Annotated in this window: 50 protein-coding genes, 3 tRNA genes and 2 riboswitches (2 of these 55 running past the window's edge); of the genes, 49 read left to right on the top strand and 4 right to left on the bottom strand. The window is 26.9% G+C overall.

What is annotated here, in order from left to right; translation table 11 throughout:
• From AC07E4_RS06695 to AC07E4_RS06830, 28 genes are all read left to right on the top strand, one after another.
• Window positions 1–233 carry the end of a Cof-type HAD-IIB family hydrolase gene (locus AC07E4_RS06695; protein WP_034439201.1) on the top strand. 589 nt of this gene lie to the left of the window's left edge, so the window shows 233 of its 822 coding nt (coding positions 590–822); its start codon lies off the left edge, out of view; it ends in the stop codon at window positions 231–233.
• 333 nt (window positions 234–566) lie between these two features.
• The gene (gene trmL, locus AC07E4_RS06700) at window positions 567–1,034 is read left to right on the top strand and encodes a tRNA (uridine(34)/cytosine(34)/5-carboxymethylaminomethyluridine(34)-2'-O)-methyltransferase TrmL (protein WP_430828862.1); all 468 of its coding nucleotides are present in this window, start codon (window positions 567–569) and stop codon (window positions 1,032–1,034) included.
• A gap of 19 nt (window positions 1,035–1,053) precedes the next feature.
• Entirely contained in the window at window positions 1,054–1,905 is an 852-nt protein-coding gene (locus AC07E4_RS06705; RefSeq protein ID WP_034439199.1) for a DegV family protein, read from the top strand.
• A gap of 671 nt (window positions 1,906–2,576) precedes the next feature.
• Window positions 2,577–2,706, top strand: a riboswitch (glycine riboswitch).
• A gap of 3 nt (window positions 2,707–2,709) precedes the next feature.
• Window positions 2,710–2,762: riboswitch (glycine riboswitch) on the top strand.
• A gap of 68 nt (window positions 2,763–2,830) precedes the next feature.
• Window positions 2,831–3,211, top strand: a complete 381-nt coding sequence (locus AC07E4_RS06710; protein ID WP_101541667.1) for a GrdX family protein — start codon at window positions 2,831–2,833, stop codon at window positions 3,209–3,211.
• Between the two features lie 13 nt (window positions 3,212–3,224).
• Complete coding sequence (gene trxB, locus AC07E4_RS06715) at window positions 3,225–4,151, top strand: thioredoxin-disulfide reductase (protein WP_478215996.1); 927 nt, start codon at window positions 3,225–3,227, stop codon at window positions 4,149–4,151.
• Between the two features lie 51 nt (window positions 4,152–4,202).
• Window positions 4,203–4,544, top strand: coding sequence for a thioredoxin family protein (locus AC07E4_RS06720; protein WP_478215997.1), 342 nt, complete (start codon window positions 4,203–4,205; stop codon window positions 4,542–4,544).
• A gap of 117 nt (window positions 4,545–4,661) precedes the next feature.
• Window positions 4,662–5,948: a glycine/sarcosine/betaine reductase component B subunit gene (locus tag AC07E4_RS06725; protein ID WP_034439194.1), complete on the top strand. Its 1,287-nt coding sequence runs from the start codon at window positions 4,662–4,664 to the stop codon at window positions 5,946–5,948.
• Between the two features lie 70 nt (window positions 5,949–6,018).
• Window positions 6,019–6,486: a glycine/sarcosine/betaine reductase complex selenoprotein A gene (gene grdA, locus AC07E4_RS06730; protein ID WP_081770900.1), complete on the top strand. Its 468-nt coding sequence runs from the start codon at window positions 6,019–6,021 to the stop codon at window positions 6,484–6,486.
• A gap of 111 nt (window positions 6,487–6,597) precedes the next feature.
• The gene (gene grdB, locus AC07E4_RS06735) at window positions 6,598–7,902 is read left to right on the top strand and encodes a glycine reductase complex selenoprotein B (RefSeq protein WP_081770899.1); all 1,305 of its coding nucleotides are present in this window, start codon (window positions 6,598–6,600) and stop codon (window positions 7,900–7,902) included.
• Window positions 7,903–8,127: 225 nt separating this feature from the next.
• Complete coding sequence (grdC, locus tag AC07E4_RS06740) at window positions 8,128–9,666, top strand: glycine/sarcosine/betaine reductase complex component C subunit beta (RefSeq protein ID WP_430828861.1); 1,539 nt, start codon at window positions 8,128–8,130, stop codon at window positions 9,664–9,666.
• 64 nt (window positions 9,667–9,730) lie between these two features.
• Window positions 9,731–10,894, top strand: a complete 1,164-nt coding sequence (gene grdD, locus AC07E4_RS06745; protein ID WP_430828860.1) for a glycine/sarcosine/betaine reductase complex component C subunit alpha — start codon at window positions 9,731–9,733, stop codon at window positions 10,892–10,894.
• Window positions 10,895–11,566: 672 nt separating this feature from the next.
• Window positions 11,567–12,694 (top strand): BMP family lipoprotein, encoded by a 1,128-nt coding sequence (locus AC07E4_RS06750; RefSeq protein ID WP_034439177.1) that lies wholly within the window; start codon window positions 11,567–11,569, stop codon window positions 12,692–12,694.
• Between the two features lie 254 nt (window positions 12,695–12,948).
• Window positions 12,949–14,484: an ABC transporter ATP-binding protein gene (locus AC07E4_RS06755; RefSeq protein ID WP_034439175.1), complete on the top strand. Its 1,536-nt coding sequence runs from the start codon at window positions 12,949–12,951 to the stop codon at window positions 14,482–14,484.
• The gene (locus AC07E4_RS06760) at window positions 14,484–15,569 is read left to right on the top strand and encodes an ABC transporter permease (protein ID WP_034439173.1); all 1,086 of its coding nucleotides are present in this window, start codon (window positions 14,484–14,486) and stop codon (window positions 15,567–15,569) included. The genes AC07E4_RS06755 and AC07E4_RS06760 overlap by 1 nt, the downstream gene beginning before the upstream one ends.
• The gene (locus tag AC07E4_RS06765) at window positions 15,562–16,491 is read left to right on the top strand and encodes an ABC transporter permease (protein WP_478215998.1); all 930 of its coding nucleotides are present in this window, start codon (window positions 15,562–15,564) and stop codon (window positions 16,489–16,491) included. Before AC07E4_RS06760 ends, AC07E4_RS06765 begins: the two co-directional genes overlap by 8 nt.
• 321 nt (window positions 16,492–16,812) lie before the next feature.
• Window positions 16,813–17,391 carry a hypothetical protein gene (locus tag AC07E4_RS06770; protein ID WP_034439127.1) on the top strand — a complete coding sequence of 193 codons (579 nt, stop codon included), beginning with the start codon at window positions 16,813–16,815 and terminating at the stop codon, window positions 17,389–17,391.
• Between the two features lie 133 nt (window positions 17,392–17,524).
• Complete coding sequence (gene rpoN, locus AC07E4_RS06775; RefSeq protein WP_478216033.1) at window positions 17,525–18,877, top strand: RNA polymerase factor sigma-54; 1,353 nt, start codon at window positions 17,525–17,527, stop codon at window positions 18,875–18,877.
• Between the two features lie 133 nt (window positions 18,878–19,010).
• Window positions 19,011–20,048: a sugar-binding transcriptional regulator gene (locus AC07E4_RS06780; protein WP_034439124.1), complete on the top strand. Its 1,038-nt coding sequence runs from the start codon at window positions 19,011–19,013 to the stop codon at window positions 20,046–20,048.
• 40 nt (window positions 20,049–20,088) lie between these two features.
• Window positions 20,089–21,096, top strand: a complete 1,008-nt coding sequence (gap, locus tag AC07E4_RS06785; RefSeq protein WP_478215999.1) for a type I glyceraldehyde-3-phosphate dehydrogenase — start codon at window positions 20,089–20,091, stop codon at window positions 21,094–21,096.
• Between the two features lie 306 nt (window positions 21,097–21,402).
• A complete protein-coding gene (locus AC07E4_RS06790) occupies window positions 21,403–22,602 on the top strand; it encodes a phosphoglycerate kinase (RefSeq protein ID WP_478216000.1) in 1,200 nt (399 codons plus the stop codon).
• A 41-nt stretch (window positions 22,603–22,643) separates the two neighbouring features.
• Window positions 22,644–23,390, top strand: a complete 747-nt coding sequence (tpiA, locus tag AC07E4_RS06795) for a triose-phosphate isomerase (RefSeq protein WP_430828855.1) — start codon at window positions 22,644–22,646, stop codon at window positions 23,388–23,390.
• A gap of 22 nt (window positions 23,391–23,412) precedes the next feature.
• Window positions 23,413–24,954 carry a 2,3-bisphosphoglycerate-independent phosphoglycerate mutase gene (gene gpmI, locus AC07E4_RS06800; protein ID WP_478216001.1) on the top strand — a complete coding sequence of 514 codons (1,542 nt, stop codon included), beginning with the start codon at window positions 23,413–23,415 and terminating at the stop codon, window positions 24,952–24,954.
• 142 nt (window positions 24,955–25,096) lie between these two features.
• Window positions 25,097–26,395, top strand: coding sequence for a phosphopyruvate hydratase (eno, locus tag AC07E4_RS06805; protein ID WP_478216002.1), 1,299 nt, complete (start codon window positions 25,097–25,099; stop codon window positions 26,393–26,395).
• A 154-nt stretch (window positions 26,396–26,549) separates the two neighbouring features.
• The gene (secG, locus tag AC07E4_RS06810; protein ID WP_430828853.1) at window positions 26,550–26,777 is read left to right on the top strand and encodes a preprotein translocase subunit SecG; all 228 of its coding nucleotides are present in this window, start codon (window positions 26,550–26,552) and stop codon (window positions 26,775–26,777) included.
• 295 nt (window positions 26,778–27,072) lie between these two features.
• Window positions 27,073–27,378, top strand: a complete 306-nt coding sequence (locus tag AC07E4_RS06815) for a YerC/YecD family TrpR-related protein (RefSeq protein WP_034439108.1) — start codon at window positions 27,073–27,075, stop codon at window positions 27,376–27,378.
• A gap of 213 nt (window positions 27,379–27,591) precedes the next feature.
• Window positions 27,592–29,832 carry a DNA helicase PcrA gene (pcrA, locus tag AC07E4_RS06820; RefSeq protein ID WP_430828852.1) on the top strand — a complete coding sequence of 747 codons (2,241 nt, stop codon included), beginning with the start codon at window positions 27,592–27,594 and terminating at the stop codon, window positions 29,830–29,832.
• A gap of 53 nt (window positions 29,833–29,885) precedes the next feature.
• Window positions 29,886–31,856 (top strand): NAD-dependent DNA ligase LigA, encoded by a 1,971-nt coding sequence (gene ligA, locus AC07E4_RS06825; protein WP_430829122.1) that lies wholly within the window; start codon window positions 29,886–29,888, stop codon window positions 31,854–31,856.
• Between the two features lie 139 nt (window positions 31,857–31,995).
• On the top strand, window positions 31,996–33,561 hold the full coding sequence (locus AC07E4_RS06830) for an ABC transporter substrate-binding protein (RefSeq protein ID WP_478216003.1): 1,566 nt from the start codon (window positions 31,996–31,998) through the stop codon (window positions 33,559–33,561).
• Window positions 33,562–33,563: 2 nt separating this feature from the next.
• On the opposite strand, the gene AC07E4_RS06835 is transcribed toward AC07E4_RS06830, so the two are convergent.
• Window positions 33,564–34,961, bottom strand: coding sequence for a hypothetical protein (locus AC07E4_RS06835; RefSeq protein ID WP_034437984.1), 1,398 nt, complete (start codon window positions 34,959–34,961; stop codon window positions 33,564–33,566).
• 273 nt (window positions 34,962–35,234) lie between these two features.
• Here AC07E4_RS06835 and AC07E4_RS06840 point away from each other — a divergent pair, with 273 nt between their 5' ends.
• The 7 genes from AC07E4_RS06840 (at window position 35,235) to AC07E4_RS06870 (ending at window position 38,612) form a co-directional block, all read left to right on the top strand.
• A complete protein-coding gene (locus tag AC07E4_RS06840; protein ID WP_034437986.1) occupies window positions 35,235–36,209 on the top strand; it encodes an AIR synthase family protein in 975 nt (324 codons plus the stop codon).
• Window positions 36,210–36,240: 31 nt separating this feature from the next.
• Complete coding sequence (rdgB, locus tag AC07E4_RS06845) at window positions 36,241–36,840, top strand: RdgB/HAM1 family non-canonical purine NTP pyrophosphatase (RefSeq protein ID WP_034437987.1); 600 nt, start codon at window positions 36,241–36,243, stop codon at window positions 36,838–36,840.
• Between the two features lie 55 nt (window positions 36,841–36,895).
• Window positions 36,896–37,369, top strand: coding sequence for a metallophosphoesterase (locus tag AC07E4_RS06850; protein WP_034437990.1), 474 nt, complete (start codon window positions 36,896–36,898; stop codon window positions 37,367–37,369).
• 251 nt (window positions 37,370–37,620) lie between these two features.
• Window positions 37,621–37,696: transfer RNA gene (locus AC07E4_RS06855), tRNA-Pro, on the top strand.
• A 16-nt stretch (window positions 37,697–37,712) separates the two neighbouring features.
• Window positions 37,713–37,786: transfer RNA gene (locus AC07E4_RS06860), tRNA-Gly, on the top strand.
• A 54-nt stretch (window positions 37,787–37,840) separates the two neighbouring features.
• Window positions 37,841–37,917 (top strand) — tRNA-Arg (locus AC07E4_RS06865).
• A 188-nt stretch (window positions 37,918–38,105) separates the two neighbouring features.
• A complete protein-coding gene (locus AC07E4_RS06870; protein ID WP_040330802.1) occupies window positions 38,106–38,612 on the top strand; it encodes a GNAT family N-acetyltransferase in 507 nt (168 codons plus the stop codon).
• Between the two features lie 519 nt (window positions 38,613–39,131).
• Here AC07E4_RS06870 and AC07E4_RS06875 read toward each other — a convergent pair.
• Window positions 39,132–39,560 (bottom strand): helix-turn-helix domain-containing protein, encoded by a 429-nt coding sequence (locus AC07E4_RS06875; protein WP_051540545.1) that lies wholly within the window; start codon window positions 39,558–39,560, stop codon window positions 39,132–39,134.
• Between the two features lie 633 nt (window positions 39,561–40,193).
• Between AC07E4_RS06875 and AC07E4_RS06880 the strand changes: the two genes are divergently transcribed.
• The 12 genes from AC07E4_RS06880 (at window position 40,194) to AC07E4_RS06935 (ending at window position 52,487) form a co-directional block, all read left to right on the top strand.
• Entirely contained in the window at window positions 40,194–40,394 is a 201-nt protein-coding gene (locus AC07E4_RS06880) for a hypothetical protein (RefSeq protein WP_040330803.1), read from the top strand.
• Between the two features lie 623 nt (window positions 40,395–41,017).
• Window positions 41,018–42,109, top strand: coding sequence for a ComEC/Rec2 family competence protein (locus AC07E4_RS06885; protein WP_478216004.1), 1,092 nt, complete (start codon window positions 41,018–41,020; stop codon window positions 42,107–42,109).
• A 490-nt stretch (window positions 42,110–42,599) separates the two neighbouring features.
• The gene (locus tag AC07E4_RS06890) at window positions 42,600–44,057 is read left to right on the top strand and encodes an aminoacyl-histidine dipeptidase (protein ID WP_478216034.1); all 1,458 of its coding nucleotides are present in this window, start codon (window positions 42,600–42,602) and stop codon (window positions 44,055–44,057) included.
• A gap of 422 nt (window positions 44,058–44,479) precedes the next feature.
• Window positions 44,480–44,881, top strand: coding sequence for a DUF6762 family protein (locus AC07E4_RS06895; RefSeq protein ID WP_040330807.1), 402 nt, complete (start codon window positions 44,480–44,482; stop codon window positions 44,879–44,881).
• 31 nt (window positions 44,882–44,912) lie between these two features.
• The gene (locus AC07E4_RS06900; RefSeq protein ID WP_040330808.1) at window positions 44,913–45,971 is read left to right on the top strand and encodes an HD-GYP domain-containing protein; all 1,059 of its coding nucleotides are present in this window, start codon (window positions 44,913–44,915) and stop codon (window positions 45,969–45,971) included.
• Window positions 45,972–45,993: 22 nt separating this feature from the next.
• Window positions 45,994–46,635 carry a rhomboid family intramembrane serine protease gene (locus AC07E4_RS06905; RefSeq protein WP_040330809.1) on the top strand — a complete coding sequence of 214 codons (642 nt, stop codon included), beginning with the start codon at window positions 45,994–45,996 and terminating at the stop codon, window positions 46,633–46,635.
• 103 nt (window positions 46,636–46,738) lie between these two features.
• Complete coding sequence (locus AC07E4_RS06910; RefSeq protein WP_040330810.1) at window positions 46,739–47,800, top strand: HD-GYP domain-containing protein; 1,062 nt, start codon at window positions 46,739–46,741, stop codon at window positions 47,798–47,800.
• A 33-nt stretch (window positions 47,801–47,833) separates the two neighbouring features.
• Window positions 47,834–48,775: a ribonuclease H1 domain-containing protein gene (locus tag AC07E4_RS06915; protein WP_478216005.1), complete on the top strand. Its 942-nt coding sequence runs from the start codon at window positions 47,834–47,836 to the stop codon at window positions 48,773–48,775.
• Window positions 48,776–48,871: 96 nt separating this feature from the next.
• Window positions 48,872–49,159, top strand: coding sequence for a rhodanese-like domain-containing protein (locus AC07E4_RS06920; RefSeq protein WP_051540546.1), 288 nt, complete (start codon window positions 48,872–48,874; stop codon window positions 49,157–49,159).
• 124 nt (window positions 49,160–49,283) lie between these two features.
• Entirely contained in the window at window positions 49,284–49,454 is a 171-nt protein-coding gene (locus AC07E4_RS06925; RefSeq protein ID WP_158644520.1) for a hypothetical protein, read from the top strand.
• A gap of 434 nt (window positions 49,455–49,888) precedes the next feature.
• Window positions 49,889–51,190 carry a helix-turn-helix domain-containing protein gene (locus AC07E4_RS06930; RefSeq protein ID WP_040330813.1) on the top strand — a complete coding sequence of 434 codons (1,302 nt, stop codon included), beginning with the start codon at window positions 49,889–49,891 and terminating at the stop codon, window positions 51,188–51,190.
• 16 nt (window positions 51,191–51,206) lie between these two features.
• Window positions 51,207–52,487 (top strand): transcriptional regulator, encoded by a 1,281-nt coding sequence (locus AC07E4_RS06935; protein ID WP_040330814.1) that lies wholly within the window; start codon window positions 51,207–51,209, stop codon window positions 52,485–52,487.
• Between the two features lie 71 nt (window positions 52,488–52,558).
• Here the strand turns inward: AC07E4_RS06935 and AC07E4_RS06940 are convergent, their stop codons facing one another.
• Both AC07E4_RS06940 and AC07E4_RS06945 read right to left on the bottom strand, forming a co-directional pair.
• Window positions 52,559–53,287, bottom strand: coding sequence for a type 1 glutamine amidotransferase (locus tag AC07E4_RS06940; RefSeq protein WP_040330816.1), 729 nt, complete (start codon window positions 53,285–53,287; stop codon window positions 52,559–52,561).
• Window positions 53,288–53,301: 14 nt separating this feature from the next.
• Entirely contained in the window at window positions 53,302–54,660 is a 1,359-nt protein-coding gene (locus tag AC07E4_RS06945) for a MurT ligase domain-containing protein (RefSeq protein ID WP_040330817.1), read from the bottom strand.
• A gap of 327 nt (window positions 54,661–54,987) precedes the next feature.
• On the opposite strand from AC07E4_RS06945, the gene AC07E4_RS06950 reads away from it, so the two are divergent.
• Window positions 54,988–56,664 (top strand): tetratricopeptide repeat protein, encoded by a 1,677-nt coding sequence (locus AC07E4_RS06950; protein WP_478216006.1) that lies wholly within the window; start codon window positions 54,988–54,990, stop codon window positions 56,662–56,664.
• Between the two features lie 212 nt (window positions 56,665–56,876).
• On the top strand, window positions 56,877–57,671 hold the 5' portion of the coding sequence (locus AC07E4_RS06955) for an aminopeptidase P family protein (protein WP_040330819.1). It continues 459 nt past the right edge of the window; only the first 795 of its 1,254 coding nucleotides appear in the window; its start codon is at window positions 56,877–56,879; its stop codon lies off the right edge, out of view.

The following is a 57,671-nucleotide window of genomic DNA, read 5'->3' on the forward strand; positions in this document are numbered from 1 at the left end:
TTTCAAAAGGAAGAGCAGCAAAAAGACTTACAGAGTATTACAACTTAAATAAATCAGAGGTCATTGCAATTGGTGATAATGAAAATGATATTTCAATGATAGAGTATGCTGGATTAGGTGTAGCTATGGAAAATGCTACTGATGAAACAAAAAAAATTGCGAATTACATAACAGATAGTAATGATAATGATGGAGTAAAAAAAATTATAGATAAATTTATATTAGAATATTAAATTAAGAAAGCAAAAAATAACAATAAATAATAAGATATATTTAACTTATTATTTATTATTTCAAGTATATAAAAATGATAATATAATTTAAAAAAATATATAAAATGACATAATGTGATTATATTGTAGTAGTGTTTATTACTAAAGTCATAATATACACTATAAAAAAATAATAAAATAACGTATAATATAAGTATTATAATTTAAAATTTATGTGAATTATAATTTTCAAGTTATTTTTATAAACAACTGTATGATATAATTAAATTTTGTTAAGTAGAAAATAAGTATTAAGTAAAATATAAAGTATGTATGAACTAGGGAGGAAAATATATGAATTTGAATATAGTACTATTTCAACCAGAAATTCCTCAAAACACAGGAAATATAGGTAGAACTTGTGTACTTACAAATTGTAAGCTACATCTTATAAAACCATTAGGATTTAGTTTGGATGAAAAAAGCTTAAAAAGAGCAGGATTAGATTATTGGCCACTATTAGATATAGAAATACATGAATCATATGAAGATTTAAGAGATAAGTATAAAGATGGTACATTTTATTTTTGCACAACTAAAGCAGTGAAAAATCATACTGAACCTCAATTTAAAGAGGGAGATTTCTTGGTGTTTGGAAGAGAATCTAGTGGATTGCCTAATTATATAAGAGAAGAAAATAAGGAAAATTTAATAAGAGTTCCAATGGTTGAAACTACAACTAGGTCTTTAAATTTATCTAATACAGTAGCAATTATAGCGTACGAAGCATTAAGGCAAATAAATTTTAAAGGGATGAAATAGACAGGAGGGTTTATTCTTAATGAAGGAAAAAGTGAAAATTATAACTGATAGTACTTGTGATATACCTGACCATATAATAAAAAAGTATGATATAGAAGTAATGCCTCAAATAATTAATATAGATGAACAGTGCTACTTAGATGGAGTTGAAATAAACTTTTCAAGTCTAATGGAAAAAATGGAGAATTGTAGTGAATTTCCTAAGACAGGACAAATAACGCCTCACAGATTTACTGAAATGTTTGATAAATATTTAAAAGAAGGATATAAAATAGTAGCTATACATATGTCTTCAAAAATGAGTGGAACATATCAATCGGCATTAATTGCAAAAGATTTAATTGAAACGAATGATGTGTATGTTATAGATTCAGAAGCTGTTTGCGGAGCTTTAGGTGTTTTAGTTTTAAAAGCTGCAATACTTAAAGAAAATGGTTGTCCTGCAGAAGAAATATATAATGAAGTATTAAAGGCAAAAAGTAAAGTGAGAAGCATGACTTGCTTTCAATCCTTAACAAATCTTGTGAAGGGTGGACGTCTTTCAAAAGCAGCAGGAGCTATAGGAAATTTATTAGGAATAAAATTAATTCTTACTATCAGAGACGGAGAAATGGTGGTAGAAGAAAAAATAAGAGGAAATAAAAAAGTGCAAAGATCTATAATGGAGTATTTGGAAAAGTATGAAATAGATAGTAGCACACCTGTTATAGTTATAGAATCAGGATTTAAAGAAGAAAATAAAAGCATATATGATAATGCTGAGGAATTATTAATTAATAACAATGCTGAAATTTTAGAAAGAACTCCTGGATGTGCAGTAGGTGTTCATTCTGGAGATAATGTATTTGCAATATTTTTTATAGAAAAATAGTAATATATAATAAAAAGGTAATGAAGAAAGTTAACTTTCTTTATTATCTTTTTTTCTTATACAAAATACATGTTAAGAAAGCAGTAAATACTAAAAACTAATATAAAACTTTAAAAATAATTTAACTTTATATAGGAAAGAGAAAATAAAAAAAATTAGCATACAATAATATATATAAAGAAATTTAAAGTTTGATTTTTTAGATTAAAAACAAATTTATATATAACCTATTAACAAAAAATGATTGGAACTTAAAGTATATTATATATAGAAGCATATAATATATTTAAAAAAAACAGTATTTAAGCAATTTATATCATAAATTTAAATTTTAAATAGTATATAATAATGAATATTTTAATTATTTAAAATTCTTAGCACGACATAAATAAGAAAAAAATGTATAAAAATAAATATAATTGAATATAGAAATAAGAAATGTTCAAAAAAATAGAGTATAATTTAAAGAATATTATAAATTTACTAAAAAATAAACAAAAATCGACAGGAAAATTCAAAAAATATTAATTATTTGAAATATTAAAATTGAGTATAGATATTTCAAATACAAAAAATTCGAAAAACTATAGAAATTTAAAAAACAATAATATATACTTAACTTGTAATTGAAATTTCCAATAGATTTAGAAAATTTAATAAAAATAGTATGGATGAAATATTCGAGAGATGATTCTACATAAGAACAATGTAAAGCTTTTTATAGTAGAATAGCCGAAGAAGCAAAAACATGTCTTGCCAGGTATGTTTGAAACTCTCAGGCAAAAGGATCGAAGATGGACATAACTCTGGAAAGCGCAAGCACCGAAGGAGTAAAACTCTCAGGTAAAAGGACAGGGCATAGGCAAAATTGTTTTATTAATAGTTTTGTGTATGCTTTTTTTATGCTTAGTTAGGAGGTAATTAGGTGATTGAACCATTATATATAATAACTAATAATCCATTGTCAGATGAACATTTTAAAAATAACTTTGAAGTTATATATTTAGAAAACGGAAATGCTATGGATGTATTAAGAAAAGTGAGAGATGAAATACATATAGGACATAAACTTTTAACTCATCCATTAATGAGTAGTGTAAAGCCTAATGAGACTCCATATAGAACAATATGTGTTTCAATAGAAAAAAATAAATCTATAGATTTACAGTCTTTAGATATAATAGAAAATTCTATACATACTACAGAAAAATTTTTAAAAGATTTCAATACTCCAAAATGGAGTGATAAAATATTAAAAGATTTTCAATTAATAGATTGTGATTTAATACATCATGCAATTGAATAGGGAGGGGAAAATCATGGAAAATAAAATTTATGATACCATTATTATAGGTGGAGGCCCAGCAGGATTAGGTGCAGCATTATATGCAGGAAGAGCTAAAATGAGTGCATTACTATTAGAAAGAGCTAAATTTGGAGGCCAAGCTGCTACAACTTCAGAAATTGAAAATTATCCAGGATCAATACAAGACGAAACAGCTCCACAAATAGCAAGAATGAAACAACAAGCTGAAAACTTTGGAACTGAAATAGTTAAAGATGAAATAGTTAAAGTTGAATTAGAAGGTGAAGTTAAAACTTTAACTGGAAAAAATGGTGAGTATAAAGCAAAAACAATTATAATAGCTACAGGTGCTAACCCAAGACTTGCAGGATTTAAAAACGAAGTAGAATTAAGAGGAAAAGGAGTATCTTACTGTGCTACATGTGACGCTGATTTCTTTGAAGAATTAGATGTTGCTGTTGTAGGTGGTGGAGACTCAGCACTAGATGAAGCAATATATTTAACTAAATTTGCTGAAAAAGTTACTGTAATTCATAGAAGAGATGAATTTAGAGGAAATAAATCAGTACAAGAAAGAGTATTTGCAAATGATAAAATTGATATACTTTGGGATTCAGTAGTTGAGGAAGCAATAGACAACGATGGAATACTAGGTGGATTGAAAATTAAGAATGTTAAAACTAATGAGATATCAGATTTAGCAGTAGATGGATGCTTTGTATTTGTTGGATACAACCCAACTACAAAAGTATTTGAAGGAACTAGCTTAAAATTAAGTGATAGAGGCGAAATCATAACTGATGAAGATATGAGAACTAATGTAGAAGGTGTTTTTGCGGCTGGAGATGTTAGAAAAAAATCTTTAAGACAAGTTATAACTGCAACTTCAGATGGTGCTATAGCAGCAACTCAAGCTGAACACTATATTGCTAATAAGTAAAATTAAAATTAATTTTAAATATATGAAGAAACATTTTGGGAGGGTATTAAAATGTTAGAAATAGGAAAAGACAACAAGGAAGTATTTGAAAGTGATGTTTTAGGTGAAACTGAAAAACCTGTATTTGTTGATTTTTGGGGAGACAAATGTGAAATATGTAAACAATTAATGCCATCAGTACACGAATTAGAAGCTAAATATGGCGATAAAATAAAATTCGTTAGCTTAAATATAAGTGGAGCAAGAAGACTTGCAATAGCACAAAAAGTTTTAGGTCTTCCAACAATGAAATTATACAAAGCTGGAGAATGTGTAGATACTTTAACTCCAGATAAAATATCTAATATTGCAGATGTAGAAAGCTTCATAAAAGTTTGCTATGAAACACTATAATTAATAAATAAAAAAATTTAAATGTGTTGCTTATAATATAGGCAGCTCAAGCTGCCTATATTAATAATAATAAACTATAAGTTAATAAACTTTATATATTTTTAGGAGGTGAATGTTTTGCGTCTAGAGATTGGAAAAATAATGATAAAAGATCTTCAATTCGGACCAGAAACAAAAGTTGAAAATGGAACTCTTTATGTTAATAAAGAAGAGCTTCTAAAAGAAATCGGTGGGGATGAAAAAATAGCAAGCATCGATTTTGATATTGCAAGACCAGGTGAAAGTGTAAGAATAATACCTGTTAAAGACGTAATTGAGCCAAGAGTTAAAGTTGAGGGCAATGGTGGTATATTCCCAGGTTTCGTAAACAAAGTTGATACAGTAGGATCAGGCAGAACACATGTATTAAAAGGAGCTGCAGTTGTTACAACTGGTAAAATTGTAGGATTCCAAGAAGGTATAGTAGATATGTGTGGAGAGGGAGCTAAATTTACTCCATTCTCAAAAACTAATAACTTAGTTATTATATGTGAACCAAAAGAGGGAGTAAAACAACACGAACATGAGGAAGCTGTTAGAACTATAGGATTTAAAGCAGCTACATACCTTGGAAAAGCTGGAATGAATGTTGAACCAGATGAAGTTAAAACATTCGAAACATTACCATTATTAGAACAAGTTAAACAATATCCAGAATTACCAAAGGTAATATATGTTTATATGTTACAAACTCAAGGACTATTACATGACACTTATGTTTATGGAGTAGATGCTAAGAAAATAATACCAACATTTATTTATCCAACAGAAGTATTTGATGGAGCAGTAGTAAGTGGTAACTGTGTATCAGCTTGTGATAAAAATCCAAGTTATGTTCACATGAATCATCCAATAATAGAAGACTTATATGAAAGACATGGAAAAGATATAAACTTCCTTGGTTGTGTAATAACTAATGAAAACGTATATCTTGCAGACAAAGAAAGATCTTCTAACATGACTGCTAAATTAGTAGAATTCTTAGGAGCTGAGGCAGTAATAATTTCAGAAGAAGGATTTGGTAATCCAGATGCTGACTTAGTTATGAACTGTAATAAAATATCTGCAAAAGGAATAAAAACTGTACTTGTAACTGATGAATATGCAGGACAAGATGGATGTTCTCAATCATTAGCAGACTCAACTCCAAAAGGAGATGCAGTTGTAACAGGCGGAAATGCTAATGAAGTTATAGTACTTCCTAAAATGGATAGAGTAATTGGACATGTTGATGCAGCAAATATAATTGCTGGAGGACACATGGGAAGTTTAAGAGAAGATGGAAGTATAGAAGCTGAAATCCAAGTTATAACAGGAGCTACAAGCGAAGTTGGATTTAACACTTTAACAGCTAAAGGTTTTTAAGTAAAAGAAATAAATTAGGTTTATAAATAAAACTATAACCAAAATACTATAAGCGAAAGGAAGATTAATTATGTTACAAGGAAAAAAAGTTGTTTGTATCGGTGATAGAGACGGAATACCAGGACCAGCTTTAGAAGCTTGCGTTAAATCAGCAGGAGGAGAAGTAGTATTTGCATCTACAGAGTGCTTTGTTTGAACAGCTGCAGGTGCAATGGATCTGGAGATCCAACAAAGAGTTAAAGATTTAGCAGAAAAATTCGGACCAGAAAATATGGTAGTAGTAATAGGTGGAGCAGAGGCTGAAGCATCAGGATTATCAGCAGAAACTGTTTCAGCTGGAGACCCTACTTTTGCAGGTCCTTTAGCAGGAGTTGAATTAGGATTATCAGTTTTCCACGTTGTTGAAGAAGAAATGAAAGCTGAATTTGATGATGCTGTTTATGATGAACAATGCGGAATGATGGAAATGGTTTTAGATGTTGATGAAATAGTAAGTGAAGTTAAATCAGTAAGAGACCAATTCTGTAAATACCTTTAATTTAAAATATATAAAGTAAAAATATAAAATACGGAAGAAATAGAAATTGTTTTTTGACCCTGAAAACATTTTAGATTTCACGGGTCAATGCCCAATGAAAGGGGGAAAACCATGATAAAAGTAGTTCATTATATAAATCAGTTTTACGCTGGAATAGGTGGAGAAGAAAAAGCTGATTATAAACCAGAAGTTCGTGAAGGATTTGTTGGACCAGGAATGGGTCTTAACGGATTATTAAAAAAAGAAGGAGCAGAAATAGTTGCAACTGTAATATGTGGTGACTCATATTTTGCTGAAAATACAGAAGAAGCTAAAAAAGAAATATTAGAAATGGTTAAAAAATACGAGCCAGATATGTTTATAGCTGGTCCAGCATTTAATGCAGGTAGATATGGAGTTGCTTGTGGTGACGTATCTACAGCAGTTAAAGAAAGTTTAAATATACCAGTTTTAACAGCGATGTATATAGAAAACCCAGGTGCTGATATGTACAAAAAATATGTTCATATAGTATCTACTAGAAATAGTGCTGTTGGTATGAGAGCTGCCCTTCCATCAATGGCTAAATTAGCTATAAAATTAGCTAAAGGTGAAGAGATTGGATCACCAGCTGAAGAAGGATATATTGAAAGAGGCGTAAGAAAAAATTTCTTCGCAACTGAAAGAGGTTCTAAGAGAGCAGTAGATATGCTTGTTAAAAAATTAAAAGGTGAAGAATTTGTAACAGAATTTAAAATGCCTAACTTTGATAGAGTAGAGCCAAATCCTCCAATAAAAGATATAACTAAAGCTAAAATTGCTATAGTTACATCTGGTGGTATAGTTCCAAAAGGAAATCCAGATCATATTGAATCATCAAGTGCATCAAAAATTGGTAAATATGATATAGAAGGTATAATGGATTTAACAAGTGAAACTCATGAAACAGCTCATGGTGGACACGATCCAGTATATGCAAATGAAGATCCAGATAGAGTAATACCAGTTGATGTATTAAGAGAAATGGAAAAAGAAGGTAAAATAGGTTCTTTACACAGATATTACTATTCAACAGTAGGTAATGGAACAGCTGTTGCTTCTACTAAGAAATATGGTGAATATGCAGCTAAAGAATTAATAGCTGATGGTGTAGATGCAGTTATATTAACTTCTACGTGAGGAACTTGTACACGTTGCGGAGCAACGCTAGTAAAAGAAATAGAAAGAGCTGGATTACCAGTAGTACACATGTGTACAATAACTCCAGTTTCTTTAACTGTTGGAGCTAATAGAATAGTACCAACAATAGCAATACCTCACCCACTAGGAAACCCTGCATTAAGCAAGGAAGATGAATATGCTTTAAGAAAACACTTAGTAGAAAAAGCATTAATAGCATTACAAACTCCAGTAGATGGACAAAAAATATTTGAATAAAATTGTAAAATTTTAATAATATAAAATAATTAGGGAACGAATCTGTTCCCTGATTATTTTAAAATTTCATAATAGTTAAATTATTAGATGATGTAAAATATGCAAGAAAAATTTAAAACAAGTAGCTTGTATATTTTAGATTATCTATCATGATTTAGATAATATTAATAAGAGTAAAAAAATGTGAATTATATTCACTTGAGTATAAAGGGAGGTTTTAAAATCATGAATTTTCCAGTATTAAAAAAAGCAGCATATATATTAGTTAACACTCCAGATATGGTAATACATAATGGAACAACTCAAACAGCAGAAAGACAAACTAATCCGGGGTCAGAATATTTAAAAGCTTTAAAAGATCATTTAAGACCATATGAGGAAGTTGTAGCTTATGCACCAAACCAAACTTATATAGGAAACTTAACTCCAGATGAATTAAGTGAAATGCCAAGACCTTGGTTTGGAAAAAATGTTGAAAATGCAAATAGATTTGGTAAATTTGGAGAAGTTATGCCACAAGATGAATTCTATGGACTTATGAAAATATGTGACGTATTTGATTTAGTTATATTAGAAGAAAGTTTTGCAAATGAAACAAGAGAAAAATTAACTAAACATAAATTAATAGCTGACAAAGCTGAAAAAGTTGTTGGTGATGAAATTTCTAAAATTGAAGATTTAGTTAATAATGTAGGAGCAGAAGGTCTATATATAGATGGAAAATTAGTTGGATGTGTAAGAAGAGCTCACGAAATAGATCCAAACTTATCAGCTCACTATATGCTAGAAAACTTAGCAGTTAAGGCTTCTGGTGTTTTAGCAGGATTACATTTAGTTGATAACTTAGATGTACCTGTAGAAGAAATTGAATATATAATTGAATGTTCAGAAGAAGCTATAGGAGACATGAACCAAAGAGGTGGCGGAAATATAGCTAAATCAATAGGAGAAGTTGTTGGATTAACAGGAGCAACTGGAGCTGATATGAGAGGATTCTGTGCAGGACCATCACACTCATTAATTACAGCAGCATCACTTGTTAAAAGTGGAATATATAAAAATGTTTTAGTTATAGCTGGAGGAGCTACAGCTAAACTTGGAATGAATGGTAGAGATCATGTTAAAAAAGATATGCCAGTACTTGAAGATTGCTTAGGCGGATTTGCAGTATTAGTATCTCAAAATGATGGTGTTAGTCCAATATTAAGAACAGATGTAATTGGAAGACACACAATAGGACATGGTGCTTCACCACAAGCTGTATTAGAAGCATTAGTTCTTGATCCATTAACTAAAAATGGAATAAAAATAACAGATGTAGATAAATTTGCACCAGAAATGCAAACACCAGATATAACAGAACCAGCAGGAGCTGGAGATGTTCCAACACAAAACTATAAAATGATAGGAGCATTAGCTGTTAAAAAAGGACAATTAGAAAGAAAAGAATTACCAGGATTCGTAAAAGAACATGGATATCCAGGATTTGCACCAACTCAAGGACATATACCTTCAGGAGTGCCAGTAATAGGACATGGAATAGATCACATAAAGGAAGGAAAATTAAATAACTTTATGATAATAGGTAAAGGAAGTTTATTCTTAGGAAGAATGACTAATCTATTTGATGGTGTATCTATACTAGTTGAGAAAAATACAGGTGTTGTAGAAGAAAATGCAGGAATCAGTAAAGACGAAGTTAAATCAATGGTTGCAGATGCAATGAAAGACTTTGCTACATTCTTAGCAAAAGATATGGAATAATTAAATTTTTAAGTATAGTTCCTTTTAATATGGAGGAACTATACTTTAGAAAAGGGGTGTAAATATGAGCCAAAATTCAACTAAGGCAATGATTGCAGAAGTATTTAATGATATTGCTAATGGGATAAAAAGTGGTCAATTCAAAAAAAGAGCAAGAATTGGCTTAACTATATTAGGTTCAGAGCACGGTGTAGAAGAAATGGTTAAAGCAGCGGAGCTTTGCAAAAATAAATATGGTGATTTTGATATAGTTTTAATAGGAACAAAAGTAGATGGAGATTTTGAAGTAGTGGAAGTTGATTCGCCAGAAGCAGGTCATAAAAAAATGACTGAAATGCTAGAAAATGGAGAGTTAGATGGTTGTGTAACTCAACACTTTGATTTTCCAATAGGAGTGTCTACTATAGGTAGAGTTTTAACTCCAGGATTAGGTAAGGAAATGATATTAGCAACTACAACAGGAACTACATCAACTAACAGAGTTGAAGGAATGGTTAAAAATGCAATATCAGGAATTTCAGTAGCTAAAGCTAATGGAATAAAAAATCCTAAAGTTGGTATATTAAATTTAGATGGTGCTAGACAAGTAGAAAGAATATTAAATGAAGTTAAAGAAGCTGGATATGAATTTGAATTTGCAAGTTCACTAAGAGCTGATGGTGGAGCTGTTATGAGAGGAAACGATTTATTAGCAGGAACACCAGATGTTATGGTTTGTGATTCTTTAACAGGAAACTTACTTGTTAAAGTATTTTCTTCATTTACAACTGGTGGAAACTATGAAACAGTTGGGGCAGGATATGGCCCAGGTGTAGGAGAAAATTATGATAAACTTGTTAATATAGTTTCAAGGGCATCAGGAGCACCTTTAATAGCAGAAGCATTAAGATACTGTGCAACTTGTGCAGAAAATAAAGTTTTAGATATTGCAAGAAATGAGTTTAAAAAGGCGAATGAAAAAGGACTTCAAGAATTCATAGATAAAACTGCTAAGAAAGCAGTTAAGGTAGAAAGTGAAGAAGAAGTTAAAATGCCACCTAAAAAGGTTGTAACTGCATCAATCGCTGGAATAGATATATTAGAACTTGAAAATGCATGTAAAGCTTTATGGAAAGAAAACATTTATTCAGAAAGTGGAATGGGCTGTACAGGTCCTATAGTACTTGTATCTGAAGACGAACTTGATAAGGCAAAAGAAGTTTTGAAAAAAGCTGAATATTTAGCATAGATTTGACTGAGCATTTTGCTCAGTCAAAATTTACGTTAAACAATAAAAGATAAATACACATAAATGTATATTTAAAATGCATATATATATAGGAAGAAAAAATTCAAATTGAATATTATAAAGTTATTTATAAAGAAAAAATAAACTATACAACTGGGAACAAAAACAATCCATCAGAGAAAAAATCATAAATGATAATTATAAATTTATTATAAAAAAATGTGAAATATTAAAAAAATAACTTTACATATTCATAAAAGTGATGCGATAATAAATTAAACGACAAATATATATATAATTCTAAAAAGTCATATAAAACAGAATTTTAAGTGTATTAAAAAGTACTTGTATAATTTAAAAAAATATAGTATATTACAAAAGGAGTTTTAGTGTACAACATACTAAATAAAAAAACAAAGAGTATATTATATTTTTGTCATATTATAAAAAAGTATGTTTAAAAATTTAATTGATAATAAAAAAACTTTACATATGTGCTATCTTTTTATTAATTTAAACTTTTAAACGAAAAACAGTTGAATAAATATATGATTTTTAATTATAATATTAAAGAGAATTATAAAAGAATTATATATATTGAAAATATGCAGAAAATTAGCATGTTTTCATATTCAGACATATAATTAAGTGTAATCTTAGGAGGTTAGTTTTATGAAAGTTAAAAGATTAGTAGCAATACTAACAGCAACTATGTTAAGTGCTTCAGTTTTAGTTGGTTGTGGCAATGCTGCAAACAATGGTGCAAACAATGGAGCAGATAAAAAAGAAGAAGCTAAAGGCGATAGCAATGAAAAAATAATGGTTGGATTAGCAACTGATGAAGGTGGATTAAATGATAAATCATTTAACCAATCAGCTGACGCTGGAGTAAAAAAAGCAGTTGAAGAGTTTGGTGTAGAATATAAACCAATAGAATCTCAAAAGAAAGAAGATTATGAGCCAAATCTACAAGCTTTAGTTGATGCTGGTTCACAATTAACATTCGGAATTGGATTCCAATTAAAAGAAGCAATGATTAATATTGCAAAAAACAATACTGATTCTAAATTTGCTATAATTGATGAAGTTATAGATAAAGAAGCAGATGGAGTAGATAACGTAATGTCTATTACATTCAAAGAAGAAGAAGGTTCTTTCTTAATGGGAGTAATAGCTGGTAAAATGACAAAAACAAATAAAATAGGATTTATAGGTGGAAAAGACCTACCTACAATAAATAAATTTGAATCAGGATTTGCTGCTGGTGTTAAAGCAGTTAACCCAGAAGCTGCAAAAGGATTAGAAAGTGCTGATGGAACAAAACCAGGATCAAACGTAAAATATGCTGATTCATTCTCAGATACAAACAAAGGATATGAAATAGCTAAATCATTATATGATTCAGGCTGTGATGTTATATATCATGCTGCTGGTGGAGTTGGAATTGGAATGTTCAAAGCTGCTAAAGAAATAAAAGATAAAGGAAATGCAGTATGGGCAATCGGAGTTGATATGGATCAATCATTATCAGTTCCAGAATATGCTGATGTAATCTTATCTTCAATGATAAAAAGAGTTGACCTTGGAACATACGAAGCTATAAAAGAATTAAAAGATGGAAGCTTCAAAGCTGAACATAAAGTTCTTGGCTTAAAAGAAGGCGGAGTTGGTATAGCTGAAACTACAAATAAAAACACTCCAGAAGATGTTATAAAAATAGTAAAAGAATATGAAGATAAAATAGTAAAAGGCGAAGTTAAAGTTCCAGAAGACAGAAAAGGTGTAATGGAATTTAAATAGTTTTAATATATAAGTTTAAAGAAGCTAGGTGTCTAGTTACATCTAGCTTCTTTTAATAAAAAAGTGGTTTTAAGAAAATCAAAATAATAAATCAAAATGTTAATTTTTTTTAGATTAATTGTGAGAAATTCTAAATAAATAGTAAATTGTATTTTGAATTATTATTTTTAATATTATAATTATGGTAGGCTTAAATAAGTATGAGATGTAAATTACTAATAAGTGGTAGGTTATTAGTATAAGGAGGAAACGGAATGAAAAAGGTAATAGAAATGAAAGGTATAACCAAAGTTTTCCCTGGAACTATTGCCAATGATAATGTGGATTTTGAACTTTTAAAAGGAGAAACTCACGTTTTACTTGGTGAGAATGGGGCAGGTAAGACTACCCTTATGAATATTTTATATGGGTTATACCAACCAGAAAAAGGTGAGATATATGTCAATGAAAATTTGGCAAAAATCACAAACCCTAATGATGCTATAAAATTAGGAATAGGAATGGTTCACCAACACTTTATGCTTGTAAACAACTTTACGGTAGCAGAAAATATAATACTTGGTATAGAACCTAAAAAAGGAATAAAACTTGACTTAAAAAAAGCGGTAAAAGATGTTGAGGCAATATCTGAAAAATATGGATTTAGTATAGATCCAAATGCAGTTATTGAAGATATTTCTGTAGGACAACAACAAAAAGTTGAAATATTAAAGGCCTTATATAGGGGAGCGGAAATATTAATATTAGATGAACCTACAGCAGTTTTAACACCGCAAGAAATAGAAGAACTTGCTAATATTATAGATAACTTGAAAAAAGAAGGAAAGTCTGTAATATTAATCACTCATAAATTAAAAGAAGTTATGAAAATGAGTGATAGAGTTACAATTATAAGAAGAGGTAAAGTAACTGGAACAGTTCAAACTAAGGAGACAAACATAGATGAACTAGCAGAACTAATGGTTGGAAGAAAAGTTAATCTAGTTGTAGAAAAGGATCCTTGTAAAATAGGAAAAAGAGTTTTACATGTAGAAAATTTATCAGCTATAGATCAAAGAAAAGTGGAAGTTATAAAAGATATAAACTTTGAAGTCTTTGGCGGAGAGATATTCGGTATTGCTGGTGTAGATGGAAATGGACAAACAGAATTATTAGAGGTTTTAACTGGACTTAGAAAGCCCAAAGAAGGAAAAATATCAGTAGATGAAAAAGATATATATGGAAAGACACCTAAAGAAATAATTAAAGCAGGTGTAGCTCATATCCCAGAGGATAGACATAAAAGAGGGTTAGTACTTAAGTACTCACTATTTGAAAACTCTATTCTTGGAATGCATAAAGAAAAACCATTCTGTAAAGGAATAGTTTTAAATTACAATAATATTAAAAAACATTGTGATAAACTAATTGAAGAGTTTGATGTTAGAACTCCAAATAATGCAGTTAATGCTTCAGCATTGTCAGGAGGAAATCAACAGAAACTAATTGCTGCGAGAGAGATATATAAAGATCCAGAATTATTAATTGCAGCTCAACCTACGAGAGGAATAGACGTTGGTGCTATTGAATATATACATAAGAGATTAGTTGGAGAAAGAGATAAAGGAAAAGCCGTTTTATTAGTATCATTAGAGTTGGATGAAATTTTAGCTTTATCAGATAGAATAGCAGTTATGTATGATGGAAAAATTGTTGACATCATAGATAGAAAAGATGCTGATGAGCAAAAATTAGGTATATTAATGGCTGGTGGAACATTAGATGAAAACAAGGAAGGAGTTGAAAAATAATGGCTGAACAGTCAAAAGGATTTAAAATAAATTGGAAAGCCGTAGCGTTTCCTTTTATAGCTATACTTCTTTCATTATTTATATCAGTGTTCTTTGTTATGTGGGCGAAAGGATACTCTATAACAAAGTATTTTACAGCTCTTACTGATTTAATAGGAACAGTATGGAAAGGTAGCTTTGGAAATGAAAAAAATATATTAAATACTATATCAGAAGTGACGCCACTTATATTCACAGGTGTAGCGAATGCTATAGCATTTAAAACAGGATTATTTAATATAGGGGTAAGTGGACAGTTCGTTGTAGGTATGTTAGCAGGTGGAATTGTTGGAACAATTCCAGGATTAAACCCAATAGTTCATGTAATATTAATGATAGTTTCAGGTATTATAGCAGGAACAATTTGGGGAGGAATACCTGGACTATTAAAAGCTAAATTTGGAACTAGTGAAGTTATAAATACTATAATGCTTAATTATATTTCATTATTCCTATCTAACTATGTAATACTTAAAACTGCATTTGGAGTTCCGGGAAAAGCAAGAACTCCTATAATTCAGGAAAGTGCAAAACTTATGAGATTTTCTAAAGGTTCTACAGCAAACATAGGAATTATATTTGCAGTTATAGTTGCAATATTTATTTTCTGGTTATTATGGAAAACTACTGTAGGATATGAAATCAGAGCAGTTGGAATAAATCCACATGCTGCAGAGTATGGTGGAATAAATGTTGCGAAAAATGCAGTTCTTGCAATGGTACTTTCAGGAGCTATAGCAGGTCTTGGTGGAGCATTACACGTTTCAGGTGTTACTTATATGGTACAAGACTTTATGGCAGTACCAGCTTACGGATTTGATGGTATAGCAGTTGCATTATTAGCTAAGAGCAATCCAGTTGGATGTATAGCTTCAGCAGTATTGTTTGGTGCATTAAATACAAGTGCAAGAGCACTTCAATTAAATGGAATACCTAAAGAAATAATATTTTTAATACAAGCGATAATAATTATATTTGTTGCAACAGACTACATTATGAAACATTTTGAAGAGAAAAAGAAAAAAGGAGCGATAATAAATGGATAGTTTTAACTTTATATCACTAATAACAGCTACGTTAAGAATAGCTACTCCTCTATTATTTGCTGCCCTTGGTGGAATGTTCTCAGAAAGATCAGGTGTAGTAAATATAGGTATGGAAGGTATGATGACGATGGGAGCCTTCTTTGCCGTATATGTAACTCATGTTACTGGAAGCCCAGTAATGGGTATATTTGGAGGTATGGTTGCAGGAGGTGTTCTTGCACTAATACATGCTTTCTTAAGTGTAAACTTAAAAGCAGATCAAGTTATATCAGGTACAGCGATAAACTTATTTTCAACAGCACTTGCAAGTTTCTTAATAACTAGATTGTTTGGAAAAGGTGGTCAAACAGATATAGTTAAAGGACTACCATTCCACGTTCCAGAGAGTGTTGCAAGTATACCAGTAATAGGACCATTTTTAAGCGGGATAAACTGGTTTGTTATATTAGCAATAGTGTTAGTATTTGTATCTTACTTTGTAATTTACAAAACACCATTTGGATTAAGAGTTAGATCTGTTGGAGAGCATCCAAAAGCAGCAGATACATTAGGAATAAATGTTTATAAAACTAGATATATATGTGTTATAATATCTGGAATGTTAGCGGGCCTTGGTGGAGCTGCATTATCATTAGGTATAACACCACTATATAAAGAAAATATGGTTGCAGGAAGAGGATTTATTGCATTAGCTGCACTTATATTTGGTAACTGGAAACCATTTGGAATACTTGGAGCATGTTTACTATTTGGATTTGGAGAAGCATTCCAAATCGTTGCTCAAGGATTTACATGGTCTTTACCAACTGAGTTCTATTCAGCAATACCATATATACTAACAATGTTAGCACTAGCTGGTTTTGTTGGAAAAACTCAAGGACCAGCAGCATCTGGTCAACCATATGAAAAGGGATCTAGATAGTTAAAGATAAGTAATAAAGTAGGCTTTTTAAGTCTACTTTATTTTTTATAAAATATATTTAAAAAACATATTTAAAGTAGGGCAGAATTTGAAATCACTTAGGAGGTGTAGTATTATTGAGATACACTCTATAGTTTATTATGAAAAAAATATTTAAAATATATAAAAATATAGTATAATTATAATGAAAATATTTTAAAAATTTAGAAAATTATAAATGTTGTTATGAAATAAATAATTTTTGGGGAAATTATAATATATATTAATAAAATAACACATTATAATAGAAAAACGTAAAATAAATAGGGGGTAATTAAAAATATGAGTAGAATCAATAGTATTTCTGGTCCCTGTATAGAGGAAGTATGGGAAAAGGTAAGTAAGGAAATTGGGGCAGATATAAACATTAATTCCAGGGGAATAAAAATTAATAAGAAGTATGATGGTACAGATATAATACTAGAATACTATACAATGGATGCAGGGAGTATTCCTATAACATATACAAGAATTAAAAGTAATTTTAAGAGTCTAAATAATTTTAAATTTAAAATATGTAATAGAAATGAATTAAATTCTAAATGCAATGAATTAGATATTGAAGAATACAGCACAGAAAATGCAATAATTGATAATGAATTAATAATAAAGACAAATGAAAAAGAGATTGTTAAAAAAATAGTAAAAGATAAAAATATAATAAATGTACTAATGAAATATAGAAATTTTATATTCCAGTGTAATCAGTGTGACAAAATAGATAAAAATCAGGGAATGTTTAATTTTGAAGTAAGCTTTAGAACTTTAGGTATAATTAAAAATGGAATAGAATTAAAAGAAATGTATAGTTTAATATGCAATACAATAAATATATTAAATGAAGAAAATATAATTATTTAATTTAAATTATATAATATGTAGTAAAATAGAAAAAATTTATAATTATGATATAATTAAGACTATAGAGTTTAAATTTAATTACGAGACTTTATAGTCTTAAAATTATGTAGAAAAGGCTGTGGTAATTATGAGTTTGGGTTTTGATTTAAAGTTATCAATGGAACAAAAATTAGTTATGACTATGGAAATGCAACTGTCGGTAAAACTTTTGCAAATGTCAACGTATGATTTACTTACTCATATAAATAAGGAATTGGAAGAAAATGTGACATTGGAAGCTAAAAATAATGATGATAATGAAAGTGATATTGAATTTAAAAAACTTATAGACTTTTTAAAAAACAACAATACTGATAGTAGTTCAAAAGAATATAAGGGAAATGATGAGGAAGTATCGCCTTTAAACTTTGTTGAAGCTAAAAAATCATTAAAAGATTATTTGAAAGAGCAAGTAATAGATTTAGAAATTAACAAAGTAGAAAAAAAGTTATGTTACTATTTAATAGAAGATTTAAATAGTAGTGGATATATTGAAGATGATTTAAGTTATATAGCTAATAAAAATAATTGTGATATAAGAGTAGTAGAAAAGGCATTATCAATAATTCAAAGTTTGGAACCAATAGGAATAGGTGCTAGAAATTTAAGAGAGTGTCTAAAAATCCAACTTATTAGAAAAAATATTGAAGATGAAAATATATACATCATAATAGATAAATATCTTGAAGAAGTTTCAAAAGCAAAATATTCTTATATAGCTAAAGAATTAAATTTAGATTTAAATAAAGTACAAAAGTATGTTGATATAATAAAAACATTAGAACCAAAACCATCTAGAGGATTTTTTACTGGAGACGAGACTAGCTATATAATACCTGATGCTATTATAAAAAGAATAGAAGATGAATTTGTAATAGTAATGAATGACTCAGTATTACCAAAATTAAATATAAATAGCACTTATAGTGAAATAATATCAACTTGTGAAGAAAAAGAAGTTGTTGATTATGTAAAAGAAAAAGTAAATAAAGCGATGTTTCTTATAAAAAGTATAGAAAGTAGAAGACAAACGTTGTATTCTGTAATATCCAATATATTAGAAATACAAAATGAATACTTTCTATATGGAGAAGATTATTTAAAACCATTAACAATAAAAACTGTAGCTGATAATCTAAAATTTCATGAATCTACAGTAAGTAGAGCAATAAAAGATAAATATATAGCGATACCTAGTGGTAGGGTAGTTAGAATAAAAGATTTTTTTACTAACAGCTTAACTGGAAATGACGGAGAAGTTTCTACATATAATATAAAAAGAAGAATAATTAGTATAATAGAAAATGAAGATAAAAAGAAACCACTTTCAGATTCAGCAATCTGTAATATTTTAAAAAACGAAGGGATAGAAATATCAAGAAGAACCATAGCTAAATATAGGGATGAATTAAATATACTAAGTTCAGCGCAAAGAAAAAGAGTTTAAGACAATTTTGAAAAAATAAAAAAATTAATAAATTTATAAAAAGCTATTCACATGAATAGCTTTTTATAATATAATAAAATCATAAAGGGACATAAATGTTCCTACGGGTCACAAAAAGTCCAAGGAGAGAAAAATGAAAGAATTATTAAAATTACAAATGAAATTAGTACCAGAACTTTTAACTGTTTTGGATATGAGATATAACATTTTAAGCAATATTTATTACAATCAACCTATTGGTAGAAGAATGTTATCAAATAATTTAAATTTGAGTGAAAGAATAATAAGAAGTGAAGTAAATTTTTTGAAAGAACAAAATTTAATAGATATAAACAGCATAGGAATGAGTATAACAGATGAAGGAAAGGATTTGCTTAGAGATTTAAAATTTTTTATAAGAGAAATAAAAGGATTCAAATCAATAGAACTTGAAATAGCAAATCTATTGCATATAAAAGGCATGGTAATGGTACCAGGCGATGTTGAAGAGGATAAATCAGTATTAAGAGAAATATCTAAAATATCTTCGGAATATATAAAAAATTTATTAGAAGATAATATAATAATTTCATTAACGGGAGGTAATACTGTTAAAGAAGTAGTTGATAGTTTTCAGGCCACTAATGAATACAAGGATATAATGGTTTTACCAGCAAGAGGAGGAATGGGAACAGATATAGAATTGCAATCAAACACTCTAGCAGGTAGATTGGCATCTAAAATTAATGGAAGATATGAAATATTACATATTCCAGATAGCTTGAGCAAAGAGACCGTTGATGCAATTTTAAATGAACCAGAAATTAAAAGAATATTTGAAGGTATAAAAAAATCTACTATAGTTATTCATGGTATTGGTGATGCTACTAGGATGTCCCATAAAAGAGAATTAAATTATGAAATAATAAAGAAAATAAAAAGTGAAGATGCTGTTGGAGAAGCATATGGACATTACTTTAATGCTGATGGAAAAATAGTATATTCACTACCTAATATAGGGATAAATGGAAATGAAATATCAAAAATTAAACATATGATAGCGGTGGCTGCAGGTAAAAGAAAAGCTAGAGCAATTATCGCAGCTATCAAAGATAGAAAAAATGAGGTTTTATTTACAGATGAGGCTACAGCTAAAGAAATATATAATATATTAACAGAAACATCATTGTAAATAATAAAACATAATAAATGAATGGTAGGAGGAATTAATAATGATAAAAGTTGGAATAAGTGGATTTGGAAGAATAGGAAGAAATGCGTTTAAGGTTTTAGTAGAAAAGTATAATAATGACATAGAGGTAGTAGCGATTAATGATTTAGTAGATCCATATACATTAGCACATTTATTAAAATTTGATTCTTTATATGGCCAATTTGAGGGAACTGTAGAAGCTAAGGATAATGCTATAATTGTTAATGGTAAAGAAATAAGAATTTTTGCAGAAAGAGAACCTAAAAATATACCTTGGGGACTTTTAGGTGTTGATATAGTAATAGAAGCTAGTGGTAAATTTACTGATGGAGAAAAAGCAAAGGCACATATAGAGGCAGGTGCTAAAAAAGTATTGATTTCAGCTCCAGCAAAAAATGAAGATATAACTATAGTTTTAGGTGTTAATGAAGAAAAATATGAAAATGAAAAGCATAATGTAATTTCTAATGCATCTTGTACAACAAATTGTTTAGCTCCATTTGCAAAAGTATTAGATAGAGAATTTGGAATTGTAAAAGGTCTTATGACTACAATTCATTCTTATACAAATGACCAAAAAATATTAGATGCACCACATAAGGATCTAAGAAGAGCAAGAGCTGCAGCAGAAGCTATGATACCAACTACAACAGGAGCGGCAAAAGCAGTATCATTAGTTTTACCACAATTAAAAGGTAAATTAAATGGAATGGCTGTAAGAGTACCAACACCAACTGTATCAATAACAGATTTAGTTTGTGAACTTTCAAAAACAGCTACAGCAGAAGAAATAAATGCTGCATTTAAGAAGGCATCAGAAGGTGAATTAAAAGGAATATTAGGATATAGTGAAGAACCATTAGTATCTATAGATTATAGAGGAGATGAACGTTCATCAATAGTTGATGGATTATCTACTATGGTTATAAATGATAATATGGTTAAAATAGTTTCATGGTATGATAATGAATGGGGCTATTCAAATAGATTAGCTGATCTTACAAAATATGTAGCTGATAGATTATAAAGAATAAATTTTATAAAATCTAGTTCTGAATTTTAATAAGAACTAGATTTTAATTTTATAACAAACAATAAAGCTACACTAAATATTAAAAAAATAACCTAATAGTATATCATATTTCCTAAAAAGATGGTAAAATAAAAGAGTAAAGTATAAAATTTACTGTACTATATATGATGCGATATATTTTCTTATAAAATTTTAATTAATAGATAATATTATAATATAGAAAATAACACATAATAAATTGAAATATTATTTTATATATTGTAAAATTTTTATAAGAATAATATGGAAAGGGGAATATAAGTGAAGTTTAATAAAAAAACAATAGAAGATATAGATGTTAAGGGAAAAAAGGTTTTAGTAAGATGTGATTTTAATGTTCCACTTGTAGATGGAGCAATAACAGATGAAAATAGATTATTAGGTGCAATGCCAACAATTAAATATTTAATGGAAAATGGTGCAAAAGTTATTTTGTGTTCTCATCTTGGAAAACCAAAGGGAGAAGCAAAAGAGGCGTTATCACTAAAAGTAGTAGGTAAGAGATTATCAGAACTTTTAGAAGTAAACGTTGACTTCTTAAAAGATAATAATGTTATATCAAATGAAGTAATTGAAAAAATAAATAAGTTACAAGATGGAGAAGTTGCACTTCTTGAAAACACTAGATTTAGAAAAGAAGAGACTAAAAATGAAGAGAATTTCTCAAAAGAATTAGCATCAGTTTGTGATATATTTGTAAATGATGCGTTTGGTACAGCTCATAGAGCACATTGTTCTACTGTTGGTATAACTAAATATTCAAAAGAATCAGTTTGTGGATATTTAATACAAAAAGAACTTAAGTTTTTAGGTGATGCAGTAGAAAGTCCAGTTAGACCATTTACTGCCATATTGGGAGGATCTAAAGTTTCTGATAAAATTAATGTTATAAACAATTTATTAGAAAAAGTTGATACTTTAATAATAGGTGGGGGAATGGCGTATACATTCTTAAAGGCTGAAGGTTATAACATTGGAAATTCATTAGTTGAAGATGATAAAATGGATTATGCAAGAGAGATGATAGAAAAAGCTAAAAATAAAAATGTTAAATTATTAATACCAGTGGATCATGTTGTAGCTAAGGAATTTTCTAAAGATTCAGAGGCAATAATAACAGAAGGAAAAGACATAAAAGATGGGTATATGGGTCTTGATATAGGACCAAAAACAGTAGAAATATATGAAGAAGTAATAAAAAATTCAAAAACAATAGTTTGGAATGGACCAATGGGAGTATTTGAATTTGAAAACTTTAAGAATGGTACACTAGCTATAGCAAAGAAAATGGCAGATAATAAAGAAGCCACCACTATAATTGGTGGCGGAGATAGTGCTGCCGCTGTTAATATATTTAATTTAGGAGAGTGTATGACTCACATATCAACTGGTGGAGGAGCATCATTAGAGTTTTTAGAAGGAATAGAACTTCCAGGTATAGTATCACTTGATGATAAGTAAAAAAATAATATTTAAGTTAGTTGTAAAGTTGGAGGAATATGATGAGAAAACCAATAATTGCAGGAAATTGGAAAATGAATAAAGATATAAGTGAAGCAACTAAATTAGTGGAAGATTTAATTCCATTAGTAAAAGATGCAAATTGCGATGTAGTAGTTTGTCCAAGTTTTATAGCTTTACAAAAAGTTAGAGAATTAACAAAAGGAACTAATATAAAAGTTGGGGCTCAAAATATGCATTTTGAGGAAAATGGTGCGTTTACAGGAGAGGTTTCTGCACCAATGCTTAAATCATTAGATATTGATTATGTAATAATAGGACATAGTGAAAGAAGAGAATATTTTAATGAAACAGATGAGACTGTTAATAAAAAGATAAAAAAAGCTTTTGAATATGGTATTTTACCTATACTTTGTGTTGGCGAAACTTTAAGTGAAAGAGAAGGAAATACTACAGAAGCAAAATTAGAATGTCAAGTTGAAAAAGCTTTAGATGGATTAAGTAAAGAGCAAGTTGAAAAATTAGTTATAGCTTATGAACCAATATGGGCAATAGGAACAGGAAAAACAGCAACTGCTGATGAGGCTAATGAAACTATTGGATTTATAAGAAACATTGTTGAAAAATTATATGACAAGAATACAAGTGAAGAATTAAGAATACAATATGGTGGTTCGGTAAAACCATCTACAATAAAAGAACAAATGTCAAAAGAACATATAGATGGAGGCTTAATAGGTGGTGCAAGCTTAAAAGCTGAAGATTTTAGTGCAATAGTTAATTATTAAAATATAGTTAAAGGGTGGTTAGATGTCTAAAAAACCGACAATGCTTATGATATTAGATGGGTTTGGATTAAGTAGTGGTTTAGATGGAAATGCTATAAGAGCTGCTAAAAAACCAAATTTTGATAGAGTAATAAAAAAATATTCTTGTGTAACATTAAAAGCTTCAGGACTTAGTGTAGGGCTTCCAGAAGGTCAAATGGGGAATTCGGAAGTGGGACATTTAAATATAGGTGCAGGAAGAATAGTTTATCAAGATTTAACAAGAATTACAAAGTGTATAAAAGAAGGAACTTTTTTTGAAAATGAAGCCTTTTTAAAAGCTATAAAAAATTCGAAAGAACATAATTCTTCAATACACATGATGGGATTATTATCAGATGGTGGAGTTCATTCACATATAGAACATTTAAAAGCATTAATTAAATTATGTAAAGAAAATAAAGTTGAAAAAATATATATTCATTGTTTTCTAGATGGTAGAGATGTACCGCCGACTTCAGCTAAAGAATATATAAGAGACTTAGAATGTTATTTGAAAGAAATAGGTATAGGTAAAATTGCTACAGTTTCGGGTAGATATTATGCTATGGATAGAGATAATAGATGGGAGAGAATAAATCTTGCTTATGATGCAATGGTAAAAGGTGAAGGCGAAATAGTAAAAAATGCAATAGAAGCAGTAGATAGATCTTATCATGATAACAAAACAGATGAATTTGTACTTCCATCTGTAGTTATAGATGATGAAAATATGCCAATTGGAACTATAAAGAGTAATGATTCTATAATATTTTTTAACTTTAGACCAGATAGAGCAAGAGAAATTACAAGAGCCATAAATGACAAGACTTTTGAACACTTTGAAAGAACTAAATTAAATGGATTATGTTTTGTTTCAATGACAGAATATGATAAAACATTAGAAAATGTAAGTGTGGCATATACAAAAGAAAAATATAAAAATACATTAGGTGAGTATATTTCATCAAAAGGATTAAATCAATTAAGAATAGCAGAAACTGAAAAATATGCACACGTAACATTTTTCTTTAATGGTGGAGTAGAATTGCCTAATAATAATGAAGAGAGAGTGCTTATACCATCACCTAAAGTATCAACATATGATTTAAAGCCTGAAATGAGTGCTAAAGAAGTTACAGATGAAGTGTTAAAGAAAATAGATGAAAATAAAAATGACTTAATAATTTTAAATTATGCAAATGCAGATATGGTAGGTCATACGGGAATTTTAGAAGCTGCAATTAAGGCAGTTGAAACTGTAGATAATTGTATGGGAAAAGTAATAGATAAGATTTTAGAGAAAGATGGTGTATTATTTATTACAGCTGATCATGGAAATGCAGAACAGATGATAGACTACTCTACAGGAAAACCTATGACTGCACATACAACGAATGAAGTTCCATTTATATGTATATCTAAGGGAAAAAAGGAGTTAACATCTGGAATATTAGCAGATATAGCTCCAACAATACTTGATGTAATGGGACTTGAGAAACCAGTTGAAATGACCGGTGAAACACTAATTAAGATGCAAAAATAAAATAATAAATCAATGTGTCTTAAGGGAATAATATATATTGTCAATAAAATAGATATTTAAATACTACACTACAAAGTGTAATTTAAAAGATCAATTCTATTTTATATGACTTGAAATAAAAACAATTTAGGAGGGTTTATAAATGAAACAATATGTAGAAATTATTGATGTTTATGCAAGACAAATATTAGATTCAAGAGCATTTCCAACAGTAGAGGTGGAAGTAACTTTAGAAGATGGAACAGTTGGTAGAGCAGCGGTACCTTCAGGTGCATCAACAGGAATGTTTGAAGCAGTTGAATTAAGAGATAATGTTAAAGAAATATACAATGGTAAAGGTGTACTTAGAGCAGTAGATAATGTAAATGATATAATAGCAGAAGAATTAGTAGGAATGAATGTTTTTGATCAAGTTGCTATAGATAATTTAATGATAGATCTTGATGGAACTGAAAATAAAGGAAAATTTGGAGCAAATGCTACTCTAGGAGTTTCACTTGCATGTGCAAGAGCAGCTGCAGAATATTTAGGCTTAGGAATTTATCAATACATAGGTGGAGTTAATGCAAAAGTATTACCAGTTCCTATGATGAACATATTAAATGGTGGAAAACATGCTGATAACAATGTTGATTTACAAGAATTTATGATTATGCCAGTTGGAGCAAAATCTTTTAATGAAGCATTAAGAATGTGTGCAGAAGTATATCATAAATTAAAATCAATATTAAAAGAAAAAGGCTTAGGAACAGGTGTTGGTGACGAAGGTGGATTTGCACCAAATTTATCTTCAAATGAGGAAGCTATAAAAGTTATAATGGAAGCTATAGAAAAATCAGGATATAAGCCAGGTGAGGATATATTCTTAGCATTAGATCCAGCATCATCTGAATTCTTTGAAGATGGAAAATATAATTTAGCTGGTGAGGGAAGAATATTAACACCAGAACAAATGGCAGATTATTATGTAGAACTTGCTGAAAAATATCCAATAATCTCAATTGAAGATGGTATGGCTGAAGAAGATTGGGAAGGATGGAAACATTTAACTGATAAAATAGGACATAAAGTTCAATTAGTTGGTGACGATTTATTTGTTACAAACACTGAAAGATTAAAAATGGGTATAGAAAAGAAAGTTGCAAATTCAATACTTATAAAATTAAATCAAATAGGAACTTTAACAGAAACTTTGAATGCTATAGAAATGGCATCAAGAGCAGGATATACAGCTGTAGTTTCTCATAGAAGTGGTGAAACAGAAGATACAATAATAGCTGATTTAGTTGTAGCTATGAATGCAGGACAAATAAAAACTGGAGCACCTGCAAGAAGTGAAAGAGTTGCTAAATACAATCAACTTTTAAGAATTGAAGAAGAACTAGGTGAAATGGCTGAATATAGAGGTATGAAATCATTCTATAATATAAATAGAAAATAATTTAAGAAAGTTGATGCAGATTAAGTTGTGCATCAACTTTTTTATAGGAATTTACTAAAATTAGCATATTATATTATGTTAAATAAATTGTATCTTTGAAAATAATATGATAATATTATAGTATTGATGTGTAAAGACATAAGGAGGTGTTCTCATGAAAGATGTTCTTGTATGGATTCAAATAATTTCAGCTATAATATTAATTATTTGCATATTATTACAACCAAGTAAAGCAAATGGATTACAAGGTTTAGTAAGCGGAACTTCAGAAACGTTTTACTCAAAAAATAAAACTAAAACTAAAGAATCTTTTTTAATTAAAATGACAATAGTTTTTGCTACTATATTTGCAGGATCTATTATACTAATAAATGCTTTATAGGATTAAAGTGGCTAGTCTACTTTAATCTTTTTTTTGCGAAATATTCTTTGAAATCAAATATTATTGTTCTTTAAAGTTTCTAATATCTGTGATATAATCGAAGTTGAAAAATGTGTTAGAATCTTTATAAATTTCTCAATTTAAAGAAAATTTTGCACGTAAAAGGAATAGCTATTATAAATAATACTTTTTTAGAAATAAAAGTTGCAAATATTTAAATCAATTTATATGGTTACATTAAAAAAAGGGATTGTAGTACTAATATAGGGGAAATATTAGTGTAGGGGGTATTTTTATGAGTGAATACAAATCAAAACTAGAATGTGAAGAGATGGATTTTTTAATTGAGTGTATTAAATCTTTAGAAACTAAAGAAGAATTCTATAGGTTTTTTGAAGATGTTTGTACAGTTTATGAAGTTAAAGCAATAGAGCAAAGATTGCAAGTTGCTAAAATGCTTATGGAAAGAAGAACATATTTAGATATTGCAAGTACAACAGGTGCAAGTACAGCTACTATAAGTAGAGTAAATAGATCTTTAAATTATGGATGCCAAGGATATAAAACAGTATTTGATAGAGTAGATTGGAAAAGTAAATAGCTATGTATAGGGAGGTTACTTAATGAGGTAATCTCTTTTTTTATTTTATGGATATAATTATGAATTAAACATAAAATAAAGATTGATTTATTAAATATAATAGGTGTTATATGGTATAATAATAGGACGTTATTGGATAAAAGTTAAAATATAAAAATTATATTAATTTATATATAAATTTAGAAGAACGTTAGAGTAGGAGTGATGAACAGAATGGATCTAAAAAGTTTACTTAATAAAGAACAATATGAAGCTGCATCCACTATAAATGGACCTCTTCTTATATTGGCAGGGGCAGGATCAGGTAAAACAAGAGTTTTAACATATAGAATAGCTCACATGATAGAGGATTTAAATATATACCCATCTCAAATACTTGCAATAACATTCACTAATAAAGCAGCAGGAGAAATGAAAGAAAGAATTCAAGGGTTAGTTGGTGATGTTGCAGATAGTATGTGGATATCAACATTCCACTCAAGTTGTGTAAGAATTTTAAGAAGAGAAATAGATAAACTAGGATATAATAAAAATTTTACTATTTATGATAGCTATGATGCAAAAACTTTAGTAAAGCAATGTATGAAAGAACTTAATATAAATGACAAAGATTTAACTGATGGAGAAATTATAGGGAAAATTTCAAGTGCAAAAAATGATTTAATATCTAGTGAAAAATTTAAAAAAGAAAATCAAGGTGATTTTAGAAAAAATAAAATAGCAGATATTTATATGTTATATCAAAAAAAATTAAAAGCTAGTAATTCACTAGACTTTGATGATTTAATATTTATGACTGTAAAACTATTAAATGATTTTCAAGAAGTAAGGGATTTTTATAGAAGAAAATTTAGATACATAATGGTGGATGAATATCAAGATACAAATAGAGCTCAATATGAGTTAGTTAAATTATTAGTGGGTGAAGAAGAGAATATTTGTGTTGTTGGAGATGATGATCAATGTATTTATCAGTGGAGAGGCGCAGATATAAGAAATATATTAGATTTTGAAAAAGACTATAAAAAGACCAAAGTAATAAAATTAGAACAAAATTATCGTTCAAAAGGAAATATACTAAAAGCTGCTAATATGGTAATAAAAAATAATGCACAGAGAAAAGAAAAAGTTTTAAGAACTGACAGTGAAGAAGGCGAAAAAATAAGAATATATAGAGCTTTTAGTGATATTGATGAAGGTAATTTTGTTGCTGGTGAAATAAAAAGATTAATGAAAGAAGAAAACAAGACATACAAGGATTTTGCTGTGCTATATAGAATGAATTCACAATCACGTATTCTTGAGGAATCTTTTAGAAAATCAGATATACCATATAAAATTGTAGGTGGACTAAAATTCTATGATAGAAAAGAAATAAAGGATATAATGGCATATTTAAAACTTATAAATAATCCATTAGATGATATAAGCTTAAGAAGAATAATTAATGAACCTAAAAGAAGTATTGGAGATGCTACAGTGGCTAAAGTGCAAGATGTAGCTAATGAGGCTGAGGATTGTCTTTATAATACACTTTTAGATGTTGATATTATCCCAGGCTTATCAACAAAGGCTATAAATTCAATAAATAAGTTTACTGGAATAATAAATGCATTAATGTCAAGAGCTGATGATATGACAGTATCACAGTTAATATTAGATGTTTTAGATCAAACAGGATATATGGAAATGCTTAAAAAATCTAATGCAATAGAAGATGAAAGCAGAATTGAAAACTTAAAAGAATTAGTATCTGATGCAGTAGAGTTTGAAAAAGGTAGTGATGATAAGTCGTTATCAGCATTTTTAGAAAAGGTTACATTAGTATCAGATATAGATAATTTAGAAGAAAAAGAAGAAACATCAGTTATGATGACTGTTCATAGTGCAAAGGGATTAGAGTTTCCAGTAGTATTCTTAGTTGGAATGGAAAATGGGATTTTCCCAAGTATGAATGCTTTAAACAGTTTTAATGAGATGGAAGAAGCTAGAAGATTATGTTATGTTGCAATTACTAGAGCTAAAGAAAAATTATATGTAACATCAGCTGAAACTAGAAGAGTTTTTGGAAGAACTGTATGTTATGAACCATCAGATTTTATAGGAGAAATACCAGTAGGGTTAAAAGAACTAGTTGGTGGAGAAAAGTCAAGAGCAGTTAATACTTTTAAAAGTCAAAGAAGAGAAAGTGTAGCAAGCTATAGCAGCAGTTTTAATAGAGGAACACAATCTTCAGTAGGAGCTATGATGACCTCAAAAGAAACTAACGTATCAAAATCATCTGTAAATACTAGTGAAGTTACACAAGGTAGAAAAGTTAAACATGCTAGCTTTGGTATTGGAACAATAGTTGGAATGTCAGGTAGTGGGAGTGATATGCTTCTTACAGTAGCGTTTGATAATCAAGGAATAAAGAAATTAATGCTCAATAAAGCTCCAATAGAATTAATATAAAAATTTTATTATGATAATTAAAAGGAGTGGATACTTTGGACAAAAATAAAAGAATGGTAGAATTAATAGATATATTAAATAAATATGCTTATGAGTACTATGTTTTAGATAAACCATCCGTTTCAGACAAAGAATATGATAAATTGTATGATGAACTTTTAAATCTAGAAAAGGAACTTGAATATTCATTACCACATTCACCAACACAAAGAGTTGGTGATGTGGTATTACCAGAATTTAAAAAATATACACATAGGGCAAGATTATGGAGTTTAGATAAAGCTCAAACTATACAAGAACTAAAAGATTTTCATAATAGAAATTTAAAAGCTATAAAAGAATACAATTTAAATAATGATGATGAATTACCAGAATTAAAATATATAGTTACTAAAAAATTTGATGGACTTTCAATAAATTTGACTTACGATGAAGAAGGAATATTAAAAGTTGCTGCATCTAGAGGTACAGGAGAAATTGGAGAAGATATTACACTTCAAGTAAAAACAATAAAATCAGTACCTTTAAAAATAGATCATAATAGAACTATAGAAGTTCATGGTGAAGCTATAATGACAAAAGAAGCTTTTGAAAAATACAATACTTCATCAAATGTTCCATTAAAAAATCTAAGAAATGGGGCAGCTGGTGCTCTAAGAAATTTAAATGTGAAAGAAACGGCTAAAAGAAATCTTTCAGCATTTTTTTATGATGTTGGTTACAATGAAGGGAAGTCATTTGAAAGTTATACTGAAATGCTAAATTTCCTTATAAAACAAGGCTTTCCAGTAGATGACTACTTTAAACCTTGTACAACGATAGAACAAATAGAGAAGGAAATTGAGTATATAGAAAGTATAAGAAATAATTTAAATTATGATATAGATGGCGCAGTTATAGCTATAGATGATATGAGAACAAGGGAACTTTTGGGATATACTATAAAATTCCCTAAATGGGCTATTGCATATAAATTTGAAGCAGAAGAAACGTCTACAACACTTCTAGATGTAGAATGGAATGTAGGTAGAAGTGGAAGAGTTACACCGACAGCCATATTAGAACCAGTAGAACTTGGTGGTGTTACAGTAAAAAGAGCTACACTTAATAATATGGATGATATAAAAAGAAAAGGGGTAAAAATTGGTTGTAATGTTTTTGTTAGGCGTTCAAATGATGTTATTCCGGAAATAATGGGTGCAGTTGAAGAAAGTTTAGATGAAGCAAAGGAAATTGAATCACCTAAAGTTTGTCCAAGTTGTGGTACAAAATTAATTCAAGATGGTGTACATTATTTTTGTGAAAATACACTTTCTTGTAAACCACAACTAGTTAAATCTATAGTACATTATGGAAGTAGAGAAGCTATGAATATAGCTGGATTTAGCGAGAAAACTGCAGAAGCATTATTTGAAAACTTAGATATAAAATCTATAGCTGATTTATACAGAATAAAAAAAGAAGAATTATTAACATTGGAAAAATTTAAAGATAAAAAATCACAGAACCTTTTAAATGCAATAGAAGGCAGTAAAAATTGTGATTTAGCTTCATTTATATATGCATTAGGAATTGCTAATGTAGGAAAGAAAACTGCAAAGGACTTAGCAAACAAGTTTAAAAATATAAATAATTTAATGAAAGCAGATTTTGAATCTCTTATAGATATAAATGATATAGGCGATATTGTAGCTAAAAGCATAATAGAATTTTTTGAATCAGAAAAAGTAAAAAATATTATTGATGAATTATTTAAATTAGGTGTTAATCCAACTTATGATGAATTAGAGATAAAAGACAATTCATTTGAAGGAAAAACTATGGTAGTAACAGGAACACTTAAAAATTACTCAAGAAATGAAATAAAAGAAAAATTAGAAGCATTAGGTGTTAAAGTTTCAAGTGCTGTAAGCAAAAAAACAGATTATGTTTTAGCGGGGGAAGAAGCAGGTTCAAAATATCAAAAAGCTTTAGATTTAGGAGTTCAAATTTTAACAGAAGAAGAATTTGAAAATATGATTTAAGAAAATGTAAAGACATTTTACTATGAAGTTTTAAATAGTAAAATGTCTTTTTTTATAAATTGAATTAAAGTTTTAATATATGTTAATAATTTTAGTATGAAAATAAGTTTCAAATTTATTATATATAGGTGATTAGTATATGAAAAAAATTATTATAATTACAATATTATGTGTAATACTAACGTTTTCAGTTTCTTTTCAAGATGTAAATAGGAAAAGTGAAGAAGTTGAAGGAGATTATATAGTCTGCAATATTGAAAATAGACCTAAAGATTTAAAGATGACAGATAATAAAAAAATTAGAGAAAAAGATTTATTAAATTCATTATTTGAAGGGTTAGTAAAAGTTAATAAAGATGGAAATATAGTTGGAGGATTATCGAAGGAATATAAAGTCAGCGATGATAAAATAGAATATCAATTCAAAATTAGAGATAATGCAAAATATAGCAATGGTCAAAAAATAAAATCAAAAGACTTTGTTAAGTTTTTTAAAGAATTTTTAAGTGACGAAAATAATTTATATAGAGAAGAATTAAGTTGTATTTATGGTGTATCCGATTATATAACAAACAAAACTTCTTTTGAGAATGTTGCAATAAAGGATGTTTCAGATGATGTTTTGAAAATAAGATTAAATAAGCCTTGTGACAAATTGTTAGAAATATTATCAGAACCAGTAATGTCTTTAAGGGACTATAATTTATTAAAAGATTTTTCAAAATGTGATAATTCTATAAAATATAGTGGTCCATTTATTTTAAAGATAAATGAAAAAGATGAATATGTTTTATGTAAAAATAACAATTACTATAATGTTAAAGAGGTTACAGATAATAGAATACTGTTATCTTTTATTGAAGATAAAGAAGAAGTCTTGGCAAATTTTGAAGATGCAAATTATAAATTAGATATATTTATAGACCCGCCAATAAATGAAAGTTTCAAATTAACAGAGCAAGATAGAACAGAGGGGTTTTTAGGAAAACAATCTGTATATATAAATTTCAATTTAAATAATAAGTCAATTAGCAACAATATAAATTTTAGAAATGCTATAAATAAATCATTGTCAAAAGAATACTTTATACAAAAAATATCTAAAGACTTTGGAGTTCCAGCAACATCTTATAGTATAGGTCAAGAGAATGAGTTTGATAAGTGTAGTGAGGTTTCATTAGCTAAAAAATACTTAAGTGAAGTTAAATACGAAAAAGATAGTGTAGTGAAATTTTTATATAAAAATAACTCAATAGAAAGAAGAATTGCAGATGACATAGCTAAAGATATAATGGAAGACTTAGATATAGGTGTGAAATTAATTTCATATGAAGAAAAAGATTTAGATAAAATATTAGAAGGCAAAGATTTTGATATGATGCTATATATTTATGATAACGAAAATACAAAAGAAGCATATTATTATCTTTGGAAAAGTGAAAATAATAAATTTGGTTTTACTGATCTACAGTATGATAAATTAATAAATAATTTAGAATCAGATGTTAATAGTAGCAAAAAAAATGAAGTGTATAAAGAGTGTGAAAAGCTACTTTTAAATAAAATTCCAGCTATACCAATATATAATTTGAACACTGTATTGTGTAGAAAGAATTTTATTGAAAATGTATATATAAATAAAAATGGATATTTAGTATTAAGTGAACTAAAAATTTCTAATGAAAAACAAAAAGAAAAATCCTGAAATCAGGATTTTTCTATGTGTCTACAAAATAAGATAACATAAAAAATCAACATATTTCTATAAGCATCAAAAGTTGATTTGCTTATATTAAAGGAATCTTTTTTTGAATTGTAAGTCATTTTTTTTGCAAATATTGGAGCCATACCATTAATTTCAGGTGTAGGTACAGATGCCATTTTGAAATGTTCCTCAGATAATAAGTTATCTGGAAGTGATGAAAAATCTTTATATCTTTCAACATCATCTAAGTTAGGACAATCAGGCCAACTTAAAACTAATCCAGATGAAATTATTTCATTTTTATAAATGTTATTAACTATAGAGTTATCACTATTTTCACCATCAGATTTTTTTGTATCATTGTGAAGTATCATAGCATATAAGTAAAGAATAGCTTCATCACAATAAATTTTATTTTCCTTTTCATAAGGATCTTTCAAAAATAAACCTTTATCATTTTGATATAACTTTTCCAAAACATCATATGCTTTTTTTCCTGCAAGTTTATATTTTTTTATATTAGTTTCTTTATATAAAATCATGCAAGTTATATACAATAGAGCTGTAGAAGATAAATTATATCTTAGCGCAGATACTGGTATATACTTTAAATTATCCAGCATTAAATCTGAAAAATCTTGAAGTAAAAATTTTGCTTCATCTATATGAGAATACTTATAAAATACAGTGAAAGCAAAACATGTTTTTATAAGCTCATCTTGAGGAACGTTATATATTTCATCTTTGAAATCAACAAACATGTTTAATATATCTAGAGAAAAATTTTTAAATTCATTCTCTTCTTTTGAATCTCCATAGCTAGAATATTTATAATAAGCAGACATAAGAAGTGCTTGAGTAGAAAAATTAAACTTATTATCTTTATCAATAAATTGATATTGGGAAACTAAAGGTTCACAAACATCAACTTTATCCACGAAGATACCTTCATTATTTCTAAGATTCAATGCATAAAATTCTAATTGCTCTCCAACTAAAGTTAAATAATAGTCTCTTAAATTGTATTTACCTTCATCAATATCATGAAAATTATCATAATAATCTACTAGTTCTAAAAGACATAATGTCATGTAAGCATTTGATGCAATATTTATTTCTTTTTTGAATTTTTTATCATTCCATACTAGTTTAGAGTCTAATGTTATAAGGTTAGCATCAGCTTTTCTATAAAGACTGATTAGTGGAGAATTTAAATCATTTATGGTATCATCAATTATGGAAAAAGATTTATCTCTAAATGCATCATTAGGAGAAGTTATTCCACAATTAGATGAAAAGACTATGTTAAATATTGATTCTTTTGATAAATGGAATAGTTGATTCTTTATGTTTTCATTATCTAAAATATTAATTCTTAGGAATGGGCCTATATACTTCAACATAACACCACCATAATAGTACTTATATTTAATAATATGATTGCAAATGGGAAAATGTGCTAAAAATAATAAAAAACTGTTTTTATATTAATAAATATAATTATTCATATTTTGTTTGAAAATTAAAATTTATGATTAGGTTTTAATAAATTGAAACTTAACAATGAAGTATTAAATTTTAAAATTTAGTGTATTTTGATTATAAGTATGTTACTTATATGGGGAGTGAAATCACGTAGATTAGTAATTGTTAATATTAAAGGAGAATTATCAATGAATATTGGAAAATTAAATTGGGATGATTTAAAAGATATAATAGATAAGAATAAGACAGTAAAAAGAGAAGAGGTTAGAGTGAGCAATGGTATTGGAGAAGATTGTGCAATAGTAAATTACGGAGAATATGAATGTGTAATATCTACTGATCCAGTAACTGGTGCTACGGAAAATATAGGCAAAATAGCAGTAAATATAAATTGTAATGATATAGCATCTTGTGGTGTTGAACCAGTAGGAATATTAGTTACTATATTAGCACCACCTACCGAAACGTTAGAAGATATAAGAAAAATAATGCAAGAAATTGATAAAGAAACTCAAAAGTTAAATGTAGAAATAATTGGTGGTCATACTGAAATTACAGATGCTGTAAATAAGACTATAGTTTCTTGCACTGTAATAGGAAAAGGTAAGAAAAACCAAGGAATATCAACAGCAGGTGCAAAGTTGAATGATGATATTATAGTAACAAAAAAATTGTGTTTGGAAGGTACATCTATATTAGTTAATGACTATGAAGAAAGATGTAAAAGAATTTTAAATGATTCAGAAATAAAAGAGGCAAAAGAATACATAAAAAGTATTAGTGTTGTAAAAGAAGGTATTATAGCAGGTCAGGAAAATGTTCATGCAATGCATGATATAACTGAAGGTGGAGTATTAGGTGCACTTTGGGAAATGGCTAAAGCCAGCAATGTAGGATTTGAAATATATAAAGAAGTAATGCCAATAAGTGATATTACTAGAAGAGTATGTGAAGAGTTTAAAATAGATCCATTAAGATTTATTTCATCAGGTAGTATGGCTATAATGACTGCAGATGGAGAAGAACTTATTAAGAAATTAAATGAAAATGGAATAGAAGCTAAAATTATTGGTAGAATCACAAAAGAAAAAGGTGTAATTATAGAAAATAATAAAATTTTAGAAGTTGATCCGCCAGAAAGAGATGAACTTTTTAATATATAAATATAAGAAATGCAAATAAAAAGGAGAAATTATGAAAAAAATAATAGTTGCAAGTAATAATAATCATAAAATTGAAGAAATTAAAGAAATGTTAAAAGAATTAAATTTTGATGTACTAAGTTTAAAAGAAGCAAATATAAATATAGATATTGATGAAAATGGATCTACATTTATGGAAAATGCAATTATAAAAGCTAAAGCTATATATGATATATCAGACAACTCTATGGTTTTGGCTGATGATTCTGGATTAGTTGTAGAGGCTTTAAATGGTGAGCCAGGAATATATTCAGCTAGATATAGTGGTGTTCATGGAGATGATATAGCAAACAACAAGAAACTTATAGAAAAGTTAAAAGGAGTTCCTTTTAATGAAAGAAAAGCTGCTTTTGTTTGTTCCATGGCACTTATAATAGATGAAAATAACATAATAAAAGTTGAAGGAAAAGTTGAAGGGAATATAGTAGAAGATTATAGAGAAATAAAAGGTGCATTTGGATATGATCCATTATTTTATGTAGAAAAAATAAAAGCTACCTTTGGTGAAGTATCCAGTGAAGTTAAGAATTCTATGAGTCATAGAGGTAGAGCATTAGAAAAATTAAAGAAAGAATTAGAAAAAGTTAAATAAAAAGATATCATGTATGATATCTTTTTATTTAAATATATTTATTATGGAGAATAATATGATTATTGGAGTAATGAGCGATACACATGGTGAATTTATAAAAATGGATAAAGCTATGGAAAGATTAAAAGAATGCAATATTATATTTCACTTAGGGGACAATTATAAAGATGTAGAGTATTTAAAAGGAAAATATAATGTAGAGATTATAGCTATAAAGGGAAATTGTGATACAGTTAATAAACTTTCAAAAGAAAAGATATATATAGTTAATGATAAAACAATATTTTTGACACATGGTGATTGCTATAATGTTAAAAGCAATATATTGAATCTGACATATAGGGCATTTGAAGTTAATGCAGATATTGTTCTATATGGACACACACATATTCCAATTATAGATAAATTAGAAAATATAATATTTATGAATCCAGGAAGTGTAGGTAAACCTAGAAATGCACATAGTACTGCTGGAATTATAGAGATTAATGATAAAAATGAAGTAAATTGTAATATTATAGAGATATAGAATTAAAAAAAAGTAAATAAAAAAGGTTACAAATATACATAAAAACATATAAAATCTATATAAATTAGTGGGAAAATATTAAATTTTAAATGTCTGAAACCTAGATATATCAACGAGTTAGGCCGAATATATAAAAAAAATGATTTTTTTTTGTAAAAAGTGTTGACTTATTTTGAAACATAATGTAGAATAAATATTGTCGTCAGGAGCTGATAACAAAAACAACTGATGACAATGATTAAGAATTTAATCGGGGTGTGGCGCAGATGGGAGCGCGCGTGGTTTGGGACCATGAGGTCGCAGGTTCAATCCCTGTCACCCCGACCACTAAATTTAATAATATGCGGGTGTAACTCAATGGTAGAGTGCTAGCCTTCCAAGCTAGTTACGAGGGTTCGATTCCCTTCACCCGCTCCAAACAAAAGAAATTACTAAAAAAAGCATTTGCTTTGTTTAGTAATTTTTTAATATGCACCTATAGCTCAGCTGGATAGAGTGGTGGACTTCGAATCCAATGGTCGCAGGTTCAAATCCTGTTAGGTGTACCATATTAAAAGCTAGAAAATATTTTATATTTCTGGCTTTTTTTTAGTTAAAAGTTAATATTTAAGAATAAGTAATTTTACATTTACAAAATATGTTATATTTTTGATTAGTGATAATCGATAATCTTAATTAGATATTATATTTATTTTATGAAAAATGCAATTTAATAAAAATTTATAGAGGTGTTAATATGAATTTAAGAATGGCTAATATTGATGATTTACAACAACTTAAAGTGGTATATGAAAAAATAATCTATAATATGAATATGAATAATATTAATATTTGGGATGAAATTTATCCATGTGATTTTTTTCTTGATGATATTAAAAATAATAGTCTTTATATTTTAGAAGAAGATAATGAGATAATTTCAGCTTTTGCTTTATGTAATTCAACTGAAGGAGAAAAGTGTGTAAATTGGGAAAACAAACATGTTGAAGCACTATATATTGATAGACTTGGAGTTAATGTGAATTATTCAAGAAGAGGAATTGGCAGTATAATGATTAGAAATGCAATTACCTTAGCAAAAGATAAAGGCGCTAAATATTTAAGACTTTTTGTTGTAGATATAAATAAACCTGCAATAAATCTTTATATAAAAAATGGGTTTAAGCAAGTTGAGGGTATATACGATAAAATAATTGACGATGATATTGTATTGCATGAATTTGGATTTGAAATAAAAATATAGATTCTAATATTTGAAACAGAAAATAAGAAGTATGTATATAACAAAATTTTATGGTAATAAATTAGATAAACATAGTAAAACTATTGATAGTAATGCAGCAGAAGAGTATAGTTATTAAGTTCAAAATCATGATTATCAATTAATAATTAAATAAACTAAAATACTAGATAGAACTCTGGAATACAAATCTAAACTTTAAGTTATTTATGTTTCAGTTGAGAATTCTAATTAATTTAATTGAAAATTGAAAGTGAATGTAAAAATTGTATTTCCAATTTTCACTCTTAACTCTTACTTGGTTTCAAATGTAAAAAATAGAAATAAACTGTAAGCTTAATAATATCATTTGATAAAGATGTTATTTAAAATTCAAACTTGTAACCCTATATAAGGTATTGGTTATTTTATAATTTGAATATAATGTAAAGTAATGTATACTATGTAATAAAATTTAAAAAACATATTTCATAGTATACATTTTATATAGCACATATATTTTATTATTATATTTAAAATTTATTATCTATTGTATTTATCTTTACTATATTTATATATTTCAGATAAAAAATTTTCATAAAGAGCTTTTAAATGAACTTTATCTAAATCATCAATTTGTACTCCACATAATTCAATGTTAGTTGAATTTTCTAATATACTAAGCATTTTTAGGGTTTCAAGTTCTATGTCTATACTACATGTGTTTGAATTATTTTTAAAAAAATTATTTTCTAATGATTCGGGATGAATAATATAATCATCATCTGAAATTAAATCATCAACTTTTACCTCAAAAAAATCAGCAAGTTTTGCAAGGGTTTGCTTATTAACACTACGTCTATTTTGTTCAACCATAGTGATAAATGATTTTGGCACATTTAATTTATTTGATAAATCTTGTTGAGATAATCTTCTATTTTCTCTTAAACGTTTTATTTTGTCGCCTAACATAATTAAATCACCTTCTTAATTAAATTTTTTAGAATATACAAGTTTTTAGCATCTAAAGATTTAATATAACATTTTAATAATATTTGTCAATAAAGAAAAGCGTACTTTTAATAACAAATTTATATGTTCATACATAATATATTATAAAAGAGGAAATGTAAAAATATTTTATGAAAAATATATGAGCTTATATTATTGAAAAAAATGTAAGTTATGATATAATTTATTGTGTGAGATTTAAAAGTATGGAGTGTAACTTTGACAATGTAAAGGTTTAATCTTGTTAAAATTATAAACAACTTTTAAAGAAAAAATATAAGAAGTTAGCTAGAAAATGTTTACAGAATATCTTTGAAAACTAAATCAGTATATTGAAATACAAAAATACAAGCTAATTTAGAATGTATTATTTAATATGTTTTAAAATTAACAAGTGTATAAAAATATCATTTGTTTTTTTACAAATAATGAAATAATCCATGGTATATAAAATATCATAATGATAATAATAATTATGGATAAAGTATGTATTTCATAAGTTTTATAAACTATTTATTAATTAGTTTTATGGACTTAATTTTATTTGAATAAAATAGTATTTTATTAATAATATAAAATGAGAGGTAATATAAAATGGCTGATGTTGATTTGAAAACTCTAGCAACTAACTTTAATAAGGATTATTTTTTAAATTATGAGATGGGAAATTGGAAACAAATAAAAAATTATGGTATTAATGTTCCAGAAATAGTGAGAAGAGCCGTATTACAAGCACAAGGTTACGAAAATATAATACTATTTAAAAAAATAATGGAAGATATATCTAATGCATAAATAAAATTTAAAAAATAGTCACTTGAACTTATGATAAAAATTGAAATATAATTACACATAGATAAATTTAAAGGTGGTAGAAAATTGCCACCATTTTTTATGTAATATGTATAAAAAAAATAATTTTGGAAATAATAAAATATGTATTTCACATATATCAACATAAAATAAAGTATATTTTAAGAAAAGAAAAAATAACATCTTTTCTTAAAAGTAAATTTTAACATGACACTCCTAAAAAGAGATAGCTATATGCTATCTCTTTTGTCATAAAAAATAGTATTGTCATGAAAGTGTCAATAGTACGACATATATTTGACATATAAATGAATTAATATATAAATATAAACTCAATACCTAATATAAAAAATATGAAATATGAGTTCAAATTAAATTTTAAAATAAGTCCCCCTTATTTTAAAAAAATTTGTTTCAACATCATCCACTCTAAAAAGAGAATTACTTATAGAGAATAGTAAAATATTTCTCTATAGAAAATAAATTCATGATAATTTATCATGGATTTATTTTTTTGACCATTAATAAAAATAAATCTATGCTATAATATTCATTAGAAATTTTATTTAATGAACAAATGATAAGCTAAAAGGAGTGAATAGCGGATGAAGAAAAGTTTTAAAAATATAATATGTTTTCTATTGATAGGAATGTTAACTTTTGTTCTTGTAGGATGTGCTAATACAAGTGAAGAAGTAGTACAAAGTGATAGTAAAGATATTATAACTACTAATGAGGGAAATTTAAAAATAAGTTTTATAGATGTAGGACAAGCTGATAGTATTTTAATTCAATGTGACAATCAAAATATACTTATAGATGCTGGAAATAATGATGATGATAAATTGGTAGAAAAATTTCTTAAGGATAATGGGGTAAATAAAATAGATTATGTAATAGGAACACATCCACATGAAGACCATATAGGAGGACTTGATTATATAATTAATAAGTTTGATATAGGGAATGTTTTAATGCCTAAAAAAACCTCAACAACAAAAACTTTTAAAGATGTAGTAAAAGCGTTAAATGAAAAAGGATTAAAACCTATTGCACCGGATGTAGGGTATAGTTTTAATGTTGGAAAAGCTAAGGTGACAGTTTTAGCACCGCAAAAAGAATATGAAGATACAAATGATGCTTCCATAGTAATTAGACTAGATTATATTAATAATAGCTTTATTTTCACTGGAGATGCAGAAGCAATATCAGAAAAGGATATAATAAATAGTAAAGTAAATTTAAAAGCAGATGTATTAAAGTTAGGTCATCATGGATCTAGAACATCTACATCAGAAGAATTTTTAAAGAAAGTTAATCCTAAATATGCCATCATAACTTGTGGAAAAAATAATGATTATGGTCATCCACATAAAGAAACATTAGAAAAGCTTAATAAGTTTAATATACCATTTTATAGAACTGATGAGCAAGGAACTATAATATTGACTAGCGATGGAAGTAATATAAGTTTTAATAAAGATACAACAAGTTTAAATGGTAGTTTAAATGAAAATGTAAATAAAGAAAAAGAAAATAAAGAAAATAAGGTTTATTTTACACAAAAAGGAAAATCGTATCATTTAACTAAAGAATGTTCTGCATTAAAAAATAGTAAAAATATACTTGTTGGAACATTAGAAGATGCAATACAAAAAGGAAAAAGTGATCCGTGTGATAGATGTGCATTAAATTAGAAATAATTTTTAATAAACTTTAAAATAAATATGAATATAAAAAAGTTAACTTACTTATATTATAATATGGAGGTTAACTTTTTTATATTACAAAAATATTGTGAATTTATGGCAAAAGATAAAAAACCAAATATTTTAACTATAATTTTATGTAATTATTGACAAGTATACAACAATAAATGATAATAATAGTGTTGTAGATATAAAAAATACAACTACATAGCTGTTAATAGTTAAATTTAATTAAAAAATTCACAAAATTAACAATAACTATGTTTATAGAAATTTGTTACTCTTTAATAAAAAGGTGACCAAAATAATAATTATATAATAAATTAATTTGCAATATTAATATTGATTTCTCATAATTATTATATTTTGAAATATATATTTATAAATAAGTTAGTATTTGTGCAATTTATAAAGGGGAATCATATTAATTTTATTTAGGCTTAAAATGATTTTTTTATAAGGAAGGATGAACGAAATGATTAACGAGTTAAAAAATCTAAAATCTTACGAAGTATTTAAGTTTTTTGAAGAAATGAATAAAATACCAAGAGGTTCAGGAAATGAAAAAGCTATAAGTGATTGGCTAGTTAAATTTGCTAAAGATAGAAATTTAGAAGTTATTCAAGATGAAGCTTTAAATGTAATTATAAAAAAACCAGGAACAAAAGGATATGAGAATTCTAAGCCTGTAATTATTCAAGGTCATATGGATATGGTATGTGAAAAAAATCAATCAACAGTGCATGATTTTGAAAAAGATCCAGTAGAATGTATTGTAGAAGGAGATTTTTTAAGAGCTAATGGAACTACTTTAGGAGCCGATAATGGAATAGCAGTTGCATTTGGTCTTGCAATACTAGATTCAAATGAAATAGCACATCCAGCAATAGAATTATTTGTAACTACTGAAGAAGAAACAGGAATGGGTGGAGCTATGAATATGCACCCAGAACACTTAAATGGAAGAACTTTAATAAATATAGATTCAGAAGAAGAAGGAAAATTCCTAGTTAGTTGTGCTGGTGGAGTAAGAGCTGAAATGACTTTACCAGTTGAATATGAAGATGTATGTTCTTCTATGGAAATTATGAAAGTGTCTATAAGAGGATTAAAGGGTGGACACTCAGGAATGGAAATTAACAAAGAAAGAGGAAACGCTAACAAATTAATTGGAAGATTTTTAGTAGACTTAAACTCTGTTTTAGATTTTAAATTAGCATCTATAAATGGTGGGGCAAAAATGAATGCAATACCAAGAGAAGCAGATGCAATAATTGCTGTATCTAAAGAAAATGTAGCAAAAGTAGAATCAAAAGTACAAGAGTGGAATAATATATTTAAAAATGAATTACAAGGCATTGATGATGAGGTAACATTAACATCTGAAAAAACTTCAGAAAAAGTAGAGAAAGCTTTTGATGAAAATTCTAAATTAAGAGTGTTGAGAGGACTAACATTAATTCAAAATGGAATTCAAACAATGAGTATGTCAATTAAAGGATTAGTTCAAAGTTCAACAAATATAGGTGTTATGATAACAGATGAGAAATCAGTTAAATTTGATAGTGCTGTAAGAAGTTCGGTTAAATCATTAAAGAAAGCTATATGTGATCAAATGATAATTTTAACAGAAGTTTTAGGCGGATCTATTGATTTTGAATCTGATTATCCAGAATGGCAGTATAGAAAAGACTCTCAAATAAGAGATATATTTGTTAAAGTTTATAAAGAAGTATTTAATAAAGAAGCAGAAATTACAGCTATACATGCTGGATTAGAATGTGGATTAATAAGTGATAAATTTAATGGTGATATAGATCAAATATCATTTGGACCAAATATATTTGATGTTCATACACCAGATGAACATATAAGTATATCATCAACAGACAGAATGTATTCATTCTTAATAGAAGTTTTAAAAGAATTAAAGTAAGAGAAGTGAATATATAATAGAAAGTTTTATAGTATTTAAATAGCTAGAATTTTCAACATAAAAAAGAAAAGAATTTAAAAATTCTTTTCTTTTTTATGTAAAAATACATATTATTAAAAGTAATATAAAGTTTAATAGTTATAGTGTTAAACTTTATATCTAAAAAGACGAAAGTATTAATATATTTAAAAAAATAATGGTATAATTATGATAACTAATAATTTAACAAAAATTAAACAAAGTATATAAAATACAACTATTATGTAGAATATAAAATTTTTAATAATACTAAATAAGTTAATATATAATAAGTATATATTTATTTAAATATTTTATATTCTATTAGTATGAGTTTAAAAGTTTTAGATAATAATTTAAGTATTTGAAAATATACAATTAAAGATGAAAGAAGGTAGGTCTAAATGGACTTTGCGTCACTAGTACTTATGGAAAGAGAAAAAGAAACGAATTATTTAATAAAAGAGATGGGTAGTTATGAAGTTGGTGAAGGGGCTGAATATGTAACTAAATTATTTTATGATGGTGAGAAGGTAAATTTATATTTTGATACAAAGAAAGATGTAGAAGAATGGGAATATACAGCTATATATGATTTGTTTAATGAAGATAGATTTATAGAAAACGATTTAGAAATTGATATCGATGATAATGAATTTAATCCTACATGGATACTTAATTTTGATTATATTGAAGAGCATGAGGAATTTAAAGAGAAGTTAAATTCAATTTGTAACTTAATTGAAGAGGAAATTAAATTTGTTTTACAAAATATAGAAGGAAAAAAGGATGAATATGTAGAATAAATTTTAGGAAGGTTTTTAGGGTAGAAGAAAAATGCGTTTGGAATATATTCGAAAAGTTAGAGAAAATGAAACTTTAGGTAAGACAGTATTTGATAACGATGGGAGAGTTTTGTTAAAATCGGGAGTTAGATTGACCAATAGATATATTAAAAACTTAGAAAAATTAGGGGTTTACTATATATACATAGAAGATGATAGATTAGAGGATGTAAGTGTAGAAGACACTAAGCTAAATAGTTTAAAACAATATACCATGAATTCATTAAATAAAGTTATTAAAAGTGTTGGTGTAGTAAATAAAAATACAACAAAAGAATATCTTCAGACAGTTACGCAAATGATTGATTATATATTAGAAGCTGGAGATATAAATGCTAGTTTATTCGATATAAAAACATATGACAATTATACAATGGTTCATAGTGTTGATACAGGAGTTATGGCAGCTTTTATGGGGATAAATATGGGCTTTAAGAGAAATGAATTGAATGATTTAGTTGTAGGTGGGATTTTACATGATATAGGTAAAACTAAGGTTCCTATATCAATAATAAATAAAAGAGGAGCCCTTAATGATGAAGAATTCAATGAAATAAAAAGACATCCTATTTATGGAAAAGATATATTAGCTAACAATTATGCTATTCCAGAAACAGCCATAAAAATAATAGAACAACATCATGAAAAAATAAATGGAAGAGGATATCCTTATGGATTAGTTGATAATGAAATTAATCCTAAAGCTAAAATTGTTGCTGTTTGTGATGTTTATGATGCTGTAAGTAGTGATAGAAGTTATAGAAAAAGATTTTCTCCAAAAGAGGCATATGAACTTGTATTGGCAGATAGTGGAAGAGCTTTTGATGAAAGGGCTGTACGAGCTTTCAAAAAAGTATTTTCAGTATATCCACTAGGTAGTTGTGTAAAGTTATCTAATAATGTAGAGGGGTATGTAATTAGACAAAATGATAATTTCCCAGATAGACCTGTAATAAGGGTATTATATGATCATGAGACGAAAATGCCTATTAAATTTTACGAAATAGATCTTTTGAAAGAATTAAACTTAGTTATTGATACTGTTGTTTAATTTTAGGAGTGATAATATCAATATGAATAATGAGAAGATAAAAAAAATAAGAAAAATGCCTAGTATAACATATGTGCTAATTTTTATAAACATAGTGTTATATCTTGTTGAAGCATGCACATCTTTTTTCTATTTAAAAGGTGGAATATTAAAAATAGATAATGTTGTACTTGTTTTGCTTGGTGGTATGGTAAATGTTCTAGTTGAACAAGGACAATATTATAGGTTAATAACAGCAGGATTTTTGCATAGCTCTATATTGCATTTAACTTTGAATATGGTAGCTTTAAATGCAATAGGAGATATTGTTGAGAAAATACTTGGTAAAGGTAAATTTTTAATACTATATTTAATATCATTAATAGCATCATCATATGGTAGTTATATATTTACAAAAGGTAATTCAGGTATAGTTATATCAGTAGGTGCATCAGGAGCCATTTTCGGGATTTTAGGAGCATTACTAGTTATAGTAATTATGAATAGAAATATTTTTGGGAAAAACCTTTTAAGAGGGCTTTTAGAGATAGTTTTTGTAAATATTCTTATAGGTGTGTTTGTTCCTAATATAGATGTAACAGCACATTTTGTTGGAGCTATAACAGGTGCTATTGTTGCATATATAATTATGCTAAATGAAAAGAAAAAGTTAAGAAAACAATAAAATTAGATAAGTAATCTATTCTATAATGAATTTTATAGAATAGATTACTTATTTGGCATAGATAGGTGAGTGGAATTATAATTTATATGATTAGGGGTTTATTATGAGATTTGAATTAATAAATAATGTTAAAGAAAATGAAATAATAGGGAGAACTATATTTGATAAAAATGGTAGACCGCTTTTAAAAAAAGGAGTTAAAATTACCAGTAGTTATATACAAAAGTTAAAAGATTTAGGTGTGCTTTATATTTATTTAAAAGATGATAGACTTAATGATATAGTTGTAGAAGATAATGAATTACAAAGCTTAAAACAAGATACCATGTATTGTCTTAGTAAAGTAATTAGAAACATAGGTGCAATTACACAAAGTCATATAAAAGATTGTGTAAATAGTGTAAGTGAAATGATTGATTATATAATGAATATGAGAGATATAAATAAGAGTTTATATGAAATAAAAACTCATGATAATTATACTATGTTACATAGTGTAGATACAGGCGCTAATACTGCATTTATAGGTTTAGCATTAGGATTTAATAAAGATATGTTAAATGAACTTGTTATAGGGGGAACACTTCATGATATAGGTAAATTAAAAATTCCAATATCAATAATAGATAAAAAAGGACCATTAACAGAGGATGAGTATAATGAAATAAAAAGGCACACAATATATGGAGTAGAGGTTTTAAAAGGAAAGCATGGTATACCTAAATCAGCATTAAGAACAATTTTAGAGCATCATGAGAAATTAGATGGTACTGGATATCCATATGGTATGAAAGATAAGGAAATAAGTATTAATGCTAAAATAACATCGGTATGTGATGTTTTTGATGCACTAACAAGTGATAGGAGCTATAGAAAAAAATTTAATCCGACAGATGCATATGAACTTATACTTTCAGAAGCAGGAAGAAGTTTTGATGAAAGAGTGGTAACAGCATTTAAAGAGACTTTTTCTATATTTCCAGTAGGAAGCTGTGTTAGATTGTCTAATGGAATTGAAGGATATGTTATAAAACAAAATCAAGGATTTCCAGATAGACCTATTATAAGGATACTATATGATGCTGAATCAAAACAAAGATTATCTAATTACTATGAAATAGATTTATTAGATAATACATCAATAGTAATAACTATGATTTTATAATATGAAAAATTTCTAAACAAAAGGGAGAACATTATGTCAAAAGTAAAAAAAGTATATGCCATTAAATATGGGTTTGACAAAGCAAAAAATGAAGAAGTTAAAAATGTTATAGTAGACACATGGGCTGAATGTTCAAGACTTGTAAGTGGTGTAAAAGGAGCTGCATATAAAAGTTTTGAAGTTTTATTAGATGCAGAAAAATATTTAAGTGACGATAAAAAATTATTAAAAAAGGATATAGATACTTATCCTTCAGATAATTTACATATATACGTGGATGGGAGTTACAATTTATATACAGAAAAATTTTCTTATGGATTAGTGGCAGTTAAAAACAATATAGTTGTTTATGTTGAAAGTAATTCATCAGAAGATAATTCTCAAAAACAATTAAGACAAATTGCAGGAGAATTAATGGCATCGATTAGAGCGGTTGAATATGCAAAATCAATAAATGAAAAAAGTGTAGTTATATTTCATGACTATGAAGGTATATATCACCATGCAGTTGGAACATGGCAGCGAAAAGATGAATCATCTAAAAACTATTATGAATTTATGAATAGAACTATGACAAATAAAGAGGTTGAAATAATATTTGTAAAAGTAGATAGTCATACAGGTGATATATTTAATGAAATAACAGATAGTCTAGCAAAAAAATGTATAGGAGTTCCTTTAACTGATGCAGTAGATAAATATTTGAAAAACAACAAAATAACTGTTGCAAATGTTGAAGTGGAAGGTGAAATAAGAACAATAATAAAAGGCACAAATTATCCTAATGTAATAAATTTACAAAATAATATAGAAACAGAAAATATAAAAGATGAAGTAGAAGAAAATGAAGAATATATAGATTTAAGCTATATTAATTCAATATATAATCAAAAAGGTGTATATGGACTAGAAAAGTATTTACAAAGATTAAAGAAAGCTGAGCTTATAAATATAATAAAATCTATGATAAAGTAAATATTATATTTATAGTGAATAATTATTAAATTAAATGTGAAATTTTATAGATTTAGAAGTGGAAAATTATAACTATAAATAAGAGGAGAGATTTTCATGGATTATATAACAATTGAAGAATTACTAAATAATATCGGTGATTTAACAATAATTGATGTAAGAAGTTCTATGGATTTTAAGAGTGGTCACATAGAAAATGCTATAAATATACCACTTATGCAGTTATCGGTAGAGGCAGATGAATTGGAAAAATCAAAAAAGATAGTTGTATATTGTAATAGTGGGAAAAGCAGTACAGGGGCAACTTTGTTGCTAAAAGATATGGGGTTTAATGTTAAAAATTTAAAAGGTGGATATAACGAATATAAAATGTATTGTAAGTAGAATTGTAGTAATAGGAATTATTTTATTAAAATTGTACAAAATACTAATATAAAGTAAATTATAATAAAAATTTTGTATGAATTTATAAAATGTTGTACAATTTTAAGAAAGGAAGAAATACATAATGAGAGTTATGACAAAAATGCTTATTGCAAGTACTGTTACTATAACAGCTGTGGAACTTATACAACCTAGATTAAGTAGAAATAATAAGAAAAAAATAAGAAGATATATGAAAGTTGGTAAAAGTATGGCTGATAATTTATATGGAAACGTCATGACCATATTAGATTAGACTTTATAAAGTTTTGTACTAAGAAAAAGTCAGATAAAAATTCTAATCATTAGAATTTATTTATCTGACTTTTAGTTTAATACATTATATTTTAAAAAAGTTAATTTTAAAAATATTCTAAAAGTAAAAGATTAAAATGAAATATTTAAGCTAGTATTTGAATATACAATAGGAGTTCAAGTGCTTATTTTAATTCTAAATAGGACAAACTAATATTTTTTAAAATATAATAAAAATATAATTAAAAATATTTAATAATACTATAAAATAGTGTAAAATAAAGATGTAATGTACAAATTTTGTTAAAAATTCTAGTTTTTTTTGAGTTTTTATTTATAGATATGTTATAATTAAATATGAAAATTTATAAAATTCTAAAAATGATAAATAAGTATTACGAAAATGATAAATTACTTGAAAAGGGTGCGTGATTTATGAAGATACTATCTTTAGGTGAAAAGATAAAATTGAGAAGGAAAGAGTTAAATCTTACTTTAAAGAATTTAGCAGGGGATAGAATAACTGCAGGACAAATAAGTTTAGTTGAATCAGGAAAATCTAATCCAAGTATGGATTTGTTAGAATATTTAGCTGATAATCTTAGTGTGACTGTAGAATATTTAATGGAGACTGAAGAAACTCAGGCTCAAAAAATTTGTGAATATCATGAAAATATTGCAGAAGCTAAGATTTTAATTGATGATTTAGATGGTGCAATAACTCATATAAACACTTCATTATGGTATGCAGAAAAATATAATTTAGAAATTAGAAAAGCAAAAAATTTATATTTAAATGGATTAATACATACTAAAAAAAATGAATATGAGAAGGCTCAGGAAGAATTATTAACAGCCAATAATATATTTATAAAAAGAAATTATACAGACAATATAATAAGTACATTTATATTACTTGGAAAAATAACATTAAGAATGAAAGCATATCATTCAGCTTATAGTTATTTTCAACAAGCTGAAAAAGTATATGAAGATGGAAATATAAGCAATGAATTTTTGATTGGTGAAATTTATTACTATATAGCTTTGACATATTTTAAAATAGGAGAAATGGACAAGTCGTTAGATTATTCTTTAAGAGCAGAAAGAATATTTAAAAACTTAGATAATAGAAAGCTTTATGGAAAGAAGATGTTAGAGAGAGCACAATCATTATGTGATAAAGGAAATATGGATGAAGCTATAAGATACTCAGAAGTTAGCTTAAAAATATTTACAGAGTTAAATGATAATAGGTACTTTTCTAAAATAGAAAATAGTTTAGGAAAAATTTTCTCTGACTTTAATAGCTTAGAACAATCTTTTGAACATTTATATAAAGCAAAAGAAATTAGGGAAAGAACTAAAGACTCTAAGATAATAGAAACTTTATGTAATATTTGTGATAATTACATAAAATTAAAAAATGAAGAAAAAGCTAAGGAAACTCTAGATGAAATATTAATTCATATAGAAAGAGGCGAAGAAAAATCATTATGTGATTATTACTTATTAAAGTATAGAATTGAATTATTGGAAGGTAGATTAGAAAGTGCGGAAAGCACATTAATTCAAACTTTAAATTATGTTAAAAAGTTAAACTTTTTAAAGGAATATGCAGAAATATCTTTAATATTAGGTAAATTCTATATTGACAATGGTAGAGAAATAGAAGCTGAGAAATGTTTAAATGATGGTGTAAAAGTTTTAAATGAATTAAAAGTTTTAGAGAATTAGATGAGTAGGTGAGAGGATGACTGTTGAAATATTATCTATAGGAGAAAAGATAAAAAGATCTAGAATATATAAAGGGTTAACTTTAAAAGATATATGTGAAGATAAAATTTCTGTTTCAAAAATGAGTTGTATAGAAAACAATAAAGTTGAACCGGAAAGATGGATATTGGACTATATAAGTGAAAAATTACAGTTGGATATAAAATATTTACTTCATGGAGTAAAAGATCAATTAGTTGATAATATTAAAAAATTTAAAAAATGTAAAGAAAATAATGAGTTCTATAATGAGTATTTTGAAGATGTTTTATATAATTTGGAATATGCAGAGAAATATAAAGCATATGATTTATGCTGCGAGATTATGCATTTATTATTTTCTTCATATATGTTTAAAAGAAAATTTGATGAACTTAGAACTATAATACCAAGATATTATGATTTATGTAAAAAAGGAAATGAAGAGTTTTATCAATTAAGATACTATATAGATATAGCAACGTACTTAGCATTAAATGGAGAAAGAACACAAGCTATAAGCTATTATAATAGTGCAAGAAATAGACTTATAGAATTAGATTTAGAAGATAAGACAGAATTAATAAGAGCTACATACAATGAAGCTTCTACATATCTAATGTTAGAGGATTATGAAAATGTCACTAAGATTTGTAGTGAATTAAAAGGGTTAGTTCCATACTGTGAGAATGAAACTTTTAAAGGTACAATATTCCAGTTATTTGGATTATTGGCACTTCATATGAAAAATTATAAGGAATTTGAAGAATATAAAGAGGAAGTATATAAATATCAAAAAAATACTCCAGAAAGATATTCAACTTCACTTCATAATTTTGGAGAAATACTTCTAAAAAATAAGGAGTATGAAAAAGGAAAAGAATGTATAGTGGAAAGTCTTAAAATATGTCCAGAGGATAATAAGGAAAAGAAATGTTTACTTTTAGTTGCAACTATAGAAGTTCTAATAAAAAATAATTTATTAGAGTTGGCTCAAGAAGTATCTGATGAGTTGTTAAATTATGCAATAAACTTAAATAGTAGCAATTTTATTGAAAGTGCATATTATTATAAGGCTATATTATTGCAAATACAAGGGAATTATGCAATGTCTGAAACATACATGAATTTATCATTAGATGTTTTACTAAAGTGCGGTTCTAATAATAAACTTTATAAACGATATTTAGAAATGGGAAATATGTATCATAAATTAGGTGATGTATCAGAATCCATAAAGTTTTTTAATTTAGCATTACAATTAGAAAAGAAAATTTAATTTACAAAAAGAGCTTATCTATAATCAGTTTGATTTAAGATAAGCTCTTTAAATTTTTTAATATAAAGTAGCTAATTTAATTCACGGTTGACAATGAACTTTTTAGCTTTCATTTCTAAGCTATCATCTAATGCAGTTAAACATATTTCTGAATCAATATATTTATTTTGCAATGCAAGAGTAATTAATCTATCAGCTAATTCAGGATTTTTAGATAATAAACTTCCATGGAAATAAGTACAGAAAGTATTTTTATAAATACAACCTTCTTTTTTATCTTCGCCATTATTACCATATCCTGCTTTAACAACACCTAAAGGCTTTAAATTATTTGTAAAAGTTTTACCAGAATGATTTTCAAAACCTACATAAGTTTCATTAAAATCTTCATTATATATAACTGTATTTCCGATAAATCTAGTGTCACCAGCTTCTGTATATATATCTAAAATATCTAAACCAGTAAGTTTATCACCATCTGGAGTTGTATAATATTTACCTAATAATTGATATCCTCCACAGATGCTTAAAAATACTTTACCATTTTCAATGTAAGTACTTATAGAGGTTTTTTTATTCTCAATTAAGTCTTTTGAAACAATAGACTGCTCATAATCTTGACCACCACCAAAAAAGACGATGTCGTATAAATTTTCATCAAAATTATCATTTACAGAAACATTAAATATGTTTACTTTTATGTTTCTTTTTTCAGCTCTATGTTTTAAAATTAAAACATTACCAACATCACCATAAACATTTAATAAATCTGGATATAAATGACATATGTTAAGTTCCATATAAATCACATCCTTTACCATATTTTATCGATATAACCTTTTTCATGAAGAAGTTTTCTTATGTTTAACATTGCTGTATATGTAGCTAAAACATAAGTTGTATTACTATTTAATGATTTTAAGCTACTTAGTAAAGTTTCATCATCTTCGCAAAGTATGAACTTTTCAGTATCAAATCCAGCAATTTTTAATCGTACAGCCATATCGTATAATCGACTACCAGATATGACAACTTTATCTATACTTAAATTATTAAGTTCTTCAAAATTAACATCCCAAATCCATGAAACATCTCTACCATCTGCATATTTATCATTAAGAAGAAGCACTAAATTTATTTCTTTTTTATCAAGCATTATAGTATTTACTGCTTGATCATAACCAGCAGGGTTTTTAACTAATATTATTTTTAAATCTTTACCATCGAAATCTATGCTTTCTTGTCTTCCAAAACTACTTTCTTGATTTGCAAGTGTTTTAGAGATAATGCTAGTACCTATATTAAGTTCTTTTGCTATTGAATAAGCACAAAGTCCATTGTATATGTTATATTCGCCAGCTTGATTTATAGAAATACTATCACCATTTATAACAACATTAGAACCATTAGGATTTAAATCTAATATTTCTTCTACAGAATAATTTAAATTAGGTCGTTTATAACCACAATTGTTACAATAATAATCACCTAAATGATTGTAAGTTACAAAATTATATTCATAAGGTGACTTACAACATTTACAAAATTTATTATCAGCATTTATACTGATACTTGCATTTTTAGAAATTGGAGTACTAAATCCATAATAAACTATTTTGTTTTTTACAGATAATTTTCCAAATAGTGATTCATCACCATTTAAAACTAATGTAGTAGATGGTGTCTTTTCGATTCCACTAAATATTTTATTATATGTGGTATGTATTTCTCCATAGCGATCTAGTTGATCTCTAAATAAATTAGTAATAGATATTATTTTTGGTTTAATGTCTTCTGTTATTAAAGGAACATATGCTTCATCCGCTTCTATAACAGCATATCTATTAGAATTATCTTTGAAGAATTTGTAGTTATGTATAAAACAAGATGTTATTCCAGGAAGCATATTTGCTCCAGTACTATTTGTTATAACATCTACATTGTTAGCTTTTAAAATATTGTATACCATATTTGTTGTAGTAGTTTTTCCGTTTGTTCCAGTTATTAATATAACGGTATAATCTTTTGCAACAGTTTTTAATATATGTTTATCAAATTTTAAAGCAACTTTTCCAGGAAAGTTCGAACCTCCTTTTGATAAAAGCTTAGAAAGAAATCTTATTAATTTAGCTGATATTATACTTAAAAAAGAATTAATCTTAATATTAAACACTCCTTTACAAAAATACTTAGAAGTTATTAATGAATTTTAGTGAATAGTTTAAATTACTCACTATCATATAAACATACTTAATAACTAAATTATTATAACATTTTAAAGAAAGCTTTTCTACACAAAGAAATACATATGATACAGTACATTTAAATTTATGGTTATATTAAAAATTAAAATTATAATAAAACAAAAAAATGAAAGTTCAAAGTAAATAAAGGTATAAATTTAAAATAGACTTTGGAACACTATGAATGGTGTTAAGTAGATTTTTTGTGCTGCATTTGATAAAATTAACATATGAAATAGCAAATAAGGAGGAAATATATGAATATAAGGCTATATGCCAAAAAAGCAATTGTGATAGTTTTACTAATAATTTTAGTTCTAATAGGCATATTTTTCATTAAACAAAGAGTTGATATTAAAGATAAATATATAAAGAAGGGTGAAGAATATTTTTATACTTTACAGTTAGATGATGCAATTAAAACATATGAAACAGCAGAAAAAAAGGATAAGGATAATGCATTATGGTCAGCTAAAATAAGTGAAGTTTATGTTTTAAAGGAAGAGTTTGATAATGCAAATAAATATATTGACAAGGCTTTAGAAAAAAATGATATTAATGGTGAAGCTCATGCTATTATTCTAAATAATAAATTTGTTATGTTAAAAAATAAAATTGCTAGTGGAGCAGTTAGTGAAAATGAAATAAATGAATTTGTAATAAATAGCGAAGAATATCTGAAAAAATTCCCGGAAAATAAAAATATGCAGGAAATTATGTTTTCGGCTTATATTATAAATAATAATAAAGAAAAAGCTAAAAAGATAATTGATGATTATAATGGAAAAACAGCATATGATTTATGTGAAAAAGCCAATATGTCGTTCATATTAGGAGATTTAAATAATGGACTAAAACTTTTAAATGATGCATTTAAAAAGGATAAAAATGAAATAAGAGTATATGAAATAGTAAATGATGAATACAGTAGGAATAAAGATGTATTAAATTTAATTTTAGAAGCCTTAAAAAGTGATGAGGAAAATAGTTGCTACAAAATGATGCTTGCAAAAATTTATTTAAATAATAATGATCTAGAAAAATCATATAAATTAATTGAGAGTGTAGAAAATGATAAGAATTTTATAATTCCAGAAGTTTTAGAATTAAATTTAGAGGAAATTAAGGGTAATAAAGAAAAAGTAAATGAAATATGTGAAAAGTTATTACAAAAAAATCCTAAAAGTTACGTAGTAAATAATTTAATAGCATCAAATTATCTTAAAAAAAATGATATAGAAAATGCTAGCAAATATTTTAAAAAATCAATGAATGCAAATAATAAATATATAAATAACTATATTACTTTGGCACCTAGTATATGGGAGTTAAAAGGGGAGCCAGATAAAGCACTTCCGTATTTATATCATTCAAAGTATTTAGAGCCATACAATAGTTATGTATATGTGAAAAGTGGAGAATATAGTTGGTACAATTTAAATAATGCATCTTATGCATTAGATGATTTGACATTTGCATCAATTATTGATGTAAATGATATAGAACTAAAATATAAAATTTCTAAATTATATTTAGAAAACCATAACTATGAACAAGCCGTGAAATTTTTAAAAGAATGCATAAGTAAAGACTCAAAAAATAAAGAGTATTTTAGAACTCTTGGGACAACTTATATCATTTTAAATAAGAATAGTGAAACATTAAATGAGATCAATAAGGCATATCAATTAGACAAAAATGATATATTAACTATAAACAATTTAGGTTGCTATTATATAATAGTTCAAAGTGATATTACAAAGGCAAAAGAAAACTTTACAAAAGCGTTTAATTTATTAAAAGATACTGATGATGATTATACAAGAAAAACAATAAAAGATAATTACAATAAAATAATTCGATTGAAAGAACAATATGATACTGGTAAAGAGAATGAAGTTATAAAAATACCAGACTTTATTATGTTTTATTAAAAAAAACCCTTATGTATTAAGCATAGGGGTTTTTAAGTTGAAAAATATAAAATATCAAAATTTTAAGTTAATATACTATAAATAAAGAATATTTAGTATGAAATTTGAATTTATATAGAAGGATATTAGAAAAATGTAGAAATTAGTTAACAAAAATGTTACAATATTATAAAAATATGAAAAATTTTAAAGTGTTAGTGGGGGAGTTTATTATGGATAAAAGTTTTTTTATAAAAAATAGAGAAAATTTATTAAGTAAAATAGAGGAGAATTCTATAGTAGTTCTTTTTGCAGGTGAAGCACCTTATAAATCAGCTGATGATAAATATAGTTTCTGTCCAAATAGAAATTTCTATTATGTTACAGGATTTAAAAGAGAAAAAGCTATATATGTAGCAACAAAAGCTTCAGGTGTAATATCAGAAACTTTATATATTGAAAGACAAAATCCAGAACTTATAAAATGGATTGGAAAAAAACCAACACTAGAAGATTCAAAAGAAATAACTGGAATAGAAGATGTTAAATTTTTAGATGAATTTAGTGAAAATTTCTCAAAAATATCAAATCCAAGTATAGAGTATGAAAACATTTACTTAGACTTGGAAAGACAAGAATATGATAAATTACCTAATTTACCAATGATATTTGCAGATGAAGTAATAAGAAAATATCCATACTTAAAGGTTAAAAATATATTTAAATTTATAGCTGAATTAAGAGCTATAAAAAGAGAAGAAGAAATAGAACTTACAAGAAGAGCAATAGAAATAACTAAAGAGGGAATATATAGTATATTTAAAAATGCAAAAGAAGGAATTATGGAGTGTGAATTAGAAGCACATTTTGATTATGAATTAAGAAAAAGAGGAGTTAAAGAAACTGCGTTCAATACAATAGTTGGTTCAGGTGTTAATGGTGCAACACTTCATTATTCAGAAAATAATTGTGAAATTCCTGAAAAAAGTTTAGTATTATTAGATTTGGGAGCTCAATATAATGAGTAT

Source organism: Clostridium amazonense (assembly GCF_056431285.1).

Coding starts and splice junctions, on each gene's coding strand:
- trmL (WP_430828862.1), top strand. CDS start 567: ATGAATTTGAATATAGTACTATTTCAACCAGAAATTCCTCAAAACACA.
- AC07E4_RS06705 (WP_034439199.1), top strand. CDS start 1,054: ATGAAGGAAAAAGTGAAAATTATAACTGATAGTACTTGTGATATACCT.
- trxB (WP_478215996.1), top strand. CDS start 3,225: ATGGAAAATAAAATTTATGATACCATTATTATAGGTGGAGGCCCAGCA.
- AC07E4_RS06720 (WP_478215997.1), top strand. CDS start 4,203: ATGTTAGAAATAGGAAAAGACAACAAGGAAGTATTTGAAAGTGATGTT.
- grdC (WP_430828861.1), top strand. CDS start 8,128: ATGAATTTTCCAGTATTAAAAAAAGCAGCATATATATTAGTTAACACT.
- grdD (WP_430828860.1), top strand. CDS start 9,731: ATGAGCCAAAATTCAACTAAGGCAATGATTGCAGAAGTATTTAATGAT.
- AC07E4_RS06750 (WP_034439177.1), top strand. CDS start 11,567: ATGAAAGTTAAAAGATTAGTAGCAATACTAACAGCAACTATGTTAAGT.
- AC07E4_RS06755 (WP_034439175.1), top strand. CDS start 12,949: ATGAAAAAGGTAATAGAAATGAAAGGTATAACCAAAGTTTTCCCTGGA.
- AC07E4_RS06760 (WP_034439173.1), top strand. CDS start 14,484: ATGGCTGAACAGTCAAAAGGATTTAAAATAAATTGGAAAGCCGTAGCG.
- AC07E4_RS06765 (WP_478215998.1), top strand. CDS start 15,562: ATGGATAGTTTTAACTTTATATCACTAATAACAGCTACGTTAAGAATA.
- AC07E4_RS06770 (WP_034439127.1), top strand. CDS start 16,813: ATGAGTAGAATCAATAGTATTTCTGGTCCCTGTATAGAGGAAGTATGG.
- AC07E4_RS06780 (WP_034439124.1), top strand. CDS start 19,011: ATGAAAGAATTATTAAAATTACAAATGAAATTAGTACCAGAACTTTTA.
- gap (WP_478215999.1), top strand. CDS start 20,089: ATGATAAAAGTTGGAATAAGTGGATTTGGAAGAATAGGAAGAAATGCG.
- tpiA (WP_430828855.1), top strand. CDS start 22,644: ATGAGAAAACCAATAATTGCAGGAAATTGGAAAATGAATAAAGATATA.
- gpmI (WP_478216001.1), top strand. CDS start 23,413: ATGTCTAAAAAACCGACAATGCTTATGATATTAGATGGGTTTGGATTA.
- eno (WP_478216002.1), top strand. CDS start 25,097: ATGAAACAATATGTAGAAATTATTGATGTTTATGCAAGACAAATATTA.
- secG (WP_430828853.1), top strand. CDS start 26,550: ATGAAAGATGTTCTTGTATGGATTCAAATAATTTCAGCTATAATATTA.
- AC07E4_RS06815 (WP_034439108.1), top strand. CDS start 27,073: ATGAGTGAATACAAATCAAAACTAGAATGTGAAGAGATGGATTTTTTA.
- pcrA (WP_430828852.1), top strand. CDS start 27,592: ATGGATCTAAAAAGTTTACTTAATAAAGAACAATATGAAGCTGCATCC.
- ligA (WP_430829122.1), top strand. CDS start 29,886: ATGGTAGAATTAATAGATATATTAAATAAATATGCTTATGAGTACTAT.
- AC07E4_RS06830 (WP_478216003.1), top strand. CDS start 31,996: ATGAAAAAAATTATTATAATTACAATATTATGTGTAATACTAACGTTT.
- AC07E4_RS06840 (WP_034437986.1), top strand. CDS start 35,235: ATGAATATTGGAAAATTAAATTGGGATGATTTAAAAGATATAATAGAT.
- rdgB (WP_034437987.1), top strand. CDS start 36,241: ATGAAAAAAATAATAGTTGCAAGTAATAATAATCATAAAATTGAAGAA.
- AC07E4_RS06850 (WP_034437990.1), top strand. CDS start 36,896: ATGATTATTGGAGTAATGAGCGATACACATGGTGAATTTATAAAAATG.
- AC07E4_RS06870 (WP_040330802.1), top strand. CDS start 38,106: ATGAATTTAAGAATGGCTAATATTGATGATTTACAACAACTTAAAGTG.
- AC07E4_RS06875 (WP_051540545.1), bottom strand. CDS start 39,560: ATGTTAGGCGACAAAATAAAACGTTTAAGAGAAAATAGAAGATTATCT.
- AC07E4_RS06880 (WP_040330803.1), top strand. CDS start 40,194: ATGGCTGATGTTGATTTGAAAACTCTAGCAACTAACTTTAATAAGGAT.
- AC07E4_RS06885 (WP_478216004.1), top strand. CDS start 41,018: ATGAAGAAAAGTTTTAAAAATATAATATGTTTTCTATTGATAGGAATG.
- AC07E4_RS06895 (WP_040330807.1), top strand. CDS start 44,480: ATGGACTTTGCGTCACTAGTACTTATGGAAAGAGAAAAAGAAACGAAT.
- AC07E4_RS06900 (WP_040330808.1), top strand. CDS start 44,913: ATGCGTTTGGAATATATTCGAAAAGTTAGAGAAAATGAAACTTTAGGT.
- AC07E4_RS06905 (WP_040330809.1), top strand. CDS start 45,994: ATGAATAATGAGAAGATAAAAAAAATAAGAAAAATGCCTAGTATAACA.
- AC07E4_RS06910 (WP_040330810.1), top strand. CDS start 46,739: ATGAGATTTGAATTAATAAATAATGTTAAAGAAAATGAAATAATAGGG.
- AC07E4_RS06915 (WP_478216005.1), top strand. CDS start 47,834: ATGTCAAAAGTAAAAAAAGTATATGCCATTAAATATGGGTTTGACAAA.
- AC07E4_RS06920 (WP_051540546.1), top strand. CDS start 48,872: ATGGATTATATAACAATTGAAGAATTACTAAATAATATCGGTGATTTA.
- AC07E4_RS06925 (WP_158644520.1), top strand. CDS start 49,284: ATGAGAGTTATGACAAAAATGCTTATTGCAAGTACTGTTACTATAACA.
- AC07E4_RS06930 (WP_040330813.1), top strand. CDS start 49,889: ATGAAGATACTATCTTTAGGTGAAAAGATAAAATTGAGAAGGAAAGAG.
- AC07E4_RS06935 (WP_040330814.1), top strand. CDS start 51,207: ATGACTGTTGAAATATTATCTATAGGAGAAAAGATAAAAAGATCTAGA.
- AC07E4_RS06940 (WP_040330816.1), bottom strand. CDS start 53,287: ATGGAACTTAACATATGTCATTTATATCCAGATTTATTAAATGTTTAT.
- AC07E4_RS06950 (WP_478216006.1), top strand. CDS start 54,988: ATGAATATAAGGCTATATGCCAAAAAAGCAATTGTGATAGTTTTACTA.